The organism is Caballeronia eucalypticola, assembly GCF_047608185.1.
Taxonomy (GTDB): domain Bacteria; phylum Pseudomonadota; class Gammaproteobacteria; order Burkholderiales; family Burkholderiaceae; genus Caballeronia.
Window position 1 is genome coordinate 1 of record NZ_JBLKRU010000029.1, and the last position, 57671, is coordinate 57671.

Sequence of the window (57671 nt, forward strand, 5' to 3'; positions counted from 1 at the left end):
GGCGGTCTCAAGTCGAAGTGCAACAACTGGTCTAATGTTTAGATGACGTTGCGAGATCCGCTGCTTTTAGTGTCGCGGCAAATACCTCGAAGGGTGAATGAAACGCATGCGTAGCACGAGGGCGGTTGTTCAAGCTGTCTGCAATGACGTCGAGGTCGGCCTGACTATGGACGGAAAGGTCGGTGCCTTTGGGCAAGTACTCGCGCAACAGGCCGTTGGTATTTTCACAAGTTCCTCGCTGCCACGGGCTGTGTGGATCGCAAAAATAGACATTCACGCCTGTTTGAGCGGCAAGTTCTTGATGCCGTGAGAGTTCACGCCCCTGGTCGTAAGTGAAGCTGTGACGCAAGTGCTCGGGGATCGAGTTGAGCTTGGCGGAGAAGCCAGCCAGTGCAGATTCGGCTGTGGCATCGTCCATCTTAGCCAGCAGCACTAGACGGCTGGTTCTCTCCACCAACACGCCCACTGAAGAGCGATTGCCTTCGCCTTTAATGAAGTCGCCCTCCCAGTGCCCGGGCATCACGCGATCCTCTATTTCAGGTGGGCGCACGTGAATGCTGACCATATTTGGAATTTGCCAGCGGCGATCACTACCCCGTGTCCGCGACATACGGGCGCGATGAGCACGACGCAAACAAGCAATGAGTTGACGCCGTAGTTCGCCGCCTGGGTGGGCGTAGATAGTGGTGTAAATCGTTTCGTGCGAGACCTGCAAAGTCGGATCGTTTGGGAACATACGCTTGAGGACTCCAGAGATTTGCTGAGGCGACCAACGCCACTCCAGCAGCGTGAGGACGACCCTCCAGCAAGCGCTGTGAGGCCCGAGTTTGGGCGCGACCGCACTGTTGGATCGTCGGGCCGAACTGAGTGCGTGCGCCGCTGCTGGGACATAACCAAGCACAGAACTATTGCGCCTGAGTTCGCGGCTAAGGGTAGAGGCCGAGCGCCCGAGTATTCGGGCCATGGCCCGAATACTAGAACCCCGTTGACGTAGGCTCGCAATCTCCAAACGTTCCTCAGCTTGCAACTGCTCGTACTGATTTGCTTTATGCATTACAACACCTTATACGCTTTGGTGTTGCGCTTCAATTTTGAGCCCGCCCTTCGTATACGTATAGATACCTTATTGATTGAACGGGACAGCATTCCAGACAGAGGGCGCTGCGGTGTCCTTGAGCCCGAGAGCGCAAAGGCGAATTGCCTTTTGCGCAAGCGGTGCATCAACTCGACGCCTGAAATCGTCGTCGGGGCATTCCTGAACCGTTTGAAGCCGAGCATCACGTTTGTTCTGGACTTGATGTTTCAATGGCCCTGTTCAATCAAGTTGTTCAGGTACTTCAAGGTCTGGACATTTGTTTCCTCAGGCAGCAGGCCATCGGCCTTCATCTCACGCACCGCTCGGAGCGTGGCAGCATACCCATCAAGTGTGATCGTCTTCGGTGGCGGGTCTTAATGCTTGATGGGCTCGCTGAAAAAGGCTTTAGCCGCAGCCACGTCTCGCTTTGGTCTGACGATGAAGTCCACCGTCTGGCCGGTCCGATCTACCGCCGGTACAGATAAACCCACTTGCCACGAATCTTCAGATAGGTCTCGTCAACACGCCATGACTGGTCTGTGGGTATACCAAACCGATTCCAGTACATGACGAACTCCGGCATAAAGCACTTTACCCAACGCATGCTCGCGGTATGTGCCGTCGACAGTCCCCGCTCGGCCAACATCTCAACCAGAGCGCGCAGACTTGGCTTTTAGTGAAGGTGCCGACGCCCGCACAGAACAATGATCTCTCGATCAAAATGAGTAATTAGCTGAAATACCAAGGAGGCTCAAGATTCCGTTGAGATTGGAAGCCGGAAGCCGAAGATTGATCATAGTGGCGATGGAGCAAGTCAGATGAGTTTCGTCACATCTGCGTCGTGCGGTCTCACTGACGATAATTCGACAATGCAGTTGTCTCCCATCAACCACTCGACAACTCATCTGCACCGCGGCTTCGATACACGCCCGAAAGCCGCGACCCGGAAGTCTCTGGCAAGCGCAACACAGAAACCAGCGAGATAGCTGCAGCAGCCATGAGCAGATAGGCGGGCGAAAGCGCATTGGCGTCAAGATGCATGAACCACAGGGCCGTCAGCGGCGTCAGCCCACCCAGCACGCCAAAACCGACGTTATAGGCGAGCGACACAGTCGTGCATCGCAAGTTTCCTGGCAGCATTTCCGCCATGTACGTCGGCGCGACGCCGATGAAGCAACCGATCAATGCCGCCAGCACACATTGACCCGCGACCGCGAGCATCGGATCAGGATGATGCATCAGCCAAAAGAGCGGCAGCCCGAGGATGAGCAGACTTCCCGCTGCGGTCAGTAGAACCGGTCGCCTGCCGATCCTGTCAGAGAGCGCCGCGGCGAGCGGAAACGTTCCCATCTGGATGAAGACGGCCAATGTGTTGATGTCGAGCGCGGTGGATGCCGCCATATGCTCAGTCTGTCGAAGGTACGTCGTCACGAAGACAAAACACAGATAGAAACCTACCGAACCGACTGCGTTCATGGCGACGAGAAGCAGCATCGGGCGCCATTGTGTCCTCAATGATTCGCGCCACGGGGAACCCGCTCGCTTCGCGGGTACTTCGCTGCCAGGAAGCGTCCGTCTCAGATACAAGGCAACCCCGCTGATCACGATCCCGATCAGGAATGGAACGCGCCAGCCCCAGGTGTTGATCGCTTCAGCGCTCAACAGCGTTGTCAGCACCGCACCGAGTGCAGAACCGGCCAGCGTTCCGAGTGCCGCGCTCACCATCGCGGCGCTCCCGACCAGGCCGCGCCGCTTTTGACCTGCTTGCTCGACGAGAAACGTCACGGACGTGCCCATCTCTCCAGCGACGGCAAGCCCTTGGAGTAACCGCAACAGGACGAGCAAAATGGGCGCAAGCACACCGACTTGCGCATAGGTCGGCAGCAGACCCATCATGAATGTGGGGACGGCCATACAGACGACTGAGGTCCACAGCGCGACGCGACGCCCGAATTTGTCGCCGATATGGCCGAATACGAGCGCCCCAAACGGTCGCACGACGAAGCCGACCGCGAAAGCAGCGAACGACGCCAGCAATGACCCTAGATGACTTTGAGAGGGAAAGAACAAGCTGCCGATGGTGGCCGCAAAGAAACCATAAACGGTAAAGTCGTACCACTCCATTGCGTTGCCGATGGCGCCCGCGATGGCTGCCCGGAATGAGCGTCGCCCGGGCTTTGAGTCGAGCGTTGTGGTGGCAAGATCTGACATACAAAATCTCTTTGCGTGGCGTCAAGTCCGACGGGTTCGAACGTATGCGTCAATGAGACCGCTGACGAATCAGGCAAGGATAAGGACCCAAACTTAGCTGGAAGTTACGCATGATTTAAAACGCCGGCATTTTAGTGAACACCGACATGCTGAGTCCGGTCCTGATATCGGTATCCGGACTTTCCGTGGTTAATCCTGATATTGCTACGTATCTGTCCTCCATAAAGCAGGCGCTCATCGCATTCGTGAACAATAAGGCAAGTGCTCGACATGCAACAACATATCATTAGGTTTCGAGTTGGAGGTGCCGGCTCATGCAGCGCGCACGAAGCCGGGCGTAGCCGAGCAGCTGAACCGGCCGGGTCGGGCATCAACCGCTTCCACGCTTTCCGATCTCCCCGCCAGCGTTAAATTGCGCGGATTGTGCGCCAAGCGGCAACGCAGTAGACTCATTGAGCGCCTACCGTCTCGCTTTTGTGCGGATCTGCGGCCCATAGCCGATGAGCACATTATCTGGCGCGAACCGGCGCGGTTTCCACGCCAGGCGGAACACCACGCGTCATGCGCGTATGCCTCTGTGTTGGACATTCCAGCGAGGTGTTGCTACATGAAACTCCGACAGTTGCGTTATTTCGTGACAATCGTCGATGCCGGTAGTTTCACGCGCGCGGCACAGGTCGCCCACGTAGCCCAACCTGCGTTGAGCCAGCAGATGGCCGATCTCGAAGATCGGCTCGGCGTCACGCTGTTGCAACGGAGCGCGCGAGGCGTGAACGCCACGGCTGCAGGCGAGCGGCTTTACGTGGAGGCGAGTGCGATCCTGCGGCGGGTCGAGCGCTTGCCCGACGTCGTTCGTGGACACGGCGAAGAAGTTGAGGGTAGCGTTTCCATCGGCATGGCGTTTCCCCTGGCGTCGCAGCTCGCAGGGCCAATCATGGCGGCATGCCGAACCGCGTTGCCAAAGGTGCGGCTTAAGCTTTCTTCAGCGGGCAGCATTCAACTGGCCGCACGCATTCGTGAACAGGCGCTCGACCTGGCTGTGCTCTTCGAAAGCGAGCCGTATGGCGGTTGTGTCAGTGTGCCGCTATTCGAGCGACGACTCTTTCTTCTGCGGCGTGCAAACGGCTCGCTTAGTCCTGGATCGATCAAATTCGAGGAACTCGCGGGCCTTCCACTCGTGCTGCCGCATCAGCCGAATATCGTGCGGCTTGTACTCGACCGTCTGTTCGTGGCAGCCGGAATTGAGCCGCATATCGCGGCCGAGGCCGACGTCAGTACCGACATGCTCGCCGCCGCTCAGGCCGGTGTCGGAGATACCATCTTGCCCCTTGGCGGCACGGACGAGTTGCCCGGCACTATTACCGCGCAAGCGATCGACCCCCCCATTTCGCTGACGGCCAGCATCATTTCTTCAGCCGAGACGCCGCTTTCTGCCGCCGGGGAAGCCGTGCGCGACTTCATTGCCGGCTTTGTAAAACAGCACCTGTCCGAGCACCCGGCACCCGGGATCGAACCGCCAGGGGGATGACCCGTCGCAAGCTATAAGTGTCGGCTTATACGGGCATCGCAAGACAGTATTGGTCCTGTTCTCAAAACGCGCGCAGACTCTCCCCCCGGCATCTCGAAGACGATATGGTGTCGTCCGATGCGAGTGGGGAAGTTGATATGGCGAAACTAATCTATCGGGTGGTCTCCGCGGGCGGCGCATTGGGCTGCGAATCTCCACTTGAATCGCTGAAAAAGGCGCTGGTTGGGCGTGTTGATGCGGTGATTTCCCCCGGGGGATCGACCGATGCCGGACCGTATTATCCCGGTAGTGGCGGCCAATACGTCGAGCGTCATGCTGTCAAGAACACGCTTCGCAACATGGTCGCTGCCGCGGAACGTATTGAAGGTCCGATGATTCTCGGTAACTGTGGGATCGCAGGCGGCGATCGCAATCTCGACTGGATGCTCGAGGTCGCCCGCGAAGTATTCGAAGAACTCGACGTGCACGATACAAAAGTAGCCGTGATCCAATCCAAACTCGATCCGGCGATTGTGATCGACGAACTGCGCGCCGGGTTATTGCGCCCGGTCGGCGTGGAACCCGCACTCGACGAAGCGTCGCTGCGCGACAGTACGATTGTCGGCCAGATGGGAATCCATCCGGTACTTTCTGCACTGAATAGCAATGCGAAGTATATTTTCACGTGCCGTTCCGGTGACGTGGCGCTCTTTGCCGCCGGCATGCTCCGCCGCGGTATCGCGCCGGGGCTTGCGTATCACGTTGGGTACGTGCTCGCGGGCGGCGCGCTCGCATGCGATCCCGGCTCCTCATCCGACTTTCTCGTGGCGGAGCTCTACGACGACGGCAGCGCGGTTTTTATCTCCCCTGACGAGAGTCGCCGCTGTACGCCGGACTCCATCGCCGCGCATACGCTTCATGGGCAAGCTCATCCGCAGTTGCAGTTTTATCCTGAAGGCGTGCTCGCGATGGCCAGAACGGAGTACTTCGCTGTCGATACCCGCGCGGCCGGCATTCGCAAGAGTCGCTTTTATCGCGTCGGCAAGCCGTGGCCGTTGAGCATCAAGCTCGAGGGCGCGCGTCGCGTCGAGTCGGCAGCCGCGTGGTCGTTACCCGGCCCCGATACAATCGATACAACCGATGCGACCAATGCGTATAAATGGACGCTCTATCATCTTCTTCAGAACGAGGATGTCATTCGCAACCGGATGTTTCCTATCCATTATTACCGTGCGAACGGCCGCGAATGGAACAAGACGGGCGAGGCGCGAGCGGACTATTTCGATGTAGGCGAACCGGCCGGCGCTCAGAATCTCGACGACAGGACGCTCTCGCTGATCGAGGACGTCCCGCCTGACCCACCGCTGGGAACACCACCGAGAAGCCGGCGTCTGGTCGACATTGCCCGTGTGATCCGAAGCAAGGACGCCGGCATCAACCGGCTGACATTCGACGTGCTGTTCGTCTCCAAGGACGCGTATGAAGCGGCGCTGCGCTCGAACTGCTTTTGCACACGCAATGTGGCGGATGCACTCGGCTTCGAGTTGACCTCGGTTGTTGGCACTTATTTCGTCGACAACTGCAACGCGATCAAGATCACCGTGGAGAAACCGGTCATATCGGCGTCGCCCAGTGAGCGTGATGGTTTCCGCACGCAAAAGCAATCCATGCTGGAGCGGATGATCATTCCGACGGATTAACGACGATCAACGATGGCCTGCAGCGCGCGGGTAACACGAGTGACACGACACACCTAAGCACTTTGCGAATTCGGCTGCGTCACCCGTCGCGCGGTCATCGCTCGCCAGTAGGTAATAAAGCGTCCGCCGAGCATGCCTGCGACGACTCCGGACACCGCAGCGCCGATCAACACGACCATCCCGAGCGACGATGCATTGGTTAGCGTAGCCATTTCGAACCCGAGCCAGAATTTAGTGGCGAAGATGGCAAGCATCAGCAGTAACGGCACAGAGGAACCCGGCAGCATCACGGTATTGCGAATCGGATCGACTATGAAGCGAGTCCGGCTCGCGATGGCAATGCCGCCCGCAATGCCAACGATCGCGCCTATCATCCATGCAACGACTGCGAACCATCCCGCTAGTGGATTCGAAGCCAGATGAGCCATGCCCAGGCCCGCTACGATGAGCGGCGTGATGGCGAGCCTCGAGAGCGGCGCCGTGCCGCTATTGAGCGCCTTTAACCCACGAAATAACAGGACGACAAGTAGCACCCAGACCCAGATGGGCGCGCCGTGGATGATTGCTGCTGGTGACATGCTTACCTCCCTCCGATCGGATTACATTTCGCGCCGCGATTAACGACCGCTCTATCGAACGACTTCATCGTACGGGCACGGAACTAGCAAAGAATGAGGGCGGGGAGTTGCCTGAATCGACTCTGGGTGACTACACGCTTGCCCGCACAGACTAAATAATCCACGTGAATAATTAGCGTCGAATTATCTTCTCTCCAACTGAACTGGCCTCATTCACACCTCATATTCGCAGCCTAGATTGCGTCCGTGATCAACAGCCGGGCTTGAGAAGAGAAGAGAATGGTCGAGTACTTAGACGAAGCGCATGCGTCGGAAATCGCATCGCTGCAAACAACGTTCACAGCGCGTACCGAATGGCCCACGTGGCTGTTGATCGCGCTGATTCATGGTGGCTGGCTCGCCGTCGCGTGGTGCGTGCAAACCCGGGTGCTATCGATAGTGGCCGCGACGCCGTTGCTCATCGTGGTGTGCGCATGGCACATGTCGCTTCAGCACGAACTGCTTCACGGTCATCCGACGCGTTCCTCGCGCATCAACAAACTGCTCGGCAGTGTCCCGCTTGCGATCTGGTATCCGTACGCGATCTATCGCGACACTCACATCGCGCATCATCGCGATGACAGCCTTACCGAGCCGAACATTGATCCGGAGAGCAACTACGTGCTGCGCGAACAATGGATGAACGCAAAGGCATGGCGCCGCGCCCTATGGCGTATGCGCAAGAGTTTCGTTGGCCGGTTGATTGTCGGTCCGCCGCTTGGTGTCGTGACATTGCTCGCGCAAGCGTTCAATGAATGGCGCCGCGGTGACAGTCGTTATGCGTTAACGTGGGTCATCCACGCGGCGTCACGGTGTTGCTTGCGTGGCTGCAGTTCTATGCGGGCATACCGTGGTGGTATTACCTGCTGGGGGTGACATGGCCTGCGCTTTCTCTGGCGATGATTCGATCGCTGTACGAGCATCGCGCGGCTCGCGATCCCAAGCACCGCACGGTCATCAACGAAGCAGGGCTGCTGATGCGGCTTCTGTATCTGAACAATAACTACCATCTCGTGCATCACGATCTGCCGCATCTGCCTTGGTATCACTTGCCTCATGCGTATCGGATTCGGCGTGACGGTTATGCGGCACGCAATGGTGGCTTCTTGATCCAGGGCGGATATTGGGAACTGCTCAAGCGCTATTTCGTGCGTGAAACAGACTTCCCGGTGCATCCGCGACGTGTCGGTTTGATAGCAGAAGGTCGTCGTGTCCAGCAGGCCAAGCTGCTCGCGGTAGTGAACGTCCGAGGGCGCGAGTAGACCAATCTCGCCCGATGTGTCGACCATGCCGCAATCATTTTTGGCTAAGTCTGCGGGTTCATCCTGAGATCGGATGAAGGCCGGGACTTCTAAGGTTTCGACGCCCCATCGTTCGCCTGACGGCAATAACTGCAAGCGTGTGTGTGTCCATGCTCACGCTGCCCACCATTCATGAGGTAAACACATGCATACCGAACTTCTTTACACGGAGACAGCGGAAAACGACATTGTCATTCCCGCTATCGGGGTGAATCTTTTAGTGCGCATTGCTCCGGCCGCGACGCAAGGACGAGCGACCCTCATTGAGACAACGGACGCTCCGGGTTATGGGCCGCCCATGCACAGACATGAGCGGGAGACCGAGGTCTTTCACATCGTGAAGGGGCGCTATCTTTTCGAAGTCGATGGAAAGCGAACCGTCGCGGAAGCAGGAATGACCGTCGTCGCAAAGGCAGGCAGCACGCACCGTTTCAGCAACATCGACGCCGAGCCTTCGCAGATGTTGATCCTGATCATGCCGGGGCTTGATGCGGCCGCGTTCTTTACCGAACTCGGAAACACTATGAAGAACGGCATTCCCGCTCCCGAGACATTGCAGAAATTTGGGGATAAATGGGGAGTCGAGTTTTTGGGACCCCCCTTGGCGCGGTCCGCAAGTGAAGCGTCAGACGTGCAGACAGGACGTCGAAACATCGCCTGCGGATAAAAATCCCGGAGTACGCGGGCGTCGAATGTCGAGTCCGGCCACGGTCGGACCGACCACCGCATTCCTCTTTCGCGGCCGACTGTAAAGCCTTCAGGGAGGGTTGAGCCAGACATTGCCTTGCCGCTCGGGCCGGCTGTAGGTGGGCAAATCCGTGAGCTATAGGCGCTGCTTATATTGGCATCGATAGTCGGTATTTTCGCCATTCCGAAAAATCCCGCACACTGCGCCCCGTAGTATCAAGACGACCACTTGTCGTGATTCGATCCAGGGCAAAACCATGCGCGAGGCTGCGCACGACGGTTCAAAAACGTGAATTCCGGTGATCTAAGCCCAGCACAGTAGTTTCGCGAATCAACAGGGGGATTTGTATGTTCAATAGCGTGCGGCTGAAGTTTCCCGAACGCTATCCAAAACGAATAGGACATCATGCGAGTTTTACTAGTTGAAGAGGATGTGCAGATCGGCCGAAGCCTGCTTCGCGCATTAAACGATGCGGATTGCAGTGTCGACTGGGTGCGCGACGGCCACGCCGGTAGCACGGCCATCAACACCGCCTATTACGCTGTCGTCTTGCTTGATCTCGGTACCTCGGGCGCAGGCGGTATCGATCTGCTGCGCGCGTTGCGTGCCTCGGGCAACGACGTCCCTGTCCTGATGCTCACCGCACTGGACGATCTCGATACCCGTGTGCACAGCCTTGACGTCGGCGCCGACGATTGCGTTCGCAAGCCATTCGAAGTCCGCGAACTGCTTGCCCGCATACGGGCGGTCTTGCGGCGAAAGGCGGGCTACGCGACCTCGCGGATCGGTGGGAAGTCGCTCAATCTCGATCTCAACAAGCGCATGTTGTGCTGCAACGGCGTAGCGTCGTCGCTCTCCGTACGCGAATTCGCGCTGATGCACGCGTTGCTGGAAAGGCCCGGCATGATCCTGTCTCGCGACCAGCTGGAGGACAGGCTATACGGGTGGGGCAAAGAGGTGGACAGCAACGCCGTTGACGTGCTGATCCATTCGATGCGCAAGAAGTTCGGGCCGTCCCTGATCCGCAATGTGCGCGGAGTCGGCTGGACAGTGGCGCATTAAGATTTTTTTATCGGTCGAAATTGCGGTCGAGAGCGTGAATAGTTTCCGCACGCCGAATGTGCGGAAACGTTCGGCACGCGTTACGGCCGGACGCGCGGCAACCGGACAAACGCCGGAAGCAATCAACGAGCAACCGAGGATCGGGACACAGACGCATCCACCGGGTAATGATCTCCGGTTAGATCGCCAGACCCCGCTTGCGCAACCAGTCGTGCACGATCATCGCGATGGAGTCGCTGTTGTCGTCGGCCATCAGCGCGTGGGAATTGCCCGTGATGCCGCGCGCGGGTAAATCGATCCACTCAACGTCTGCGCCCGCGGCCACCAGCGCGTCGTACCAGCGACGCACTTTCGGCATCGAGTCAACCCAGAATGAGTGCTGATCGAGAAAGTCGCCCCAAACAAAAAGATGAGGGACGTGCCTGAGCGCGGCTGTATCGTTCTGGTCGACAGAAGGCGCGCCCGATGGCTCAAGCGAGATGACCGCCTTGACGCGTTTCGGCGCATGCAGCGCCGCGGTCAGTCCGAAGTTGCCGCCCTGGCTGTGCGTGAGAATGATGCTGGCGTCGAGCTTGCCGACAAGGGCGTCGTAGGCGCGTTGCGTGCGCTCGTTGTTGGTCGACCAGCGGGGAACGAACTGGTTCATGAAGGTTTCCATGAACTCAACCGGGAAGCGCACGCCCGGGTAAGGGCGTCTCGCTCCCGGGTCGCGATGCCATGATCCAACAGGCCCGAACCGGAAGGTCTCTTCCCATGCCTCGCGTGCAGTTCGGAAGTACGGCGCCTCCGCATAGACCTCCGGATAGGGCGCCCACGAGGCGCGGCCTCGCTCGACCGCATCCGAGACATAAACGTCGAATCCCGCCCGCAGGAAGAACATCTGCCAGCCTGGGCGGCCATCGGGCGTAGTTTCCCAGTTGACGCCGCTCATGCCGCCCCCGTGCCATAGCAGCAGGGGCCATTCGCTGGTCGGGCGTTCGAGTTTGACGTACTGGACATACATCTGGCCGGCGATAATCTCGCCGTTCTGATCGACCGGATGGACCGCCCCCTGACGGGTACTGACCCGCTCACGGAACGGCATTCCCTGAAGGCTCAACATCTCTCCGCCCACATGGAAACTGCCCATGTCGCGGATGACAACGGGGCTTGTCGGCAGCCGTGATGAATCCACTTGCGTTTCTTCGCTCATGACCTGAGACCTCCAGAGAGTAGCTGGCGAAATAGTGCCATTTTTTCGGATGGCTGTCCTTTGACATCAATCAGATCCGGCGGAGGGGTGAGCGTCACCAGCGCCAGAGCCAAAAGTCTCGCGAGAATGAGTGACGCACTCTCGACTTCTCAATGAATAGCCAGGACCGGTGCGCGGAAAATGGAGGGGAGCGTGTCGAGACGCGAACGCAGATCATCTTTCACGATCGCTTCGATCGCGGTGCGGTCTGCTTTCCCCTGTTCAGTGAGGGGCACGCGGTCTGTTACGACAATACGAATCCGGTTTGCAACGCGGGCGCCGAACGCGATCTTGAGCTTGCGCATGCAGAGCGCAACGTCCGGACCGGCGACCCACGGCTCGACCAGCGCGTTCCAGCCATATTTGGCGGCGTCGTTGTCGGCGGCCAACACCACGGCATAACGAAGGTCCGGCACGCGGCACAGGACATCCTCGATCTGGGTTGGGCCAATCGCCACGCCATCGATTTGCGCGACGTCGGCCGCGCGGCCGAGTATGTACAGATAGCCTGCCTCGTCGATAAAGCCGGTGTCGCCCGTCAGGCACCAGCCGTCCCGAAACTTTTGCGCCTCCTCGAGCGTCTGGTGGTAATAACCGTCTGCCACGGCGGCGGACCTGACCTCGATGTTTCCGCACTCTCCTGCACGGGCAATAGTCCTATCGGCGCGACGCACGCGGACCTCGACGCCAGCTCGGATGCGGCCCGCGCAAGTGAGCCGGCCGCGATCCTCGTAAGAGGATCGCGGCAGAACACTGACGAGACCCATTTCGCTGGCGCCGTACGCGTGGGTCAGCACCGAACCCAGGCGCAGGGCAGCCCGTTGACGCAGCACCGCAGGCGCCGAGCCACCAACGTGGACGATAGAACGCAGCGACGACAAGTTGCATCGGCCGACGTCCGGGTGATTCATGGTTTCGAACAATTGAGGCTCGACCAGAAGCATGTCGGTGATACGTTCCGATTGAATCGTTGCGAGCGTTTCCGCGGGATCGTAGTGCGGCTTCAGCACGACCGTCCCTCCGCCAATCAACGTGGCGTCGACAAGCACTTGCGACAGATAGGCAAGCGGACCATTGATGAGCTGACGTCGCTTCTCGTCGTCCGCAGTGCCGACCATCGTCGAGTAGGTGGAGAAGGACCGTCGGCTGCATTTTGGCACGCCTGTCGTGCCGCCCGATGAGACGACTACGGCGAGATCATCGGGTCTGATTTGTCCGCGCAACGGCAATTCCGACTGCGCTTGCGCGAGCTTGTCGAGACGTGACGATGCGGGGCCAATGCCGACGAAGGCCAGGCGTCCGTCGAACGCATCGGGAATGAAGCGAACCGTTTCCCGAAAAACGACAAGGAGCGTGGGTTGAAGGCGGGTCAACAAGGTGGACATCCTGTTGGCATTCGCAAGCTTAGGCAGGAAGATCGTTGCCGCGCCAAGGAGGTTTGCCGCGTAGCGAATCGCGAGACCATCTGGGCAATTCGGTGAGAGCAGTGCGACCAGGCTACCCCGGCCAATCCCCAGGGCCGTCAGCGCCCGTGCATGGCGAAAGATGGAGCGTCTGAGGGCGTTGCCCGTTACGTCATCATCCAGATAGCGCAACACCGCGCTATTGGATCGTTGTTTGAGTCGTTCGAGCAGGACGTCAATGTAGGGCCGGCATGCTGTTGCGCTGATGTTTTCCATGATCTTTTCCTTTGCGTGATACACGACTCGAGGCGGTAGTCGAGCTTCGATGTGACGCATTGTGAGACCGGAAAATGAGGGAATAATTAGCTCCCTCACCAAACGGTTCGCTAATCCTAAGTGGTGGCTTTTACCCGAGTTAATTCGCAGCTAACTCTACGTCTATACGATTCACATGAATGACGGATCGCCGGCGAATTTCACGCTGTCAATATCCGCTATCAATGTCGTATTCGACCGTGTTTTTAAACTCAATTTATTGATATTTGGAATTCTTATGAAATATTTGAAAGTTCTCGCAATCGCCGGGTGTTTTTTCGTCGCTCATGCGGCCAGCGCACAAGAGAAGCCGTTGAGTCCTGCGAAGATGAGTTGCGCCGATTTCGTGGCCGTTGACGAGGTTTATCGACCCGCATTGGTCTACTGGGTCGCTGGGGTCGATAAGCTCGGTGTGAAGGAAACGGACACCATGGTGGTGGACACGGCTCATCCGGTGGGAGAAACGGTGATGGAAGAGTGCAAGAAGGACCCGCACGCTCGATTCATGTCGAAAGTCAGATCCATGATCAAGGCCAACAAAATCGCGCTCTTTGATCATCACTGAAAGCTGGCTATTTGCCCGTACCGCCTATACTCAACAGAAAACCGCGCGGACAACAAGGCCGCTCCTCGGACCTAAAGGAGCTGCTTTCAACGTTCAGCTGTGCCTTAGGTGGCAATGCCGCCAGGATGTCCAGCCGCGCGGCTGTCACCCAGATATCCCGGCCCCCTTGTAGACCCGCTCGACGTTCTAGGCGAGATACAGGCGGCCGACGGGCGGCGGGCAAAATTGAAGTGATTATCTGCTTTGATCGCAGCGCACTATCCGATATCCGGGACACACGGTACATGACCCACAAATGGATGACTGTTTCGAACAGCGCGCGGTTTAATCTGCCTTCGTAAGCTCGCAATTTGCCGACGTCGGCGCTCATTGCCTGGAGAAGCGATGAACATCAGCACACACAAGCCAAACACCGCTACCTGCCAACTCGTGCAAGCTGGTCCACAGTTCGAGGGGAAGCAAGGGCTGACCTATGCTGTCGGTATCTCAGCTGAAAATGTGGGATCGGAGAATATGCATCTTCAGCTCGCAGCAATTCCACCAGGTGCCCGCGCCAAGGCGCATCTCCATGCGGAACATGAGACGGCCATCTATCAGCTGAGCGGCGTCTCGGGTTGCTGGTATGGCGAACGCATGGAGCACCATGCGGTGGTTCGGGCCGGAGATTTCTTCTATATCCCCGCAGGGGTGCCGCATGTCCCGTACAACGCGAGCGCGGATGAGCCTTGCATCGCGGTGATCGCCCGAACGGACCCCAACGAACAGGAAAGCGTCACGATGCGGCCCGATCTTGATCCATTACCTGACTGGTCACGGATTACGCGCTTACCGCTCTAATTGCGCTGAGTGCAACAAAGCAGTTGACCTATGATGCGTCGCCACATCACCGTTAATCGGAACAGGCGAGCATCTGGAACTGCACGCACTGTTTGAAGGCTTGCGATCCTAACTCGATGAGAATCTCGACATGGCACGGACCAAGGCGCATGACAATGTAGCCAACAATGATGTGGTCGATGACCGACCCGGTCACGGCGTCACTGCCTATCGCGGATACGAAGGATTTGTCGATCTTCAGAGAGACGGCTTTTAGCGTGTCCAAATCGGACAAGCTAAAGGACCCGGTACCGAATCATCACGACAAAAATTTCCAGGTTGCCAAGCCGTTGGATAGTTGTGGCGAGTTGCGTGGAACGTCAGTGTCCGGTCCCACAACACCGGCGTGCTTCTCCAAATATTCGCCCTGAAGTGTCGCGACTTGGCGGCGTAAATCTTCTTTTTCGAGCGCAAGCAATGCGTAGGCTAACGTGTAAAAAAACGGCCTCAATCGAAACCAGAATTAGCCGCTCGGTCAGCTTCTCCTCGGCGCCGAGATTCAAAAGGTCGTGAAGGCACCATAGCCTTCTAGAGCCTTCTAGAGCTCTTATTTCCCGGACCTTGGAGTGCGTATCGGGAAAACGACCATTGCGGCGACTATGCCAAGTGCGCCACCGAGCAGCGTCTCCCAGGCGCGTGCAGCAAGGAGCGCGTATGATTGCACCCCGCTAGCGGCGAGCGTCACGATCAACGTGAAAGCGAACGCCGCACAGGCAACGTCGTAGCGCTCCGGCAACGCCATCAAATAAATGACCATGGCGATTGCGGCTGCAGCCCAGACCAGTAGCGGCGTGTGCTCGGCGACCGGCAGACAAGCAATGCCTAGCGGAACACCAATCAGCGTGCCGATTATCCGGCGACGAACACGTTCTACCGTCCCGGTCGCCGAACCGGCGAAGACGTAGGTGCACGCGGTGATCGCCCAGGCGGACTCCTCAAGCCCGACCAGAAATGACCAACGCGCCGATGGCCGCCTGCAATCCCATGAATAACTCTGGCGAGTATCTGCCCGGAACAACTTGCGGCCCGGCAGCGAGCACTGCTGGCGTGACAGGCCGCTCCGCGGGTCCGCTCAGCATGCGCGGCACGACCGACGCCAGCGTAGCGAGCAGTGCGGCGATTGCGATCGCCAGCACGTCGTCCGTAGTCAAATGAGCGCCGTAAGCGAGCAACTCGCCGATATAAATCTGCGATCCGATGCCCGCACCCAAGACGCCGAATCGCTTGAGATAACCGACCAGAAACGCGCCCGTCACCAGAACCATTTCCGGACCCGCTCGACCGGCCAAGCGCAGCGGCTCGGACAGGAACACGAACAGAAGCGCACCTAAGCTCGCAGAAAAGCTCAGTAACGTGAGATCGCGGCCTGACTCGGCTCGCGTCGATTTGCCCTCCGACACGCTTGCCCACAGCGCGAAGCTCCCAGCGAGGTAGCTGAGCGGGATGCTGCCCGGCACGTGATGAGCGAGATCTTGCAATGCTCCCAGTGCGGCCGCGATGCCGTACGCCGTGACGAGCCGAAGCCCCTTGATGCGACGGTGCGTACCAGGGTCGATTCGCTCCAGCCAGCGGCCGAGTGCAGAGAGCGAAGGCGAGACCGGTCGTGATGCATCGCCTTGATCCGGGGAGCGCTGCGGACTGTCGTTCATTGGTGGCTGTCCATGACCTTGTCGGGAAAATACCGAGCGGCGATGAAAATACGCGGTCCACCATGAACAGCTTACGACGCCGCAGGCAGAATGGCCGAGCTGATCGCAATGATGCGCTCAAGATCGCGCAGGCTCACCGCATTCGTCTTGCGCAGAATGGTCTTTACCTGCGTGCGGACTGTATCCAGGGAGACTCGTCTGTGTCGCGCCACGTCTTCGGCGGTCGCACCGCCGCTAAAGCGCAAAGCAACTTCCGCTTCTGCTTTGGTCAGGCCGTAAAGTTCGCTCATCAGACTGGGCGGAGGTAGCCACGCGCGATTCAACTGGCGAATGACCAGCATCGCCGCGCCGGGAGCGACGCCGTAGCGGTCCGTCGCGTGGGAACGCAGGTGACCCAAGGCAGGAGACACGAGCACCGCCAGTTGTGCGTTTTGGGCCGGTTCGTCGCGCGTGGTCCGCAATCTGAATGCCCCGCCCGAGCCGCCGGCGGTGGCGTCGGCGACGAGTTTGACCAGCGTCGATTGATCCTCCGGGTGGCGCGCAAGCAGACGGATGTCGCCCACACCAGGGTATGGACCCGATCCGAGCATCGCGAGGCCGCATCGACTGCCGTCCATCAATCTGCTCGCTGCGGCGTTCGCATGCAGGATTCGCATAGAACGGTCCACGAGCACGACAGCGATCGCGAGTGCATCCAGCGCGCCGGAACCGAGGTGCGTCCGGTCAGCGATCGCGAGCCGCTTTTCCAGTTGAAGCGCGCGCTGCAGATGGGGCAATAGTGTCAGCAAGCGGCGCTTGTCGGCGTCGCTGAAAGGTCCGCTCCGAGCATCGCGCGAAAAGCCTATGGGAGCGAACGACTCCGCGCCCGACAAGCCTCCCAGCAGATAACGAAATCCGGCTGGTTGCGCGTAATCGGCGAAGTACTCGGACTTGTTCAGCGTGCTGTACGGGACGATTTCTTCGTCCACCACCACATTGATACGAGGCAATCTGGCGTCGCGAAAGTGTTGTTCGGCCGACTGGCGATACGGATCGATCCGGTGGTAGTACGCGGCGTACGAGACGGCGAGCTCGTCGCCGCCGCCCAGAACCGGGTGAATCCTGCCTGGTACCTCCGGCAGCACCAGACTGACCCGCTGTGCGCCAAAGAGCATGCACAAGCGTGGGGCGACATCGTCCCATGCCGCCCCGTCGCCGGTCGCTGCGGCATAGATCAAATTAATGACATCAGACAGAGCGGACTCGGGCACTAAAGTCTCCGACTGCCGAAGTGACGCAGTTACATACCCAGTTAAGGGGATGGAATAGCAGTCTAAATTTTACACAATTCTCCCAGGCCGAATTGGCGGGAATGTTCGGCACACACATTGACGGATCGCATCGCGGCTCTGCACGCCGCCACATCGACCGTGAAATGGACGACTCACTCGGTTTGCCGGTTCACCCGCGCCAGCAGCCACGTCGAGACGAATGTCGATGTCGAGCCAAGTTCGACGCAACTCTTTCAACTCATAGGTCCAAGGATCATTCCATGTCGGTTCGTCATTCGTGTCGTGTCAGCAATAGAAGCACTTTCTTATCGGCTCGCGCCGCAACCGCGCGACGCCCGGCGCATGACGCGCGCGCCGCGTTCGATGGGACGCCGCGCTTCGCGCGCTGCCGTCTCGTCCAACTGATCCACTTGGCCCTCGGCGCATCGGCGGGCGGTTTGATGCTCGGCGCGCACGCACAGACGAGCGGCAACCCGTGCGCCGGGCTTTCGGCGAATGTCTGCACCATCGGCGCCGCGGGATCTCCGGGCGCGCCCGGACCGAAGAGCGGTCCCGACAATAGCGGCAATCCCGGCACGGCGGCGGGTTCCGCACCTGCGCTGTCGGCCACCTTCAGCCAGTCGTCGCCGACCGTGTTTTGGAGCGTTGGAAACGCAGGCAAGGAGCCTTCCGCGATTGGCATGCTGAGTATCGGCGGTACGGGCGGAAACGGCAGCGACGCGAGCGGCGGAAATAGCACGCTGGTGCCCTTAACCAATCTGAACGGCGGCGACGGCGGCACGGCCGGCGCTGGCGGCAGCGTGGCGCTCACCATCACATCGGGCGCGCAGGTGCAGGCGATCATGGCCGGCCCGGCCAATCTCGGCGCGGCGGGACAGGCGCCCGCAATATCCGTCGTTTCGCAGGGTGGCGCGGGCGGCGGCGGCGGTGTGCCCAGCACGGGCGGCACGCAAGGCACATCGCAGATCGGCGGCAGCGCGGGCGACGTGACGGTCCAAGACATGGCGAACCCGAACCAGGTCAACCCGTTGACGGGTAGCACGGCCGCGGTCATCGGCTTTGGCTCAGGCATTTATGCGGCGTCCGTCGGCGGCGACGGGGGCACTGGTAATCCGCACGTAACTAGCTTCAGCAAATTCGGTGTCGATGGTGCGGATTCGGACGCGCCGGGCGGGAACGTCACGGTCATAACAGGCACGTCGATCGTCGGATTTGCAAATGGGCGCGTCGGCGGTACCTATCCGAGCGATCAGGGCGCGGGCATTTGGGCAGTCAGCGCGGGCGGCAACGGCGGCGCGGGCGGCTCGACTGGCACGGTTCAGGCGGGCGGTCAGGGCGGCACGGGCGGCGCGGGCGCGCCGGGCGGAAACGTCGTCGTAACAGTCCAATCGGGCAGCGTAGCGACGCAGGCTGGCACCGGAACGAACCCGATGACGCCCGCGGTCTGGGCGCAGTCGCTCGGCGGGATCGGCGGTGCGGGCGGTGCGGGCGGCGGCGTGGACAACGGCGGGCTCGCCGGGCATAGCGGCGACGCAGGTTCGGTCACTGTGACTAACAACGGCACATTATCGACGGCGGGCGCGGCGCACTCGCCGGGCATTCTCGCGCAGTCGCTCGGCGGGGCGGGCGCGAACGGCGGCAAGGGCGGCGGCTTCGGCGCGTCGGGTGGCGAGGGTGCGTTCGGCGGCAACGGGGGCAACGTGCTCGTCGTAGGCAGCGGCAGCATCACGACCAGCACTACTGATTCACCTGGCGTGCTCGCGCAGAGCATCGGCGGAGGCGGCGGCAACGGCGGCGATTCCAGCGGCTGGATGGCGGTTGGCGGCGCGGGCGCTTACGCCGGTTCCGGCGCCGGCGTGACGATCAATTCGAACCAGACCATCACGACGAGTGGGCGGTCGTCGTCGGGCATTCAGGCGCAGAGCATCGGCGGAGGCGGTGGCAACGGCGGTGACGCGACGAGCGGGCAAGGCGCGGAAATCAATCTGGTGATCGGCGGCAGCGGGAACGCGGGAGGCAACGGATGGACCGTGCAGGCTTCTAATAGCGGGAATATCGTCACGAGCGGACAGCATGCGTCGGGCATGGAACTTCAGTCGATCGGCGGCGGCGGCGGCAAGGGCGGCGCGGCATTCAGCAACGACACCAACGGTGTATTTGGCGCGCAGGAATCGGTTGGCGGTGACGGCGCCGCGGGCGGCTCGGCGGCGTGGGTCGGGTTTGTTGACGGATCGACGGATACCAACACGGGCACGATTCGCACCAGCGGATCGGATAGCTTCGGGATCGTGGCGCAGAGTATCGGCGGCGGGGGCGGGCTGGGCGCGGCATCGGTTGCGACATCCAAGACCTATGCGCCCGACGACACGCCGTCGCTCTCGTTGACCGCCGCGATCGGCGGCTCGGGCGGCTCGGGCGGCGACGGCAGCACCGCGCAGATCACGAACGCGGGCCTGATCGCGACGAGCGGCGCGGGCGGCATCGGCATGATCGCGCAGAGCATCGGCGGGGGTGGCGGTGCGGGCGGGGATTCGTCGGCGACGTCAAGCACGACCGGCAGCGAACTCAACATTGATTCGTCGGTGGCGATCGGCGGCAAGGGTAAATCGGGCGGCGACGCCAACGCGGTGAATGCCGCCAACACCGGCCTGATCGTCACGACGGGTGAATCGGCGGATGGCATCCTGGCTCAGTCGATCGGTGGCGGCGGCGGCAACGGCGGCAGCGGCGATGCGCAGGCGAAGGCCACCGGCGACGGTACGAACATCTCGGCGAGCATTCCAATCGGTGGCAATAGCGGAAAAGGCGGCAACGCGTTGGGCCTGGTGCAAGCGAGCAACAGCGGCGCGCTTCTCACGCTCGGGGACGGCGCGTCAGGCATCATCGCGCAGGCCGTGGGCGGCGGTGGCGGGCGCGCGGGCGGCGCGGCGGGCACGAGCAAAGGCGATTTCAGCGCGACCGTGAGCATCGGCGGCTCGGGTGGGGCCGGCGGTTCGGCGACCGTCGTGGATGCGGCGAACAATCCGACGGCCTCGGTGCAGGTGAGCAACAGTGGCTCGATCGTCACGTTCGGCGCGGACGCCTCGGCGGTCGTCGCGCAGAGCATCGGCGGCGGTGGCGGTATGGGCGGCAAGGCGGCCACGAGCCTCGGCAGCAAGAAGTCCACAGGCGACGGCGGCAACGGCAGCAGCGCCACTAATCCAACGCTCGACGCGCTCGCCAACGCTTTTAAAGACGGCGGCATCGGCAGCCAATACACGAGCGTTGCCGCGTTGAGCGCGCTCGCCGGCCAACTGCTCGATACTTCTCCCGCCACCGTGACCTCGGGCCGTCTCGGTTCAAGCCCGGCGGACGACGCCAGCGATCTCGGCAATCTCGGCGAAGACCAGGGCGACGCGGGCGACGACACCAACGCCACGTCGATCAAGACCAACATCGCGATCGGCGGCTCGGGCGGAGCGGCCGGCAACGGCGGCATCGTGCAGGTCAGCAATACCGGCAGCATCGGCACGATCGGCATTATGTCCGACGGCATTCTCGCGCAATCGATCGGCGGCGGCGGCGGCAAGGGCGGCGCGGCGACGAGCTCAGGCTCGCTTAGCGTCGATCAGGACAGCGTCAGCGCACCGGTTGCGGTGGGCGGCTCGGGCGGCGCGGCGGGCAGTGGATCGAACGTGACGGTCACCAACGACACCAACGCCAGCATCATCACGATCGGCTCTATGGCGAACGGCATCGTGGCGCAGAGCATCGGCGGCGGCGGCGGGATGGGCGGCGTCGCGGGCGGGCGCAACGGCGCGCTGCAAGGGCTCAATGTCAGCAACAAGGGCATCAACATCGGCGGCGATGAGATCGGCAAGAGCAAGGATGCCGCGACGGTCCTAGCCGGCACGGTCACCGTCGACAATAACGCGGGCGCGAGCATTCTCACCGAAAGCCACGACGCGAGCGGGATCATCGCCCAAAGCATCGCCGGAGGCGGCGGCATCGTGAAGGCGGCGTCGACGGACGCCAAGGACAACGCGGGCGGTGGCGCCAACGCGGACCCGATCAAGAACAACGGCACGTTCGAGTTGAACGTCGTCTTCGGCGGCACCGGCGATGACGGCAGCAACGGCTCGGCCGGCGCGGCCAACGTCAGCAACAGCGGCACGATCACGACCCAAGGGCGCAACTCGTACGGCGTGCTCGCGCAAAGCGTGGGCGGCGGTGGCGGAATCGTGCTCGGTGGCGAAATTTCGGGCGGTCCGGGCGGCTTCATGAATACCGCTGCGATGCGCGGCAATGGCGGCGACGTGACCGTGACCACGAACAGCGGGAGCAGCATCGACACCGGCGGGCAGGGTGCGGTCGGTATCTTCGCGCAAAGTGTGGGCGGCGGTGGCGGAATTGCGGGCGACACGGGTTTGTCGCAAGAGCACCTGGGTTATTACGCCGCCAACAACCATCCGGGCAGCGGCAATGGCGGCACGGTCGCGGTGACGGTCGGCGCCGGATCGAGTGTGCAGACGAGCGGCGCCAACGCACCGGCGATCATCGCGCAGAGCGTGGGCGGCGGAGGTGGCTATTTCACGGCGGGCGCGAGCGAATACGCGCAAGGCTTGTATGCGGGGTCGTTCGGTGGCTCGGGCAACGGCGGACCCGTCAACGTGAACGTGAGCGGCACGGTCAGCGCGACGGGCGCGGCGTCGCCCGGGATTTACGCGCAAAGCTCGCAGTCGGGCGGCGCGGACCTGAACGGATCGCAGATCGTCGTCAACGTCGATCAAGGCGCGAAGGTTTCCGGCGGGCAGGACTTCTACCACGGCGGCGACGGCACGGGGGCGGCCATTCAGGTCTTCGAAGGCTTGCTGAGCATCGATGGCACGACGCCGCTCAACGCGGTCAACAACAACGGCCTCATCACCTCGACGGCCGGTGTGAATGGCTCGGCGGTCTTCAGTTACGGCGGCGATACGCTCGTGCATAACGGCGCAACTGGCGTGATCGATGGCACGATTAATCTCGAGAACAACGGCGGCGAAGGATCGGTGGTGAACGATCCGGGCGGCACGCTGAATACGGGTTCGACGGTCGCGGCGGCGCTCACGCGCAACAACGGGACACTCGATGTCGGCGGCAGGAGCGCGCCCGGCGCGGTCACGCTCGTGACGGGCGATCTGCAGCAGGGCGCGACTGGCAACATTGTGATCGACGGCGATCACGTCGCGGCGACGAGCGATCGTCTGATCGTAGCGGGTAATGCGACGCTTGCGGGCCAGCTCGTGATGCGCCCGGCGCGTCTCACGAACAGCACGCTCGACGTGATCGACGTGAAAGGCGCGCTCGATGCCTCGCAATTGCAGATGAGCAATCCCTACCTCGTCAAATACACGCTGGCGAGCGGCAAGACACCGGATGCGCCGACCGGCGGCCAGTCGCTTTACGTCACGCCGCATGCGAGTTTCGCTGCGAACGCGGAGGGTTTGGGCGCGAACGCGCAGGCGGTCGCGACCCACCTGCAGGCCAATTTCGATGCTGGCGCGAACGCCGATGCGCTCGGTACAGCGTTCGCGCAGCTGGCAAACGGCGTAGCGAATCACGCGTCGTATAACGCGGCACTCAACAGGCTCGGCAACGAAACGCAGCAGGCCGTCGGAACCGCAAGCCTTGCCGCGAGCCACGCGTTCGTCGAGCGGATGTATAGCTGCCCGTCGTTCGACGGCCCGGCCGACGCGATGATGCACGAGCGCGACTGCGTGTGGGGACGCATTATCGATAACCACACGAGCGCGGATGGCGCGGGCACGATCGGCTATTCGGCAAATACGTATGCGATGCAGTTCGGCGGCCAGCACGCGATCGGCGACGGTTGGTTCGTCGGCGGCAGCGTCGGCTACGACACGTCGAACCTCGACGGCTCGGATGGTGTCGGCGACGTGAACGGACACGGCCCGCAAGTTGGCGTCGTGCTCAAGAAGGCAATCGGCAACTGGACTATTTCCGGCGGCGCGGATGCAGGCTACGGGTGGTACGACTCCACGAGAAACGTCTCGCTGCCGGGTTATGCCGCACAGGCGAAGGGCGGCTTCAACAGTTACGAAGCCGGCTTGCACTCGCGCGTCGCGTACACGATCCCGATGAACGACTGGTACATGAAGCCTTATCTGGACTTGCACGTCGTCCACTTCCATTCGGGCGGATTCACGGAGCAGGGCGCGGGCGCGCTGGACTTAGCCGTCGACGGGTCGACTGCCACGACGCTGTCCGCATCGCCGATGTTCGAGGTCGGCGGCCGCTGGACTTTCGCGAACGGCATGGTCCTGCGGCCGGACGTTGCGGCTGGCGCGATCTTCCACAACCGGAATCACTGGGATTCGAGCGCGCAGTTCGTCGGCAGCGCGCCGGGCGTTGCGCCTTTCACGGCGGTGTCGTCGGCACCGTCGGCACTTGCGAAGGTCAAGCTGGACATGAACCTCAGCGTCTCCAAAAGCACGGAGATCAAGCTGGAGTATGGCGGCCAGTTCGGCAGCGGCTACAGCTCGAATGAAGGCATCTTGCGCGTGAATCACCTGTTCTGATTCCGCTTCGTGAAGCGCGCATCGGCGGCGTTCGGCTTGTCCGGTGCATTTTCGGAAACACCACCATGAACACGAGTTCCAAGTTGACCGAGGGCGCTTGCGTGGCTCTCACCGACGATCGCTGCGTCGCCGTTCCTGAGATCGGCCTCGAATTAAGGGTCCGCACGCCGCAAGATTTCGCGGGCAGCGGCATCGAACTGATCGAGACGACAAACGCGCCGGGCTTCGGTCCTCCGCTGCATAGGCATCGCGAAGCCGAGATCTTCTACATCTTGCAGGGGCACTACCTCTTCGAGGTCGATGGCAAGCGCTTCGAAGCGACGGTGGGTGACACCGTTGTGGCGAATGGCAACGTGCCGCACCGCTTCGTGAATATCGACAGCAATCCATCGAAGCAACTGGTGATGATCGTTCCTGGCTTCGACGCCCTTGCGTTCTTTACCGAACTGGGCTCGGCCCTGAAGGCCTCAAAGCTTGACGATGAGGCGAAGCAGGCGTTCAGCGCGCGCTGGGGTGTCGAGTTTTTAGGGCCACCTCTGAACACTCCGTCAAGGGGAAAGGCATGAGCGCCGCGCCGCTACAGGTGCGCGAAATTGGGAGCTTTCATATCGGCGGCCACATGGTTTCGCTAACCGGGTTAGCGCCGAGATTGCGCGTCAGCACGACCCACGGCGCAGTTCATCCCATCGATCCCAATGGAGAGATGATCGCCGGGCAGATGTACGTGCAGTATGTCAAGCTCGCGGCGCCGCTTAGTCCGCATCCTCTTTTGCTCTGGCACGGCGGAGGAATGAGCGGCGTGAACTGGGAAACGACACCCGATGGACGCGCCGGATGGCAGATGCTTTTTCTTCGTGCGGGCTTCGACGTGTTCGTGTCCGACGCGGTCGAACGAGGCCGGGCGTCATGGGCTCCGTATCCCGACGTCTACACGGACGCGCCCTATTTCCGCACGGGACGCGAAGCATGGGAGGAAACGTTCCGGTTCGGTCCGGCCGGTTCCTGGCATGCCGATTCTGCGCAACGTCGTGCTCACGACGGACTTCGCTTTCCTGTCGAGCGGATGGAAGGTTTCATGAACCAGTTCGTTCCACGCTGGGGCGGCAACGATGCGCTCACGCAGTATGCCTACGACGCACTCGTTGGCAGCCTCGAAAGCAGCATCGTCCTGACTCACAGTCAAGGCGGTAATTTCGGGCTCAACGCCGCGCTGCACGCGCCGGATCGCATCAAGGCCGTGATCTCGCTCGAGCCGTCCGGCGCGCCGGATCCGGAAAGTTTCGATCCAGCGATCTTAAGCGGCATTCCGCATCTTTTCGTTTGGGGCGACTTCCTTGATCAGCATCCTTTTTGGGTCGCGTCGGTGCCCAAGGTACGGCGCTGGTACGAGGCGCTGCTTGCCGCTGGCGTGGATGCGCAATGGATCGATTTGCCTTCACACGGAATCACAGGAAACAGTCACGCTTTGATGGCCGACGCTAATAGCGACGCCATCGGCGAAATAGTGCGCGACTGGATGTGCGCAAAGAATTTAGTTACTTCGAGTTGATCCTGCGGTTCGACTCAATCAACACCGTTCATCGGACAAACACTATCAAGACATAACGTCGTGTAATTGAATTTAAACACCATCGACATGCCCGCGATCGGCGTCAACGTTCAGGTGCGGAAATTCTAGAAGCCAATGCACTATCGGGAAACGTCGTAGCGCGCCTGTTAGGCCCGGATGTCGACCCTTATGGCGGGCTCGTGCCGCGTCTGGGGTCATCGATATTGATCGGCTGCGTGCGAACCTGAAGTGGATTGTGGGAGCCGGAGCGCGGCGCCAAAGTTGCGCTGATTCCGCGCGACGCGCAGCACGCGGAGCAGGTCCGCTGGATCGATGCACCGCCGTTCTTCCACTGGCATACGATCAATGCATTCGCGGACGGCGACCGGATCGAAGCTGTCCTGCCGTGGTATGACTCTTTCCCTTTGACGGGCCATTCGAAACGGCTGGAGCTTCACCGGCCGGTAATCGACATCGCCAGGAGCGTAGTGCACGACGAGGCGATCGACGATCAGCCGTCGAGTTCGGACGGGTCAACGACGCGTATCTTGGACGACGCTCGCGGTACGGATACGTAGGGTTGCGCATGCCGCGGCCCGGCGAGAAGCCGCAGATCGGCGCGTTCGAGACAATCGCACGCTACGATCTCGTCACCGGCAGCAAGACCGTGCACCAGTTAGCGCCGGGCTTGACGGTTTCTGAACCGGTGTTTGTTGCTGACCCGCACGGCCGGCGCGAAGAGGACGGGTTCATCGTGACGTTCGTACATGAACTGGGTAGCAGCGCCGGCCGTTTCGTGATTCTCGACGCGCGGCAGCTCGATCGCGAACCGCTCGCCGTGATCGAACTGCCACGGCGCATCCCGGCCGGGCTGCATGGAGCGTGGATTCCTGCGTCATTGGCCTGAACCGGGCTTGCTCTTTTGAACACTATGCACCGCGAAGGGCGCGACTTACTTGCGAGGGAATTGGCGATGACCACAACAATGCGCCGTGAGGGTGTGACCTATACGTTGCACCATATCGGCATCCCCACTACGGAGTGGCGGCCCGGGGAACGATATGCCGCGAAAGTAAAGATGTACACGACGGATGACCTGAGTGGCCCCGTGCCGGTACAGTGGCATCGGTATGAACCCGGCTCGCCGCTACGTCCGCTACTTCGAGAACAGCCACATGTGGCATACAAGGTCAATGACCTGAGCGCGGCGATCGAAGGTCACATCGTGCTGCTCGGCCCGTACGAACCGATCGACGGATATCGCGTCGCGGTGATCGACAATGCGGGCATGCCGATCGAGTTTGTCGAGACGACCCTCACGGATGACGAGATCTGGGGCCGGGCGAGAAGTGGGCAACGCGCCAGCCTGTACACGTAAATCTGTAGAAGGTCGCAAAAAGTCGGACCTTTCTGGACGTGTTCGGCAGTCTTTATGCCTCGAAAGCAACTCTGGGAACCGCAGAATACGTCCGGCTCAAGACTGGCTGTCACAACGGTCTCAAGCCATATCGACACCTCAATACGCGAAATCCGGACCGGAGTTTCCGACGGCCTACTGACACCGCGGCAGGAACGAACGACCGCTCCTGCCCGATGCGGGCCGATCAACGGCAGCCTACTTCGCTAGTTCAACATCGGACCGGGTTCGGCCACACGCCGCCACACCTGCTCATACACGGGTCCGTCGGTGTGGAGATCTGAAGCGATGCTCGTTATCGATATAAAAAGCAAAGAACGGAGCGTTTCAAACTGACGATCACGATACTGTCCCAGCATGCGCTCTGGCCGTTCGGATGGATATGCTCCGAAATGGCTTCAAATGACTCTACGAAAGGGATTCACCATGTCAGTGCTGGGAGGATATAAGCCTTTCTTTGAACGCTGGTCGAAAGTCTTCTGGTGCAAGGCCCGGAATGCGTGTTACGCACTCGCCCAGAATTCTGGTCCTTCGTTTCCGCTCCCGCGACCCAACGCTCAGACGGCCCAGGCTGCCGGGATAAGAAGCGTGTTTGGCCTCCCGGAGCCGCGCCGTGTGGAAAGCTTCAGTGGAATGAATCATAGGAGTCTTGACTGAGCCTAAAATGAGCGAGCGGAAAACAGCACCTGGAAAGTCGAGCTGTTTCGGATGTAGGTGGATGAACCGCCTGGGTCGGCCATCGACCGCTTCCAAGCTTTCCGATCTCCTCGCCAGCGTTAGATTGCATGGATTGTGCGTCAAGCGGCGACGCAGTAGACTCACTAAGTGCCTTCCGTCTCGTTTTTCTGCGGATGTGCGGCCAGTGGCCGATGAGTCAACTATCTGGCGCGAACCGCCGCGTTTCCCCACCGATTTGAACCCCAGGTGTCATGCGGGCATGCCTCCGTGTTGGACACTCCAGCGAGGTGTTAACACATGAAACTCCGACAGTTGCGTTATTTCGTGACCATCGTCGATGCAGGCAGTTTTTCGCGCGCGGCACAGGTGGCCCATGTGGCGCAGCCTGCATTGAGCCAGCAGATCGCCGACCTCGAAGATCAGCTCGGCGTCTCGCTGCTGCAGCGAAGCGCTCGCGGCGTGAGCGCCACGGCCGCAGGCACGCGGCTTTACGTGGAGGCGAGTGCGATCCTGCGGCGCGTCGAGCGCTTGCCTGAAGTCGTACGTGGACACGGCGAAGAAGTCGAGGGCAGCGTTTCCATCGGTATGGCTTTCCCTTTGGCATCGCAGTTCGCGGGGCCGATCATGGCCGCGTGCCGCACTGCGTTACCAAAAGTGCGGCTGAAGCTTTCGTCATCGGGGAGCATGCAACTGGCCGCGTGCATTCGCGAACACGCCATCGACCTCGCTTTCCTCTTCGAAGGTGAACCCTATGCGGGTTGTGTCCGCGTGCTGCTATTCGAGCGGCGGCTCTTTCTTCTGCGGCGTGCAAACGGATCGGTCAGGCCTGGATCGATCAAGTTGCAGGAACTCGCCGAGCTTCCCCTTGTGCTGCCGCATCACCCGAATATTGTGCGGCTTGTACTCGACCGGCAATTTGCAGAGGCGGGAATCGTGCCGCATGTCGCGGCCGAAGCCGACGTGAGCACCGACATGCTCGCGGCCGTACAAGCCGGTGTCGGCGACACCATCCTGCCACTTGGCGGCACGGACGAGCTGCCCGGCAATATTGTTGCGCAAGCCATCGAGCCCGCCATTCCGCTGACGGCCAGCATCGTTTCTTCTGCGGAGACGCCCCTCGCGGCCGCTGGGGAAGCGGTGCGCGATTTCATCGCCGCCTTTGTTAAACAACATCTGTCCGAGCGTCCGGTAGCCAGCGCCGAACCGGTAGACGAATGACGCGTTTCAAGCCCTAACCGGCGACTTACCTGCAACGAACGACGGTGTTGTTGCTGTTCTTAAAACGCGCGCAGACTTGCCTCTGACATCCCGAAGACAACATGGTGTCGCCCGATGCGGGTGCGAAAGTTGATATGGCGAATCTAGTTCTATCGGGCCGGCAAGTGCGGCGCGAACATGATAGGCCGACGATCGTCCGATTGGCGGCTACAAATGCCACTCTCGCTGATGGGCTGGTCCTCGGCTCAACCAGGCCCCATGACAGAAAGCGAATTCCTGAAGCAATCGTCGAACGTCGCGAAACCTTGCTTAGCGCATCCGCGCATCAATTCTTCCTGACTTGCTTCGATCCGATTGCTCTGCCACTTGCCCCACGTCGAATTAACAACTGCGGCCGCTAGTCCGCCCTCCCGTGACACAGGGATGTACATTGCGGTCACCGCTAATACCAAAGCGCACGCCAGATACGCGATGTGGCGCTTGCGGCGTCTCACCAACTTTACTTCCAGTGGCCATTTAGAGCCCTTCGTCACTTCAAACTGAGCGTTTGCCATTTTCAAAATCTTAGGTTGTCGTAGAGCTTGATTGTTCCACCCAACAATTAGTAGAGAATTAAGTCCTATTAGTTGGCAGGGCCTCCCGACACCGACGTCGGCTCAAGCCGCCATCGTCGATTCCGCGCAGGCGGCAGTGCTGGCAGAATTAAACGAATCGACGACGCGTTGAAACGGCGAAGCGTCATGCACACCTTTCGCGAGCAGAAAATAGCAGAGGTAAGGAAAAATCTGCTCGCTGAGAATCTGGCTGCACTCCACGGGCAACATCGCCGTGATGTTGTCGATAGCCATGACGTCGATGCCGGTTCGCGTGCGGCAGACGGGCACAGCAAAACTGGTTGGGCTTGAATACAACGGAATTGGGTTGTCCGGATGAGTTGCCTCGCAACTGATGTCGCCAATCAGCTGGATCTTCGTACGCGGACCGATCATCGTGTCGCATAGAAATAGCGGCGTCCCGGCAGACAACTTGATGCAGTTGAACACCAGCTCATAGTCGTGCAATCGCTCCCTCAGCTCATGCCGCTCCTTCGTGATTTTCGGCGAGCAGTCGTACGTCAGTCCCACTTCGTCGAGCAGGCGCGTGACGCCAGCACCGGACTTACCGCGGTGCCCGATTACCAGGATGCTGGGCGCCCGGAATCCAGTGAGAACCAGCCCGCGTGCGTATGCAACGAGTTCGCTCACGCTGATGAATTGCCTGGGTATCCGATACGCCACGTCAGGTCCCTGCAGTTTCTGCGTCCAGATGTCGAGACACGCCGTCGCTGCGGCCAGTCCGGCGAGATAGCCCGCGCCGCCGGTAACAAGCTGTGCGCCAAAACTGTCCTTGATCTGCTCGAGGTCGTAGAGGAAGCCGCCGCCGCGTCTGAACCGTTCGAGCAGTTTGAGCGAGCCTCGCTGGCACTCGTACGCATGGGCGAAATACATATGCCGATGTCCGAGCGGGAACGACTCGTCGGGAAGTTCTTTGAGGCCCAGGATCAGCGTGTCGCGGTGCGCGGACGGCCAACTGCCGGTTGGCACAAGCGTGCATCCAGCGTCGAGATAGCTCGAATCGCGGAAGATGCGATCCGCCGACGACTCTACACATACGCGATAACCATTCTTGACGAGAATGCCCGCATGGACTGGAATCAACAGAGTGCGGCGCTCATTGAGCCTGGATTCGGCACGTAGCCACAGAGTTTGCGTCATGTCAAACGCTCCGTTGCGAGTGTCCAGCAAGCCGGGCGACGAACGTTTGCCGCATTTAGTTGGGTCACTTCCAAGCGCGATGGGTCATGCGCGTCGTTGCCAATCGCCGCCGCAAAAAACGACTTTTCTATCAAGCGAAAGAGGGCGTAGTCCTGCCCGAGTTCCTCGCAGCTGTCCGCGAGCAACATCGCATAGCCGGGATGTCCTAGCGCGTACTTGGTTTCCCTGAGTTGTCCTTGCGGGGTAATCGTAAGTTTGACGCTCATGAGGCTCGGAATCTTGAGGAACCCAGCGAGGTCGAGGTGGTTTGCCAAGCGGCCGGAAAGGTGCGATGACATGTAGATGAAACGCGCGAACCGTGTTGGTGCGGCTGCACATGACTTTATCCTGTCCAGGAACAGATGAGGAGCAATGAGGCTATCCGCAAGGACGGAAATCTGGCTATAGCCTTGGCACTCCTCGACAACCGAGAAGTCAATCCCTCCCGCCAGCCTCGCGCCCGTTTCGATCAGACGAGGGCCGTTCAGCGTCAACATCACTTCGCTATGGGCAGCGCCATTCCGTATCTGCAACGCGTCGAGCACATCGCCTGCGTATTCAGTCAAAACGGAGAATTCAGGCGCGTCGCGACGTATGAAGTCCGAGTATTCGTCGATCAGCCAGGTGTCTTCATAGTGGTTGACGTCATGCCAGATATCCGTGACGAAGTGCTGGCCTTCGACTGACACCGTGTTGACAACGAAGTGCCTGCCCTCCAGGTATTCCTGGATGACGTATTCGTCCTTGATTTCACCGACCACGTTGACGTTGCCAATATTGCGCCTGAAAACTTCCGCGATGTCGGCTTCGCTCTCGCAGATGCCAACCCCGTCTGAATAGCCGCCCAGCGATGGTTTCATCACGGCGCGCGTGAAGCCGGATTGCCGATACCAAGCGAGGATATCGTCGAGATCGCGGGAGCAGAATTGCGCCGGGCACGGCACGCCGTTGAGCCGCAACGCGTCGACCATGTGAAATTTGTGCCTGTGTAACCGTGAGCTGCCCGCGGGGTTCGTTGGTACATTGAAATACTGCGTCAGCTTGTTCGCGGCAATCACGCCGCTATCGCCTGCCGCGACGATGGCCTTGATACGGTAGCGTTTCAGTTGCTCGACGAGATCGCATATTGCCGCGTCGTCATTCGACAGAAGGCGTAATTCGTCGGTGCACCATTCAGGGCTGCGCGTCTCTACACTCGCGGCCTTGCCGAACGCCACGTGGATGCACTGATAGCCGCGACCCTGAAGCGCCGGTCCGATGTAGTAACCCTTGCGATCTGCGCCGACGATAACAATTGCTTGTTTTTGGAGTTTCATGGTGAAGCCTCCGCTATGGGAAGATTATTGATGCTTACGCTGCTGCTTTTCTCACCACGACGACCACCTGGCCGGGACGAGTGGCTGTTGCTGTGGGCAACGTTCTCAGGAGCTCGTTGAGACGCCAGCGCAGATAATGATCGCGGGACAGTTTCTCAAGCCATGGAGCGAAGTCGGCAAGCCACTGTTGAACGTCCCAGCGCTCGATCTCAAGTTCGTAATGGATTTCGGCAGACGCGGCGTTAAAGTCGACCAGTTCCAGGATTTCGCCTGCAGACAGGCCCGTGCGGTGGAAGTAGCCGAAGCTTTGCACCAGCGAATTCGACCACCCGCACAAGGCGTGCGTGGTGCGCTGCGAACTGATGCTCAGATCCCACCACGGCTCGCAAATCACAACCCCGTGACGTGCCACGCGTGCGCCTTCTCTTAACGCGTCGCCGGGCCTGAGAACGTGGTGCATCGAGTTTGCAATCAGCACCCAGTCGAAAGCGCCGTCGTCGAACGGCAAGCGCCGCATGTCGCAGGTCCTTGTCTCGACACCGGCACGGGTCAAGGACGACAACGACGGCTCATGCGTATCAACGCCGCAGACCGCCACGTTATGGGCTTGCTTGAGCGCGAGGAGCTTGCGGCCCTCGCCACATCCCATTTCGAGCAGTGAACCGGGGAAGGGCTTCAGTTGAAGCAGGCGGTCGACCAGACGCCGGTCGAGTGCACCTAGGGGAAAATTACACATGACAGACGGCCTCCCTCATGGAATCGAGAAAATGTTGGCCGGGTGGCGTGAACACGGCGTGGTCCCTCAGAATCGCGTCACCTCGCATGAACTTATCCAGGTAGACCGCTTCTCTGGTAGCAAACGACAACGGTAGTGCGGACAGGCTCAAACGGTCAAGTTGCTCGGGTGATGGCGCGGGGGCTTCTGTTTGCCGGATATACCCGGGTGCATATCGGTATGCATGCAGCAATCGAAAGAACACGAAATGGGCGTGCAGCACGCCTTTTATAGGTCGCAACGTCTGGCGCGCGGGCGAAGGTGCTGGATCGGCGCCATTTTTCACCAGCGGATCGAAGGTCATGAGCATATTCAGGTAGATATGCGCGGACTCGTGAAGCACTCGGTCAAAGTAAAAAAACCGTTCGTGTGGTTCGCAAATTTGTGATGGTGGCCGCACAAGCACCGTGCCAAATGCCGCTAGACTTGACGCCGCCTCCGCTGAAAAGGAGCGCGGCATTAATTGAACGACGCACACCAGGCTGGAAATTTCATCGGCGAGGTTCGGGTTGCATGCAGCGATGGCCAGCTTCATTTCTGCAAGCTGCCGGCGAGCTGACGCGGCCGCGGAGCAATCCACCGTATCGCGTGCGTCACCATCCGTCGTGCTCAGGGCGACCTCCAGAACGGACGCATTGGAGCTCGTAGCCGCGCGATGAGCGCGCAGAAAAGACCATGCGATGTCATCGACGGTATCGCGAACTTCGAAGGTATCAGCATAGGGCGCGCGTAGACATTCGAGCAGTTCGTCGCAGCGCTGGGCGACGGAGCTTGTATCGGAGCGCGCCATCTCCTGAAGCAGTCCAAAATAGGTGAAGTAGAGGCGCGGCGAGAATCGGCGAGAAATGTCAAGTGCCGCAATGGGTTGGCCGGGATTCGTGAGCTTTTCCGGCATCACGCGCGCGGTTTCCAGCAGTACCTTTCGCAGTGAGTCCTTCATCTTTTTCTGCAATCCGGTGCGCAGCAATTCGCTGGCCCCGGATGCCGGATAAACCAGCTTCCGCCATTCGGACGGTTCGTTCAGCAGTTCAAGAGCGGTCTTCATGACAATTAGCGAAGCTCGTGCAAGTCAAAGTAGGATGGGGCGAACGGGGGGCGCGCCTTTTGAGGCCCATTCGCCGGCAAGACGACGCGCTCCCCACGCGCGATTACATCAGGTATTGAACGGTCGGGACGAGATCCGCGCCGTCCGCGACGATGCCTTCGGGCAGGACGAACTCGTCCTTACGCGGGGCAATGAGGGCATTGACGATTTGTTGGGATTCCATATTGATGGTCGTGTTCATGAGCTTCTCCAAAGTAAAGTGAGATTGGATCAACTTTTTCTCTTGATCGAGAATCAGTCTCCAGATGTCAATTTACGTTGCTTCTGTTAGCACAGAATTAGCTGTATCCGATGGAGATTTTCTCGTGACTTCAGATCTACGGTGCGCTTGGAAGCGCTGGGGCGCCCTGCAACCGGCTTCGCAGGAGGAGTTGGGTTGTCCCTGCGATCGTTAGAGACGAGTTGGCGTTTTGCTAAGCGGTTCGTGCTGAAGCTGCATCTGCCACACGCACAACACGACGAGTAGCAATGTCGCGGGCAGCATCGACAGGTGTTCGCCACGCACGAGCAACATGACTGCGAGCCGCCAGCCGGCACGCCCAATAGAAATGTAAGCCACGCTGTAAAAGTCTCGCCTACGGATGCCCGTTTCCCGCGCACGTGCTTCGTTAAAGTATTAGTCGATTTTCTCATCACGCCGTCTTGTCCATGGTATTTTTATCAACGATTCTTCGTGATAGCGGAGCGCATTCAAGTTTGCGGAGCTATCTGAAATTGTTAAGATCTTTCACCTTGTGATGCTTCAGCGATCCAAGGATAAGAGTCGAGCGTTCGCCCTGCGATCATGGCCGTCGGCGCGCTGATCTAAGCGCCTCACCTGTTCGCAATCGGGTTGCGATAGGCCGCAACAGTCCCTCGTCATCTGACGCTTGCCAAGTACGGTTTTTTCCGGCTTATTGCCGGAGGTCTGTCAGTAAATCAGGAGGACTACGAGCCAGCCTGATAAAGTGCCATCCGTCCGTTAGCTTGGGCTTTCGGGCGATCAATTCCGTGGAGCGAACATGTTTGCGTTACCGTGGGTTGCGATTATGCTTGCCGCGCCGGCGACATTGTCGTCTGCTTCCCGGTGGCTGGCTCTGGGACTGCTCATTGCCGGCTACAGCGCTGCGATCGCGAACGGACTGCTCGGCCCGACGGCGGCGGCGCCGGTTGCATCGTTGCTGGCTGCTGCTTATGCCGTATCGCCACGCCGGAAACCGTCTGTTCAGTGCATCGGGCACGCCGCGTTCATTGCGCTGGCCATTGCACTAAGCATGCATTGGCTGCCAGGTTTTCATAACCCCCGCGTCATTAGCTCACATCGTTTCACTGCGGATGCCGTAGCATTCACGATGTACCTCAACCTGGACAAGCCTTTGATTGGCTTCTGGATCCTGCTGGTGCTGCCGTGGACTCGGCCGCAGCGCTCGCTATATACATCGATGAGGGCAGGGGTTGTCTGTATGTTGGTGACGACGGCGGCCTGTCTGCTGGTTGCAATGCTGCTGGGACTCGTCACATGGGAACCGAAATGGCCTTCGGTCGGTTGGCTGTGGCTGCTAAACAATCTGTTGCTCGTCACGTTCACCGAAGAAGCGCTGTTTCGCGGCTATCTGCAGGGCGGCCTAAGCCGTCTTATCGGGCAGCGGCCGTACGCAAGCGCAATTGCCATCGTTGTCGCGGCAGGGTTGTTCGGCCTGGCTCACGCCGCGGGCGGGTGGCAATGGCTCGTGCTTGGAAGCATCGCGGGAGTCGGATATGGATTGGCTTACCGCTTCGGTGGACTTCAGGCGGCAGTGCTCGCGCATTTTGGCTTGAATATGATGCACTTTTTTCTGTTTACCTACCCGATGTTGCAGCCAACCGGGGCGTTGTGATTTGCCTACGGCATCCTTGCGAGCGATCGTGGACAACCTGAGACGTTTCCTGTCGCGATGGACTTGGTCCGTGCGAATTCTTCAGTTACGGCATATCACGATGCCTTTGTCCTGCAACGGATGAAGTACCGGCATCGTCGCGCGGCGATTCGGGACGAACAAGAATATGCCCTCGGTATGCATGTGCCACCATGCTACGAGCCATGCCGGAGCGAATTAACTCACTGGCGATGCTGCCGTGAATAGACGCAGAAAGCGTCGGCTCGCACCAGGCGGTTCATCTCGAAGGATAGATGATTCGTGGCAACTCGCAGATTTTTGAAGTGTGCCCCGCATGCTCATCGCACCTTCATGGCAGTGGGCATCCCCTTGACTCCTGCATAGAAGACGATGACCTCGACTGGAGAATTATTGGTCTATCCACGGTGAGAGCTTCCGACCATTTCAGGCAAAACGTCGCCCGCGTGCAGCGTCGTCTTATGGCGTCCGTCACGGCTATCCACATGCAAATCTCCGGACGGTACATATGCAGCGTTTGGCATTGAGTGTGTGTGCCACGGCAGCGTCGTGTGGGGAGGAATAATAATCTTGAGAACGGTCAGTTGCGGCTGCCCCGCAGGATAGCCTTTATATAAGGTGCCGTCCCATGAGCGTTCGGTTCTCATGAGCACGGTAGAAACAGCGCTTTCTGGATTATCGGCCGACGCGGCGAACGCAGGGATAGTGAGAAAGATCAGGGACAGCACAATTGCAAATCGACGGATCAACAGCACGCAAGGTACTCCTATTAGTTAAAACTAAATTCGTCTTAAACCCAAGCAAGCCACACCGTCAATTCGTCGTGTCATGCAGCTTTACGAGTGCCGACTGTTTCGCTGTGGACCAAAGCACAATGATCTGACCGCTGAAGAACTCGCAGTGCAGCGGTGAGACCCATAAGCCTGGATTGATAGATGCGCGGGTCCATCATCGCCACGTCGCGAATAATTGGTCGAAACGCCATATGAGCGAGCACGTCTCGTTCGATGTCGATGCCGGGCGCCACTTCAATCAACTGCAACCCCTCGGGCTGCAACTTGAATACGCAGCGCTCGGTCACGTACAGCACGGACTGACCCTTCGCCGCGGCAAGCGGTCCGTTGAATGTGATCTGCTCAACCGCTTCGACGAATTTGCTCGTTCGCCCTTCGGCTACGATTTGCAACTGACCATCTTCAGCTCGTGTGGTGTCTCCGTCGGCGGTAAACGTCCCGGCGAAAACAAGCTGGTGTGCATTCTGGCTGATGTTGATGAACCCGCCGGCCCCGGCAAGATGAGAACCGAACCGGCTGACATTGACGTTTCCAGCGCGATCGACCTGAGCCATGCCGAGGCACGCGAGGTCCAGGCCACCGCCATCATAGAAATCGATCTGCTGATTCTGATGCAGGAGCGCCTGCGTATTGATGCCCACACCGAAATCGAGGCCGCCCATCAGCATGCCGCCGACCACGCCGGACTCCGCAGTCAAAGTCAGCTGATCGAGTATGCGTTCTTCTGCAGCGACTGCCGCCACTGTTTCGGGCATGCCAATTCCGAGATTGATCACGCCACCCAGGGGCAACTCGAACGCACAGCGCCGCGCTACGAGCTTTCGCTCGTTAAGTTCGAGCGCCGGCAGCTTGTCGACAGCAACGCGGATCTCGCCTGAATAGGCCGGGTTGTAATCGGTGGCATAGGTCTGCCGATGGGTCGCAGCAGGCGCTACCACTACGCAATCGACCAGCGTACCCGGAACGACCACGCGCCGTGCATCGAGCGACCCGCTCGACGCCATTCTTTCCACCTGAGCAATGACAAGGCCGTTGGAATTTCTTGCTGCCATGGCGGCAGCCTGAGCGTCGAGCAGCAGAGCCTCGCGCTCCATCGTAATGTTGCCTTCGGGATCAGCGGTGGTGCCGCGAATCAAGGCAACGTTGATTTTGAAGGCGTTGTAGAAGAGCCATTCTTCGCCCTCGATCTCCATCACGTGTATGAGGTCTTCGGTCGTCCGTGCGTTGATTTTTCCGCCGTCTTGCCTTGGATCTACGAAGGTGCCGAGGCCCACCTTGGTGAGCGTGCCTGCCTTGTGAGCGGCCGAGTCGCGATACAGATGCGAAATTGTGCCCAGTGGGAGGTTATAGGCTTCGATTCGGTTGTCCGTCGCCAGTTTCGCGAGCTTGGGAACGAGCGACCAATGGCCTCCAATTACGCGACGCACCAGTCCCTCGTGCGCAAGCCGATTCAGTCCGCGCTCCTTGCCATCGCCGCACGCTGCCGCAAACACGAGCGTCAGACCGCGCGGCCCTTCGGTTGTGACGAAACGCCGCTCCAGCGCTGCGATCAATTCCTCAGGCGTACCCGTGCCGACAAAGCCGGAGCAACTTACCACGTCCCCGTTGCGAATCAACGCAACAGCTTCGTCGGCGGTTTTGATTTTGTCTTTCATGGTGGTCATTCCGTTCTGGGTTCGGCAATCATCGCAAGGTCAGTGGTTGGGCGTGCTCGACGACCACAAGCCAGCACTGTAGATCCCCTGAATTAGCCGAAAATTACTTTGTTGAATTTAAACATGCGAGTCACCAGTTCGATGTGTGGTTAGCCGTGTCTTCGGGCTTCTTGTGACACCGCGTTCTCTAGCGACGTCGAGAACGTAAAACCCGTTGCGGATTCGCAGTGAACCGAATCGCGCCCGGTTACATCGATGCGCCGATAACCATAGGCGAGTTCCACAATCGTGGTCCCTTCATAACCGGCGCCTGCTCGAAAAGCGATCTGTGAAGTGATACGAAATCGAACTACCCGCCACGATCGCGGCGCAGCTTCCTGGGGCACATGGAGATTTGGTGCGAGTAGGGTGGGTGAGCCGCCCAACTGGGGCTCGCGCATCGAAACCGAGGGGACTTATCAAAAAGACGTAATTTTCAGCTAACTCACAGATAGGAAGATGTATCCGATCAGAAATCACAGTGCGCCATAGGCGGATTTACTTGGAGATCAACAAAATGCAAGCATTGAAAGACAACGCGATGGGCCTTGGGGTTTTGCTTTTAATGCTCATAGCCGGAGCTATGACGGTCGGGTTTATTGCCTCAGCAAGCGAGTTCCTATCGTTTATTCTGCCTCACCTTTAACCTGACCATAACCACGAAAGTGAGGACGCCCGTATAAGTGTTCAGGCGAAATTGATTTGAAATTTGATGCCGTATGCACCGAGCAGGCTGCGGACTTCGTCGTCGATAGTTTCCTTCGTCCAGGTGACGAAGTTACGCCAATGGTATTTGGCCTGCTTCCAGACGATCTCGATGAGATTGAGTTCGGGACTGTATGGCGGCAGATAGAACAGTTGCATGCGATGCTCGCGTAGCCAGCGCTCATGCACTTCAGGATCAATTGCATGATGGATCGAAGCGTTGTCCAGTACCACCACAGTCGGACGCTCATCGCCCTGCAGGGCGATCTGCTCGAGGAACTCGATGACAGCGCCGCCTTTGATCGACGAACTCGTGACATGGTGAGTCAACGCGTTGGCTCCGAAGTCAAGGGCGCCGAGCACTGAGCGCCGGCAATGCAAGTGTGGTTCGACACGATGAGGCAGGCCGCGCGGTGACCACGCTCTTTGCACCGGAGGCGAGGCGGCAAAGCCCGCTTCATCGAAATAGATCAGGCGCACTGCGTTGGCGCGAGCGGCGCATTGCAGTTTTCCCAGGGTGGCGGATTTCATCTCAAAGTCTTCCTGGTTGCGCTTTTTTTGAGCGAGAAACGGTTGCGCTTGAAGGAAAAGCCTTCTCGCCGAAGGGCGACCGACAAGGTTTCCAGCGCGCACGGCATTGGCTCGCCATGCACGACTTCAATGTGTCTTGCGATTTGCCCCAGCGTCATGGACTCCGTGCGTGCGACTTCCGTCGCAGTGGCCAGCATGCCTTCGGATAGCGCGCGGGGACGACCGCCTTTATGCCCCGTGAGCAAGCCGCAAACCCCTTGCTCTCGCCACGCGTGCGCCCAGTTGTAGAGCGATTGACCGCTGACGCCAAGTTTCGAGGCGATCTCGGTCAGCTTGACCCCGCGTCCGAGCAACAGCACGCCTGCGGCCCGGGTGCGAGCGTCGCGATGTTTGTGATTCACGCACAGCTGTTGCAACGTCTGATCCTCGGCTTCGGTCAGCTCTACGACACACTTCATCGGTACCCCGGCGTAATGACGACGCCGAAAGTTAACAAAATTCAAACGCGTTTACCAGCAACACTTACAGCGATATTTCTGCCAACTTAAAGGCTTACAAAACCACGCTCGGTGGCGTTGATGGAATTTTCTTCGATGAGGCTGCTTACGATAATGATAGTACGAGTGAGAAGCCTCAGTTGACTGATCAGCAAAAATGCTCAGGCACTCCACCTAAATGGAGTGCGATCCGTTCGACAATGAAAGACGTGGGGATATCCGGCACAGTAGTTTGGAATGCGGGTACATGGGGAAATAATAATTGTTTTATCTCCGGCGCACAAAAGGGTGAGCACATAGTGATACTTGAAGACTCCTATACCGCATACCAAAAAAATCTCACCAACCTCAATTCGGCTCAAAGTACGGCAAATTCGCTTGGGGTTAAGACTTGGTTGCTGACCTACGCCGCGACTCAAGCTCAAATGCAAACCACAGTCAATGGAACGACAGCAAACTATGTGTATGTAACCGACCAACCCGGCAACGGGGCTACTTGGAACTACACGCCTGGTTATTGGAAAGCTGAGAAATCGCTACTGGGAAAGTGAGTGATCGCGCCTTGACTCGCCGAAAAAAATCTCGTAGCTAATCAGAATTACCAAGGTGTGGGAAAGGAGCCTGCCCACATCTTGTGTTTCGCATGTGATGGCCCGTTCGACGAATTGTTAGGTCGGCTCGACTTCTGACATGGGCTAGCGGGCCCAAGAACGCATCCTTAAGCGTTTAAGCAACGCGCCAAGCCAATGTCACTTGCTGTCGCGTATATGCTCGACCAGATAATCGATCAACGCCCGTACCTTGGGCGGAAGAAAACGATTCGGTGGATACAGCAACCACACCGAGCCTACATAAGCGAGTGCTTCGAGATCCCAGTCGGCGAGCACTTGCACGAGCTCGCCACTTTCTAACGCTTCGGCTGCGCTGAACTGCGGCAGGCTTGCAATGCCGAAATCCTGCTGCGCCGCTTCGAGTCGCGCGCCTGCATGGTTCGCTATATATCGCCCGCTCACCTCCACGGTCTGCGTTTCCGTGCCGCGCCGAAAACGCCAGCGGTTGTCGTCGACGGTTTCGCCGAGATAAAGGCAGTCGTGCTGCGTGAGATCACGTGGGTGCTTGGGTGTACCGCGCGCATGCAGATACGCGGGCGAAGCACACAACATCCAGCGGACCGAACCCAGCCGCCGTCCCGCCAGACCGGGCGGTGGATGATCTGTTAGGCGGATCACGAGATCGAGATCGTTCTCAAGCGGATCGACTTCATGATCTGCATAAAGCAACTGCAAGTCGACTTCTTCATACGCGCGCAAAAAGCCCGGCACGAGCGGATGAATGACTGTTTTCGCAAAGGCCGTTGGCGCGCTCACGCTGACTTTCCCTTGCGGCCGGCCGACCAGTGAACCGGCGGCATCCACGGCGCCCGACGCCGCGCTCACGATGTCGCGGCAGAATCGAACCACCTGTTCGCCTGATTCTGTCACCTTCACCTTGCGCGTGGATCGTTCAAGCAGCCGCGTGGCAAGCGCTTCCTCAAGACGTTTGATCTGGCGGCTGACCGTTGACGGTGTGCTGCCGAGTTGGCGCGCGGCTACGGAAAAGTTGCCGGCATCGACGACACGGGCGAATACCGCCATGTCGGGCAGCAATGCAAAGAGTTCGGTTTGATTCATCGGGCCGTCGCGAGTTGGGGCGCAGGATTAATGCATCTGCGACATAAAGGCTTTGCGCATCGACCCGATTATCGTCGCATGTGCAACGCTCGACAATACGGACTCATCTACTGAGGTCCGATCATGCCCAAGCAAGACCGCCTGCTCTTATTGTCCGATCTCATGTTGCTGGTGGTCGCGGTGGTGTGGGGAACCAGTTATGGAGTCGTCAAGAGCGCACTCGTGTTTTATCCGGTGCTGGGCCTGCTGACGCTGCGATTCGGCATTACATTCGTGATGTTATCGCCGGCGTTGCGAAGTTTGCGTCAGGCCGACGCGCGAACGCTGCGCGGCGTGTTTATAGCAGGCTTGCTGCTGCTGGGCATTTTCCTAAGCGAAACATTTGGCGTGCTGATGACGCGCGCATCTAATGCGGCGTTCCTGATTAGCCTCTGCGTGGTGCTGACGCCGCTGGTCGAGTGGATGCTGCTCAAGCGCCGGCCCGGACGGATTGAATGGGCAGCAGTCGCGCTCTCGTTGTTAGGCGCATGGCTGCTTGCCGGTGACGGTTCGGTCGCGTTAAATCCCGGCGATGCACTGATCCTGTTTGCCGCTTTGCTGCGTGCGCTGAATGTCTGTGTGACGAAACGTGTGATGCGTGATTCTTCGCTGCCGCCTTTGTCAGTGACGGCCGTGCAGTCGGGTGTGGTCGCGTTTGGCAGTGCAGCGGTGGCGCTTGTGTTTGCGCCGAAGCAGTGGCAGCACGTGCCGTCGTTCGCCGGACATGAGTCGTTTTGGGGCAGCGTGTTTTATCTGGTTTTTGCGTGCACGTTGTTCGCGTTCTTCGCGCAAAACTACGCGATCAAACGCAGCAGTCCAACCCGCGTTGCGTTGCTGATGGGTAGCGAACCCGCATTCGGCGCTTTGTTCGCCTGGATGTGGCTGGGCGAGAAGATATCGCTTGTTGCATGGGTCGGCGGTGGTTTGATCGTCGTCGCGTCCATGCTGGCGACGGTGCGCTGGCGCAAGGCGGTGGAGGTGAATGTCCCTCGTGCTTCAGAGGTTTTGCCGTGACGCTGACTTGGTCTCGGAGGCCTTGTGGTTGGTTTTCTCGATCGCCGATCTTGCTCCGGTTTTCAACTGCGTGACGGCCTCAATCAGAGCGCGCCGGAACACTTCGTTCGAAGCAAGTTCGAGACTAAATACATCGCGGCAACCAAGCATCGCATCGACAAGACTTTTCGGATCGCCGCCCGAATGGGTAGCCAGCGCAGTCAACTGCGAGGCCAGCGGATCGCTGATAACGAAAGTCGTCCCGTCGTCGGCGCGTCCGCACAGGAAAACGAACCACGCTGCAATGCCAAGTGCCAGCCTCGCTATTGACTCGCCGTGTTCCAGGCGCGTTGCAATCGTTGCGAGAAGACGCGGCGGAATTTTCTGACTACCGTCCATGGCAATCTGCGCACAGCGATGTTTCAACGCCGGGTTCGTATAACGGTCCAGCAGTGCATCGCGATACGCCATGAGGTCGAACGAAGCCGGAACACTCAAAGTCGGTGCAATCTCTTGCGTCATCATCGAATGGATAAGCGTGCGCAGGGGTCCGAATGAAATTGCTTCGTCGATTGTCTCGAACCCCGCCAGCATCGACAAATACGCGAGTGTCGAATGGGTGCCGTTAAGCATGCGCAGCTTGGCAAGCTCGAATGGAATTACATCATCCACGAGTTGCGCGCCTGCTTGGTCCCACGCGGGTCGTCCGGCAGGGAAGCAATCCTCGATTACCCATTGACGAAAAGGCTCGCACGGGACCGGCGCTTCGTCGCGTAGCCCAAGCGCAGCGGTAGCGGCATCGCGGTCTGCGTTCGTGGTCGAAGGAACAATGCGGTCGACCATGGTTGACGGGAAAGCGACTTCGCGTTCGATCCAGCTTGCCAGCGCTTCATCGAGCATGCGAGCGTGGGAGCAGACCACCTGGCGCAATGCTGCGCCGTTGTGCGAAAGGTTATCGCAAGAAAGCACTGTGAACGGCGCGATGCCGGCATCGCGCCGCATTCTCAATGCAGCGACGAGGATGCCCGGTACCGTGCCGGGCTCGCCAGGATGCGCCAGATCATATGCGATGCCGGGATGGCCGAGGTCGACATCGCCGGTCTTCGTATCGCGGCAGTAGCCTTTTTCCGTGACTGTCAGCGAGACGATCCGTACATTGGTGTCGGCGAGCAACTCGAACAGGCGCGCGCGGTCATGCGGTAGCGCAAGCACTTCACGCAGCGCCCGGAGAACCGTTGTCTTCACACCCTCCGCCCCACGCTCCACCAGGCTATACAAGCCATCCTGCGCCATCAACGCATCGCGCTTTGTCACATCGCCTTGAAGCGTGACGCCGCAGATTGCCCAGTCACCACCTGCGGCAAGCATGGCCTCTTCCGTATAAACCGCTTCGTGCGCCCGATGAAAATTTCCGATGCCCAAATGAACAATGCCAATGCGTGGATCGCGCCACTCGGGCGTCAGCAGATGATCCTGGATCAATGGGAGCGATTTGCGGCAAAGCACGGATTTATCGGACATTTTAAATAGCCTGAAGCGGGAAAACCCTTGGTTGACGATTAAGTCTACTTGTATGGTAGCATCAATTCCACTGATCGCACCTCAAGGAAATCCCCATGAAAATCGTCCGCGCCGATGTCATCGTCAGTTGTCCGGGACGCAATTTCGTCACGTTGAAAGTGGTGACCGACGAAGGGGTCTATGGAATTGGCGACGCCACCCTCAATGGCCGCGAACTTGCGGTGGCGTCTTATTTGAAAGACCACGTGTGTCCGCTGCTGATCGGTCGTGATCCAGGACGAATAGAAGACATCTGGCAGTTTTTATACAAAGGCGCTTACTGGCGTCGCGGGCCGGTGACCATGACCGCCATCGCCGCGGTGGACGTGGCGCTGTGGGACATCCTCGGCAAGGTTGCGAATCTGCCCTTGTACAAGCTGCTTGGCGGCGCGTCGCGTGAAAGCGTGATGGTCTACGGGCACGCGACCGGACGAGATATTCCTGAAGCCCTCGACCGTTATGCGGAGCATGTGGAGGAGGGGTACCAGGCTATCCGCATTCAATGCGGCGTGCCCAACATGCGTTCGGTGTATGGCGTATCGAAGGGCGCGGGCATGTATGAGCCGGCGACCAAAGGCGCGGTAGAAGAGCAAACGTGGTCGTCGGAAAAGTATCTCGACTTCGTGCCGAAACTCTTCGAAGCAGTACGCGATAAATTCGGTTTCGACACTCATCTCCTCCACGATGTTCATCACCGTCTCACGCCAATCGAAGCCGCCCGCCTGGGTAAATCAATCGAGCCGCATCGTTTGTTCTGGATGGAAGATCCAACGCCGGCCGAGAATCAGGCCGGCTTCCGGTTGATTCGCCAGCACACGGTGACGCCGATCGCGGTGGGCGAAGTATTCAACAGCATCTGGGACTGCAAGCAACTGATTGAAGAGCAGTTGATCGACTACATTCGCGCCACGCTCACGCATGCGGGCGGCATCACGCACCTGAAGCGTATTGCGGATTTCGCTTCGCTTTATCAGGTGCGCACCGGTTGCCACGGGCCGTCGGATTTGTCGCCGGTCTGCATGGGCGCGGCGCTTCATTTCGACTTGTGGGTACCGAATTTCGGTGTGCAGGAATACATGGGTTTCCCGAAGGAAGCGCTTGATGTTTTCCCCCATGCGTGGACCTTCGATCGCGGCACGATGTATCCCGGGGATGCACCCGGCCATGGCGTGGATATCGACGAAGAACTCGCGGCGCGCTATCCCTACGACCCGGCTTACCTGCCGGTCGCGCGACTCGGAGACGGCACGCTCTGGAACTGGTGAGCGGCGGTGTTTAATTGCGGCGCTTAACTGCGGCTTAACTGCGCGGCATCATAACAAGGAGACAGGCAATGGCAGCTCAGAACAGTAGCGCGATGTTACGCTGCGTCGCCTTCGCATCGACTATAGGAACCGCTGCCGAGTACTACGATTTCTTCGTCTATGGCACGGCTGCAGTGCTCGTGTTCGGCACGAAATTTTTCCCGAGCAGTGACCCGCTGATCGGGACACTTGCTGCATTCGCGACTTACGCCGTGGGTTTTATCGCGCGGCCGTTAGGCGGCATTGTGTTCGGACATTTTGGTGATCGCATTGGCCGCAAGAAGGCGCTGATCGTCACCATACTGATTGTCGGCCTTGGGACATTCCTGATTGGGCTGCTGCCTGACTATTCGCAGATCGGCATCTGGGCGCCGGCGTCGCTCATCCTGATCCGCGTACTGCAAGGTTTTGGCGTTGGCGGAGAACAAGCGGGCGCCGTGTTGCTGACGGCCGAATATGCGCCGCCGCCTAAGCGGGGTTTCTTCGCCAGCCTCGTCCAGCTCGGCGCACCTGCGGGCTTCCTGATTCCGGCGGGCATCTTCGCCATCCTCACTGCCACGCTCACGCATGAGCAACTGCTCGCCTGGGGCTGGCGGCTGCCGTTCCTCGGCAGCATCGTGCTGGTTGTCGTGGGCCTGTATATCCGGTTGCGTACGGAGGAGTCGCCGGTCTTCGCGGAGATTCGCAAGACGCAGGCGGTCGAGTCGCGCCCGGTCGTGGAAGTCGTCCGGCAATTCGGCTCCACGATCCTGAAGGGTGTTGGAGCGAAGCTGATCGAAGCCTGCACGTTTGCGATGTACACAATGATCGTGCTGGCCTACGGCCGTGTGCACGGTATTAGTGAGAGCCTGCTGCTTCAGACGATCATCGTTGCAGTCACGCTTGAACTGATCGCGATTCCGCTTGCAGGCGCACTATCGGACCGGATCGGCCGACGCGCCACGTTTATTGCCGGCAGCGTGCTGCAGGTCCTGCTGGTCGTGCCGCTATTTCATGCCGTCGACAGCGGCAGTCGTCTGGCGATCCAGACAGTCATGATTCTCGCGATTACAGTCGGCCACAGTCTTTGCTATGCACCGCAGGCATCGCTCTTTCCCGAACTCTTTCCGGCGCGCGTGCGTTGTAGCGGCATTGCGCTGATCTGGCAGATCGGATCGTTGGTCGGGAGCGGCGTACTCGGACTGGTGGCCGTGAAGATGCTTCAAATCACGGGCGGAAGCTCCGTCGGATTGATTGTCTACGTCATGGCACTGGGCATTGTGTCCACGCTGTGTATTTATCTTTTGCCTGAAACGGCGCCTTTGCGTCGTGGTGGTGATCTTCACGACTGGGGTACGCAACCACTCGCTATTGCTTCCAGCGAAGCGCATGCATCCCCTGTTTTTGCGGCGCGCCGCTAGCCCTGAGTGCAGTGCTTCGGCATGCATATTATTTAACGGAGCTTCTCATGCTTGCAGCCGTCCTTCACGAACCGAAACGCCTGAGTATCGATGAAGTCGATGCACCTCAGCCACTACGGGGTCAGGTCCAGATCCGCGTACGCGCAGGCGGTATCTGCGGGTCCGATCTGTCGTATTACTTCAAGGGCAAGAGCGGCGATTTCGCAGTCCGGGAACCGTTCGTCCTGGGTCACGAAGTCGCGGGTGAAATCGCAGCGCTCGGGGAGGGCGTGAGCGGCTTGCGCGTGGGTCAGCGTGTTGCCGTGAACCCGGGGCTGAATTGTGGCGAGTGCCGGTTTTGCGTGAAGGGCATGACTAATCACTGCCTGAATATGCGCTTCATGGGCAGCGCTTCGACGTTCCCTCACATGCAAGGAATGTTCCGCCAATACATTGCCGTGGCCGCGCGCCAATGCGTGCCTGTGCCCGACGCACTCGACTTTGCGCAGGCATCGATGGCCGAGCCTCTAGCGGTTGCATTGCACGCGTTGCGGCACGCTGGATCGCTGGTCGGCGCCCAGGTACTGGTGATCGGCTGCGGACCCATAGGCTGCATTTTGCTATCGGTCGCCCGGCGTGCTGGAGCGCATCGTCTGGTCGCATTGGACCTCGCCGGCAAAGCGCTGCAAATGGCCGCGGCCCTGGGTGCCGATCAGACCGTACTCGCCACTGACCAGGGACAGGTCGAAGCGTGGTCCCAGTCGCGCGGCACCTTCGACATCGTGATCGAAGCATCCGGCAGCCCTGCCGGGCTCGACACCGCGCTTCGGGCCGCACGCGCGGGTGGCGCCGTGATCCAGGTGGGCAACCTGCCGGCAGGGCAGTCGCCGGTTGCAGCCAATCTCGTGATGGCGAAGGAGTTACGTTATCAGGGGTCGTTCCGTTTCACCGATGAATACGCGGTCGCCGCCGAAGAAATCGCCACAGGGAAGATCGACCTGAGCCCGTTGATGACGCATGTCTTTCCGCTCGCGGATGCAAACCATGCGTTCGAAGTGGCGCATGACCGCAACCAGTCGATGAAGGTGCATTTGCAGTTCGACTGAATCCCTATTACTGCATTGCCCGAACGCCCGATCACAAAGAGGCGTATTTCAGGAGACATTCATGTTCAGAAGCCAGCGATGGTTCGTGGTCAGCTTGCTGTTTCTTGCTGGCGTGATCAACTATCTCGATCGCGCCGCGCTCTCGATCGCAGCGCCCTTGATCCAGAAGGACCTCAATTTTTCGCATGCGCAGATGGGCATCGTGTTCAGCAGTTTTTTCATCGGCTATGCGTTGTTTAATTTTGTCGGCGGCGTGCTGTCCGACAAGATCGGGGCAAAGAAAGTGTTTGGCGCGTCGATGGGTATCTGGTCGCTCTTCTGCGGAGCGACTGCGCTGGCTAGCAGCCTGTTTTCATTGATTGTGTTGCGGGTTCTGTTCGGCATGGGCGAGGGTCCGTTCAGTTCATCGAACAGCAAGATGGTCAACAACTGGTTTCCACGCCGCGAGGTGGCCAGCGCCATTGGTGTGATCAGTTCAGGTACGCCACTGGGCGGCGCGCTGGCGGGACCGGTGGTCGGCTACATGGCGATCCGCTTTGGCTGGCGCTGGGCGTTCGTTGCAATCATGGTGCTTGGTCTCGCGTGGCTCGTGGTGTGGACCTTGACCACGACTGAGCAACCGCAGCAGGACAAGCGCGTGAAACCCGAGGAGCTTGCGTTGATTGTCGCCGGCCAGCAGCAGGCTTCGTCGATGGAGCATGCGCCCGAAGGCGAAAAAATGGGGCTGAAGTTCTACCTGAAGCAACCGATCATCCTTGCAACAGCGTTCGCCTTTTTTGCCTACAACTACGTGCTATTTTTCTTCCTGTCGTGGTTTCCCACGTACCTGACAGAAGCCCATCACATGTCGCTCCATGACATGAGCATTGCGACCGTGATTCCCTGGGTGCTCGGCAGTATCGGCCTTGCCGCTGGCGGTTTTATCACGGACCTGATCTTGCGTATCACGGGTAAGCCGTTGCTTGCGCGGCGGATCGTTTTATCGGTTTGCCTCGGGGTCGCGGCCGTGTGTGTCGGATTTGCCGGACGAGTGGTCAGCATGGAGGGGGCAGTTGCGCTGATGTCCGTATCCATCTTCTTCCTGTACGTCACGGGCGCGGTCTATTGGGCCGTGATCGCGGACACCGTCCGACGGGAGAATGTAGGTGGCGTGGGCGGCTTCGTGCACCTGCTGGCGAACCTCGCCGGCGTAATAGGACCTGCGGTGACGGGCTTCATCGTGCAAGCGACTCACGGTGCGTATGGCAGCGCGTTCGTATTGGCGGGCGCTGTTGCGGTGCTGGGATCGCTTTGCTCGCTGATATGGATTCGCGAACCGCGTGGCGACAGATTGAAGGCGCGGCGCGCATTCGTTTCCTAGCGGGTTTAGAACTCCCAAGAGGCTTCGAACAGCTGCAATGGCGTGGTAGTATGGTAGGTTACAAGATGAAGTCCAGGCTTCATCTTGTCCTCTCTTTACTCCTCGGTCAGGTGTGCGTCATGGTCACGAAAAACGTCTTGCCGGCACCGTTGCAACGTGACGCGTCTTCGTCTGACGGCGCTGGTCGCAACAAAAGAACAGCTTCTTCCATGCCACCGGCCGCCACTGCCCGTGGCCGCGCTCGCACGATTGAACCGCGTGTTGCACTGCCCAACCTGCGCGGTCAGCTGCGCGTTGAATCGCACGAACCCATCGGCAAGCAAATCTTTCGTGCCCTGCGTGAAGCCATTTTTTCGGGCGCGCTGGTGCCGGGCACGCCGCTGTCCGAGACGGAAGTTTCAGACATGTTCCAGGTCTCCCGGCAACCGGTTCGGGAAGCGTTTATCAAGCTGGTCGAATCGGGTGTGCTGCAGGTGCTGCCGCAGAGAGGGACCTTCGTTAAGAAGATCTCACCGCGACGCGTCCGGGAAGGCAGGTTCATCCGCGAAGCGATCGAGGCTGCAGTGGCTCGCAAGGCCGCGGTTGAAATCACGGAGGCGCAACTCGCCGATCTTGCCGACAATCTACGCGATCAGAAGACTGCCGCGAAAGCGCACGACACCACGTCCTTCCTTGCACTCGACGAGCGTTTTCATTTCCTGATTGCACAATCGATTGACTGCGTGGCGGCATGGGACACTATTCAGGACATCAAGGCTCAGATGGACCGCGTGCGTTATCTGAGCTTGCCGGAAGTGTCGCCGCTTGAATTGCTGATCAAGCAACATGCACGCATTGTGAGTGCATTGAAAGCGCATGATGCCGATGCCGCGGAAGAAGCCATGCGCGCGCATTTGCGCGAGATACTGGTCTCGCTAAAGCAGGTCGCCGAACGCAATCCGGACTGGTTTGAACCGGATGACGGCGAACGTGCCCACCTTGCTAGCTAGGTAAGCTCATCGCGACCGCGCTGAAACCGTAGCGAGGCAATATGGCTTGCGCTTGCGGATTCATCAGGTACATGGCCGATCGATAAGCCGCATCACATGTCGACTTATTCTGCGAATCGTCGAGCACGGTCATGCCGTAGTCGGCCGAGATGGCCAGATTTGTCGTCAACTCAACTTGTGTGACGCTCGTATCAGGCGTCGTTTCATGTGAGCTGCAATAGCCGATAAACACATCCACCCGCCGCGTTTCCATAAAGTACTTTACCGGATTTTTCCCGGCAGGCACGTCCGGCGTCACGCAGCCGCCCACCAGTTGTTGCGCCTTTTTCTCCAGGATTTTGCGGGCCTTGGGGATGTACCGTGTCGGCTTTGGCAAACAACATCCTTGCATAGTCTCCACCGGGATCAGCCGCGGGTGTCGACGTGTGGCGAGGCATCGTTCTTGTAGTGGAGTCATTGCCGGTAACAATTTTCGATATGTTCGGCAACATATAACGAAGCGATCAGGCGTGTACTGGCTAGTTGTGGACTCGGCTCGAATACCCGGTATGCGAACCGCGTATTCGAGTTGCTAATGCAGCGGTTAGCGCTTAGCGTTTCGTTGTCGGCGTGGCGCGAAATACCAGTACCAGGCCCGCAAGGATCGACGCCATTCCTGCTACGCCAAGAGGCGCAAGACGGTTGCCTAGCACGAGGTAATCCATCACGGCGGTGACCACGGGCACAAGATAAAAGAGGCTCGTCACGTTGACGAGATTACCGGCCCGCATCAGCCGATAAAACAGCAACTGTGCGAAAACAGATATCACAATGCCTAGCCATAGCAACGGTATAAGAAAATCCACGCTAGGTACGAACCTGACGGGCTCGAACGGTACGAACAACATGGCGAGCACGAGGCCAACAACGTTCTGAAGCGGCAGGACATCGATCGGTTGCTGCTTCAGGCGCTTCTGCAGGATGGCGCCAGTTGTCATGCACGCTAACGCGCCCGCGCCAAGAAGCACGCCCGCTAGAGAAAAGCGCTTAGCACTACCGGCTGCGAATACAACGAGAGACAAACCACCCAACGCAAGGAGCAGGCCGCCCAAGCGTGCTGGGGTCAAGCGACGCTCCACCAGCACAAGTGTGAGGATGGGCTGTGCGCCCAGGAGCGTTGCGAGAATGCCGGGCGTCAATCCACGATCGAGCGCGAGCAGATAGCAAATCGGATAACCACCGGTCAGCAATGCGCCGGTGATCGCGACTTGCAAACGCGTTCCAGAAGCTGGCAACCAGCGCCCGCGCCATACAGCCAGCATCGCAAGGACGCTCGACGCCAAGGCAAAACGCAGCACAAGGAAAGCGAAGGCCGGGGCGTGATCGAGTCCCAGTTCCGAAACGATTGCACCGCTGCTCCACAGCAGGACAAAGAGTGCCGTCGAACCATAAGCGGCGACGGCGGATTTTACAAAAGCCATGAGTATTCACCTGTCGGGGGAATAAGGACTTAGGCGAGCGCGGTCAAGCCGCCAGGCACCAGCAGGTGCTGCGGTCAGGCCGGAAGCCTAAGACTTGAGGAGAAAAAGTTCAGCCAGGAACGCCCGTGTGCGGCGGCGCTACTGCGCCAGCCGCGACGGTGTTCGGAGGAGAAACGACAGGTGGGGAAACAGAGAAACCGAAATCCTTGGGACCGCTAAGACGCGCATGACCAGCCGTCGAGTCGGGCTCGATAGCGGCAAGGTGAATGTGCGTAGGGTTTGTCATGGAAAGCGGATTGAATAGAGTCGCGTGCTAAGGATGCAAGATTAACGCTAAGTCGCAGGTTGCGCAACGCTTAGGCGGGGGACTTAGCTGATAAGAGTGATTCATTAGTTGCTTGGCCAATCCATAGAGAACCCCGCTTGATCTTAAATTGCCACGCACGACAAACCGGCCGTATCGCTTTGCATGTCAACGCTCCACGGCGAGCTTTAGTTTCATCAGTGCGTGATCCCACTGCTGTGCGATCGTTTCAAGAGACCGCCGGGCGGCTTCCAGATGCGTCGGTTCAAATTCCCACAAGCGCTCGCGCCCGATCTTGATGTCGCGCACCAGCCCGGCGTTCGCCAGCACCTGCAAGTGCTGCGTGACCGACTGCCTCGTGATGTCCGTCCCGGCAGTGAGTTGCGCAATTGACATCGCGCTGCCGGCGCACAGCACAGCGACGAGACGCAAGCGCGTCTCGTCGCCTAGCGCCGCAAAAACCGCCGCCGCGTTTCGTTGCGCCGGGCCCTTGAGCAGCGCTTTATTCGACGGAGACCTAGCCCTTGCCAGCATGTTTTTCGATGTTCGTCATTTGCGCTTCCCATCCCTGGTTGTTCAGGCGGAATGCATCCGCGCGGCGTTCGGGCGGAATATTGTCAAAGCCGGTTTCGACTATGCGCACCAACGTACCTGAGCCAACTTCTTCAAGCTCGAATACGACCAGGGTGGTGGGCTCGCCGGAGTAGTCGATGGCCGGATCGATGGCGCCCGGATGCCAGCGCCAGGAAAATAGCCACTCAGGTTCAATGCGTTCAATCAACATCTCGCAGACAAGATGTTCGTATCCGGGGTGGGTAATGCGTCCATGGACGGCCGTGCCTGCGACAAAGCTTTCGCCTTTGAAATCCATGCCGAACCATTTTCCGAATTCTTTGGCATTCGACAACGCGCGCCAGACGCGCGAACGCGGGGCCTCGACAAGGCTCTGTTTTTCTATTCGATCAGTTGACGATGTCATATGCAGCCTCCTGACTGCATATTAGTCAGCGAGACGTGGAAATGCAAGTAATTGACTGCATGTCTTCATGGGCTTAGCGGGCGCTTGGTCTTTATGAGAGGATTTGCTGACACCGGGACTAGGGCCTAAGACTAAGACCTCTCGCTCGAACGCCGATTAAATTTCTGCTCGATCACATGAGTGCCCCATTGCGAGCCTTCTGCTTCCTCGGTCAAATAAAATCCGGACGACTCGTACAGATGACGCGCGGCGTCAAGGCTCTTGAAAGTCCAAAGATAGGTTTCATCGAATTCACGATCGACGAAATCCAGCGCCTTGGAGAGGAGGCGGCGTCCCACACCTGAGCCGCGCAATGACTCGTCGACAATAAACCATCGCAGATGAGCAAGCCGGTCATCGGCGTCGTCCGCGTCTACGGCGATTGAAGCGAGTGACCTGCCGTTCTCGACATGGAGCCACAGCGCCTTACCGGGAGACGGCAAGGCCATGGCAAACTCCGCCAGTTCGGTGGCGACTTTCTTTTCAAAGAAAACACCGAAGCCGGCTGCTTGCGAATAGAAACGTGCATGCAGGCTCGCTATGTCTCCAATGCATCCCGGTTGATAGCCCTCAAGGATTTTCTCGTCTATCGATGCCGCCGCTCGAGGTGTCTTGTTGACGTTGTCCTGCGCCAGGGCATCCGCGTAAAGCGCAAGCGAGCGGACCAGCGTTTGCTGGTCCGCAGGCACCAGTCGCCTAAGGGCATTGGAGACCTGATCGGTCGCAAAGCGGTCGATCTTTTGCCGCAACTTCTTGCCGGCTGCCGTCAGGAACAGCCGTGACGACCGGCCGTCGTCGCTCGCGGTTTCCCGTGTTACTAGTCCCAAGGATTCGAGTTTTGCCAACTGCCTGCTGGTGTTCGATTTATCGAGCCGTAGCGTGTCGGCCAGGTCGCGCGCCTGAAGGCCCGGCGCCAACCCGATCTCAATGACCGCGTGAACGGCCGATGGCGCGAGGTCGCTGTCGGCCAGCGTATTGCGCATGAAACCCAGCTCGCGTACCAGCTTTCGCGAAAAGTCGCGAAGCTCGAGGATGGTGTGATCCCGCGATTGTTCGAGTAAATCGACATAGTCCATGGTTGCTCCAAACAGTTGCGCCTCGCAACCAATATACTTGCGAGGCGCAACTTTTTCAAGCTCACTTGAACCTTGCTAAAACGACTAGACTTCCCCAACCGGCTCTGCAGCAATAGGCGGCGAAACAGCCCTTTCCGACGCCGCTTTCACGCGGCCGACCCAGATCGCCGCGAACGATACGAGCGCGACCGCCAACAAGCCGTTGGTGCCATATCCCCGGATCGCCCCGTGCGCATCGAACGATAGAAACAGTCCACCAAGCCATGCACCGCAACCGGCGCCGAGTGCTTGCAGTGCGCTGTTCGTGCTTAAGAAAGCGCCGCGATTGGACGGTTCGGGAACGGTCGTCAGCAACGCTTGCATCGGCACCATGCGGCCGGACACAATCACCATGAACACGGGAAACAGCAGGACCATTGCGATGAACGGCAGGTTCGGCAGGTGAGTGACGAACAGCACGGGCACGAGCGATAGCACTACCAGCAGGCGGAACATCCGGCGGCTGCCATAGCGATCGGAAAGCCTGCCGACGAGCCGCGCTGTGAAGAACGTCGCGGCGCCGCCCGCCATGTATAACCACGACAACTGCGCCGGGGCCACGCCGTGATTAGCCACAAGCATGGGCGAGATGAACGGGATTACCAGCATCTGCGACCCCATGACAATGAACGTCAGTGCGAATGCATTGGCGTAGCGCGGGTTCGATATCAGCCTCCACAGCGTAGGCATGACACTTCGTAACGGAGGCGGCGTGCGGCTTAAATGCTCCGTGAGTGAAGGCACAAGCTTCATTCCGGCGAGCCAGATCAAGACCGATAAACCCACCAGCAAGATGAACGGCGTGAACCAGCCGAAATGCGCGCCTAACAGAACGCCTGCCGGCACGCCCGCCACCGCGGCAAGTGAGAAGGCCGTCATGATCGTGCCGGTCGCGGCGCCGCGGCGCGAGACGGGAATAACGTCGCTGACGATCGCCATGATGACCGACCCCAGCACGCCGCCGGTGATGCCCGCAAAAGCGCGTGCGATCAGCAGCATGGGAAAACTGGTGGCGCAGGCGCACGCGAGGTTCGACAGCGCGAACAGCGCATAGACCGTCAACATGATACGGCGACGATCGAAGCGATCAATGTAAGTGGCGGCAAGCAACCTGAGAGACCCGAACACCACGAATAGGCTGAAACGGCGGTGGCGAACGCGGCCGGTGATATCTGAAAGCTCCCCATGATTTGCGGGCCGAGCGGCATCATCACCATGAAGTCCATGATGATGGTGAACTGTGTAAGCGCAAGCAGCCAGAGAAGGCGCCGCTCGCGACTCGCGTCTAGACTATACATATAGTCATCCTGATTAGATTTCTTTTAACGGCTAAAGCAGACAAGGCGCAGGTCAGTCGTCAATGGATTCGTGAACCGCTTCCGCGCCGAGTTTCCAGTAACTTGCCGCGCGAATCCGGCTCTTGTCGACACCACGTTCCGTGCACAGGTGCTGGCGAACCGCACGCATGACCGTCGCTTCGCCGGCGGCCCACACATAGCCTTCGCCAGTCGGCAAATACATTTCTCGCAACGCCAGTAACAAGGCTGCACCGGGGAAGTCCGATTCGCTGCGGTAGCGCCATTCGGCGTACAGGTCGGTTTGCGTCGTGAAGTCGATACGTGCAGATGGATCTTCCACTTCAATCAGCGTGGCCACGCGCGTTCCCGGCGGCAGCTCTTCCAGGCGGCGTGCGATGGCAGGGAGCGCCGTCTCGTCGCCAATCAGCAGGTGCCAGTCGAATCCCTCGGGGATCATGAAGGAACCGCGCGGACCGCCAATTCCCAAATACTGTCCGACCTTCGCTTGCGCTGCCCACGTCGCGGCAGGTCCTGCCTCATGCAGCGCAAACTCGATATCGAGCTCGCATGCTTCGCGATCGTATCGACGCGGGGTGAAGTCGCGTGCAATTGGCCGCGGCTGGTCGTCGGCGAAGACCGGACCGTTCGGGCCGGCCGTCGGCATGACCGGCTTGTCGGCTCCGGGTTGTGGAAAGAAGACCTTGATGTGGTCGTCAAAGGATGCCGATTCAAAGTCGCGAAGATCGTCGCCGCCTAGCGTGATGCGCACGAGGTGCGGCGTAAGCGGTTGAAGGCGCTTGACTTGAGCCAGGCGGAATTTGAGTTGATGACGGACGCGGCCGACCGTCAGATCGGGCCTGCTGTTTTGCATTGTGTGTTCTCTTGAGTGTTGATTCACGCCGGATCTCCTGCGGTTTTTCCTTCGATCTCGGCAGTGGCTCGGACAAGGATCGCGGCAATACGGCGTTGCTCGCTGACGGGTGCGTCGGTACGCATTAGCAACGCGTGCTTGAGCGCGCGGCGTGCCTGGATGAACTCGGGCAACCATGCATTGCTGTCGCCGTTGGCGTCCGCGTTTTCATCGCCGGTTTCGCCTGCAAACGCGCGGCGCACCGAATCCATCTTGCGTGCAAAATGGCTTAGCTTGGCTAGCATTACATCGACGCGCTCGCGATTAGTCGCGAGGTAATTGCGTCCGGATTCGGCTAGCGCATAACGCTTGCGATTGCCTTCCACTTCAACCGTTGCATAGCCCAGTTCTTCCAGGTAGGTCAGCGCCGGATAGACCATGCCGGGACTCGGGCTGTAAAAACCATTCGATCGAACTTCAAGCGCCTTGATTAGTTCGTAGCCATGGCGCGGTGCTTCGGCTAGAAGAGCAAGCAGGAGCAATTGCAGGTCGTCAGAGGTGAATTTGCGGCCGCGCGGCATGCCGTCGTCGCCGCGGCCGCCGAAGCCTCCGGGGCCGCCTGGGAAGCGGCCATCGTCGTCATGGCGGTGATGGCGGCCGATCGCATGCCACATGGCATGCATGGAAAAATGGTCTGAAGATTCAAATCCAGCGTGGGTGCGAGCGAACTCGCGGTTGCGGTGATGTTGCATCGTAGAACTCCGTAGATATCGTAAAACACATCTTAAGATATATATCTTAAGATACGTTGTCAATGTTTTTTTCGGAGCGAGATTGGCCCGGCGGGCAGGTTCCGGCGTTGTGTTTTGGCGGATCGTGACACCTTTGCAAGCTTTGTTACGAGCCCCAAGCGAAGCCCTCAAACCTGCAATGCTTAAGTCTCGGGCGCTCATAACCATATCGGAATTGAATAATTCTCAAGGCGTCGCAGCGTCGCTACTCTGGGCGCTGATTTCGCCCGCGAGGATTGATACAGATGGATGGTTCCAAGGTTTTCGATGGACGGCGGCGCGCATTGCGCTTGCTAGGCGCCGCGCCGGCCGTCGCCGGGCTAGGAGGTTTTGCATCGCGGCAGGCGAGGGCGGAGGACGCGGCCTTGCGTTCCGTCACGCTTATTCTGGGCGATCAGGCGGGCGGAACGCGCGCGCTAGCCGAGGCTGCCAAAGTGCTCGGCGGCACCCCGTATGCC

48 protein-coding genes and 5 pseudogenes (1 of these 53 running past the window's edge) are annotated in these 57671 nt (G+C 59.4%); 23 read left to right on the forward strand and 30 right to left on the reverse strand.

The window, feature by feature from the left end:
• Positions 1–31 precede the first annotated feature (31 nt).
• The 3 genes and pseudogenes from ACMX25_RS27125 to ACMX25_RS27135 all read right to left on the reverse strand — a co-directional run bounded on the left by ACMX25_RS27125 (position 32) and on the right by ACMX25_RS27135 (position 3286).
• Positions 32–1054 (reverse strand): IS30 family transposase, encoded by a 1023-nt coding sequence (locus ACMX25_RS27125; protein WP_414948293.1) that lies wholly within the window; start codon positions 1052–1054, stop codon positions 32–34.
• Between the two features lie 69 nt (positions 1055–1123).
• Positions 1124–1820, reverse strand: a pseudogene (locus tag ACMX25_RS27130) (IS6 family transposase).
• A 140-nt stretch (positions 1821–1960) separates the two neighbouring features.
• Positions 1961–3286 (reverse strand): MFS transporter, encoded by a 1326-nt coding sequence (locus tag ACMX25_RS27135; protein ID WP_414953092.1) that lies wholly within the window; start codon positions 3284–3286, stop codon positions 1961–1963.
• 607 nt (positions 3287–3893) lie between these two features.
• Here ACMX25_RS27135 and ACMX25_RS27140 point away from each other — a divergent pair.
• Entirely contained in the window at positions 3894–4814 is a 921-nt protein-coding gene (locus ACMX25_RS27140) for a LysR substrate-binding domain-containing protein (protein WP_414953093.1), read from the forward strand.
• Positions 4815–4951: 137 nt separating this feature from the next.
• The gene (locus tag ACMX25_RS27145) at positions 4952–6493 is read left to right on the forward strand and encodes a DUF4387 family protein (protein ID WP_414953094.1); all 1542 of its coding nucleotides are present in this window, start codon (positions 4952–4954) and stop codon (positions 6491–6493) included.
• Positions 6494–6546: 53 nt separating this feature from the next.
• Here the strand turns inward: ACMX25_RS27145 and ACMX25_RS27150 are convergent, their stop codons facing one another.
• The gene (locus ACMX25_RS27150) at positions 6547–7071 is read right to left on the reverse strand and encodes a DUF6622 family protein (protein WP_414953095.1); all 525 of its coding nucleotides are present in this window, start codon (positions 7069–7071) and stop codon (positions 6547–6549) included.
• Positions 7072–7350: 279 nt separating this feature from the next.
• Here ACMX25_RS27150 and ACMX25_RS27155 point away from each other — a divergent pair.
• The 3 genes and pseudogenes from ACMX25_RS27155 (at position 7351) to ACMX25_RS27165 (ending at position 10161) form a co-directional block, all read left to right on the forward strand.
• Positions 7351–8372: pseudogene (locus ACMX25_RS27155) on the forward strand (fatty acid desaturase).
• Between the two features lie 184 nt (positions 8373–8556).
• Positions 8557–9078 (forward strand): cupin domain-containing protein, encoded by a 522-nt coding sequence (locus ACMX25_RS27160; RefSeq protein ID WP_414953096.1) that lies wholly within the window; start codon positions 8557–8559, stop codon positions 9076–9078.
• 426 nt (positions 9079–9504) lie between these two features.
• The gene (locus tag ACMX25_RS27165) at positions 9505–10161 is read left to right on the forward strand and encodes a response regulator transcription factor (RefSeq protein ID WP_414953097.1); all 657 of its coding nucleotides are present in this window, start codon (positions 9505–9507) and stop codon (positions 10159–10161) included.
• Positions 10162–10339: 178 nt separating this feature from the next.
• Here ACMX25_RS27165 and ACMX25_RS27170 read toward each other — a convergent pair whose 3' ends face one another.
• Both ACMX25_RS27170 and ACMX25_RS27175 read right to left on the reverse strand, forming a co-directional pair.
• A complete protein-coding gene (locus tag ACMX25_RS27170; protein WP_414953098.1) occupies positions 10340–11353 on the reverse strand; it encodes an alpha/beta hydrolase in 1014 nt (337 codons plus the stop codon).
• Between the two features lie 149 nt (positions 11354–11502).
• Entirely contained in the window at positions 11503–13071 is a 1569-nt protein-coding gene (locus ACMX25_RS27175; RefSeq protein WP_414953099.1) for a class I adenylate-forming enzyme family protein, read from the reverse strand.
• A gap of 175 nt (positions 13072–13246) precedes the next feature.
• On the opposite strand from ACMX25_RS27175, the gene ACMX25_RS27180 reads away from it, so the two are divergent.
• Together ACMX25_RS27180 and ACMX25_RS27185 are read left to right on the forward strand one after the other, a co-directional pair.
• Positions 13247–13675 (forward strand): HdeA/HdeB family chaperone, encoded by a 429-nt coding sequence (locus tag ACMX25_RS27180; RefSeq protein ID WP_414953100.1) that lies wholly within the window; start codon positions 13247–13249, stop codon positions 13673–13675.
• 384 nt (positions 13676–14059) lie between these two features.
• Entirely contained in the window at positions 14060–14512 is a 453-nt protein-coding gene (locus ACMX25_RS27185) for a cupin domain-containing protein (RefSeq protein WP_414953101.1), read from the forward strand.
• A 52-nt stretch (positions 14513–14564) separates the two neighbouring features.
• Here ACMX25_RS27185 and ACMX25_RS27190 read toward each other — a convergent pair whose 3' ends face one another.
• From ACMX25_RS27190 to ACMX25_RS27205, 4 genes are all read right to left on the reverse strand, one after another.
• Complete coding sequence (locus ACMX25_RS27190) at positions 14565–14786, reverse strand: hypothetical protein (protein ID WP_414953102.1); 222 nt, start codon at positions 14784–14786, stop codon at positions 14565–14567.
• A 312-nt stretch (positions 14787–15098) separates the two neighbouring features.
• Positions 15099–15569, reverse strand: a complete 471-nt coding sequence (locus tag ACMX25_RS27195) for an FUSC family protein (RefSeq protein ID WP_414953103.1) — start codon at positions 15567–15569, stop codon at positions 15099–15101.
• Entirely contained in the window at positions 15487–16200 is a 714-nt protein-coding gene (locus ACMX25_RS27200) for a hypothetical protein (RefSeq protein WP_414953104.1), read from the reverse strand. Before ACMX25_RS27200 ends, ACMX25_RS27195 begins: the two co-directional genes overlap by 83 nt.
• 71 nt (positions 16201–16271) lie before the next feature.
• Positions 16272–17450, reverse strand: a complete 1179-nt coding sequence (locus ACMX25_RS27205) for a helix-turn-helix transcriptional regulator (RefSeq protein WP_414953105.1) — start codon at positions 17448–17450, stop codon at positions 16272–16274.
• 281 nt (positions 17451–17731) lie between these two features.
• On the opposite strand from ACMX25_RS27205, the gene ACMX25_RS27210 reads away from it, so the two are divergent.
• From ACMX25_RS27210 to ACMX25_RS27240, 7 genes and pseudogenes are all read left to right on the forward strand, one after another.
• Complete coding sequence (locus ACMX25_RS27210; RefSeq protein ID WP_414953106.1) at positions 17732–24031, forward strand: hypothetical protein; 6300 nt, start codon at positions 17732–17734, stop codon at positions 24029–24031.
• Positions 24032–24096: 65 nt separating this feature from the next.
• Positions 24097–24597, forward strand: coding sequence for a cupin domain-containing protein (locus tag ACMX25_RS27215; RefSeq protein ID WP_414953107.1), 501 nt, complete (start codon positions 24097–24099; stop codon positions 24595–24597).
• A complete protein-coding gene (locus tag ACMX25_RS27220; RefSeq protein ID WP_414953108.1) occupies positions 24594–25580 on the forward strand; it encodes an alpha/beta hydrolase in 987 nt (328 codons plus the stop codon). Before ACMX25_RS27215 ends, ACMX25_RS27220 begins: the two co-directional genes overlap by 4 nt.
• A gap of 254 nt (positions 25581–25834) precedes the next feature.
• Positions 25835–26158 (forward strand): carotenoid oxygenase family protein, encoded by a 324-nt coding sequence (locus tag ACMX25_RS27225; protein ID WP_414953109.1) that lies wholly within the window; start codon positions 25835–25837, stop codon positions 26156–26158.
• Positions 26140–26487 (forward strand): annotated as a pseudogene (locus ACMX25_RS27230) (carotenoid oxygenase family protein); the annotation flags it as partial. The gene ACMX25_RS27225 and the pseudogene ACMX25_RS27230, both read left to right, overlap by 19 nt.
• Before the next feature lie 66 nt (positions 26488–26553).
• On the forward strand, positions 26554–26958 hold the full coding sequence (locus ACMX25_RS27235) for a VOC family protein (RefSeq protein WP_414953110.1): 405 nt from the start codon (positions 26554–26556) through the stop codon (positions 26956–26958).
• A gap of 1014 nt (positions 26959–27972) precedes the next feature.
• Entirely contained in the window at positions 27973–28893 is a 921-nt protein-coding gene (locus tag ACMX25_RS27240; protein ID WP_414953111.1) for a LysR substrate-binding domain-containing protein, read from the forward strand.
• Positions 28894–29549: 656 nt separating this feature from the next.
• Here ACMX25_RS27240 and ACMX25_RS27245 read toward each other — a convergent pair.
• The 6 genes from ACMX25_RS27245 to ACMX25_RS27270 form a co-directional block, all read right to left on the reverse strand.
• Positions 29550–30647 carry a Rossmann-fold NAD(P)-binding domain-containing protein gene (locus tag ACMX25_RS27245; protein WP_414953112.1) on the reverse strand — a complete coding sequence of 366 codons (1098 nt, stop codon included), beginning with the start codon at positions 30645–30647 and terminating at the stop codon, positions 29550–29552.
• Entirely contained in the window at positions 30644–32002 is a 1359-nt protein-coding gene (locus ACMX25_RS27250) for an ATP-grasp domain-containing protein (protein WP_414953113.1), read from the reverse strand. The genes ACMX25_RS27245 and ACMX25_RS27250 overlap by 4 nt, the downstream gene beginning before the upstream one ends.
• A 34-nt stretch (positions 32003–32036) precedes the next feature.
• A complete protein-coding gene (locus ACMX25_RS27255) occupies positions 32037–32738 on the reverse strand; it encodes a class I SAM-dependent methyltransferase (protein ID WP_414953114.1) in 702 nt (233 codons plus the stop codon).
• On the reverse strand, positions 32731–33744 hold the full coding sequence (locus tag ACMX25_RS27260) for an aKG-HExxH-type peptide beta-hydroxylase (protein WP_414953115.1): 1014 nt from the start codon (positions 33742–33744) through the stop codon (positions 32731–32733). Before ACMX25_RS27260 ends, ACMX25_RS27255 begins: the two co-directional genes overlap by 8 nt.
• Positions 33745–33925: 181 nt before the next feature.
• The gene (locus ACMX25_RS27265) at positions 33926–34063 is read right to left on the reverse strand and encodes a hypothetical protein (protein ID WP_414953116.1); all 138 of its coding nucleotides are present in this window, start codon (positions 34061–34063) and stop codon (positions 33926–33928) included.
• 210 nt (positions 34064–34273) lie between these two features.
• A complete protein-coding gene (locus tag ACMX25_RS27270) occupies positions 34274–34441 on the reverse strand; it encodes a hypothetical protein (RefSeq protein WP_414953117.1) in 168 nt (55 codons plus the stop codon).
• Positions 34442–34883: 442 nt separating this feature from the next.
• Between ACMX25_RS27270 and ACMX25_RS27275 the strand changes: the two genes are divergently transcribed.
• Positions 34884–35738 carry a CPBP family intramembrane glutamic endopeptidase gene (locus ACMX25_RS27275; protein WP_414953118.1) on the forward strand — a complete coding sequence of 285 codons (855 nt, stop codon included), beginning with the start codon at positions 34884–34886 and terminating at the stop codon, positions 35736–35738.
• Between the two features lie 416 nt (positions 35739–36154).
• Here ACMX25_RS27275 and ACMX25_RS27280 read toward each other — a convergent pair whose 3' ends face one another.
• The 4 genes from ACMX25_RS27280 to ACMX25_RS27295 all read right to left on the reverse strand — a co-directional run bounded on the left by ACMX25_RS27280 (position 36155) and on the right by ACMX25_RS27295 (position 39938).
• Positions 36155–36511: a cupin domain-containing protein gene (locus ACMX25_RS27280; protein ID WP_414953119.1), complete on the reverse strand. Its 357-nt coding sequence runs from the start codon at positions 36509–36511 to the stop codon at positions 36155–36157.
• 71 nt (positions 36512–36582) lie between these two features.
• Positions 36583–38205: an acyl CoA:acetate/3-ketoacid CoA transferase gene (locus ACMX25_RS27285; protein WP_414953120.1), complete on the reverse strand. Its 1623-nt coding sequence runs from the start codon at positions 38203–38205 to the stop codon at positions 36583–36585.
• 726 nt (positions 38206–38931) lie between these two features.
• Positions 38932–39480: an IS630 family transposase gene (locus ACMX25_RS27290; RefSeq protein WP_414953121.1), complete on the reverse strand. Its 549-nt coding sequence runs from the start codon at positions 39478–39480 to the stop codon at positions 38932–38934.
• Positions 39477–39938 carry a helix-turn-helix domain-containing protein gene (locus ACMX25_RS27295; RefSeq protein WP_414953122.1) on the reverse strand — a complete coding sequence of 154 codons (462 nt, stop codon included), beginning with the start codon at positions 39936–39938 and terminating at the stop codon, positions 39477–39479. The genes ACMX25_RS27290 and ACMX25_RS27295 overlap by 4 nt, the downstream gene beginning before the upstream one ends.
• Positions 39939–40003: 65 nt before the next feature.
• Between ACMX25_RS27295 and ACMX25_RS27300 the strand changes: the two are divergent.
• Positions 40004–40528, forward strand: a pseudogene (locus ACMX25_RS27300) (spherulation-specific family 4 protein); the annotation flags it as partial.
• A 198-nt stretch (positions 40529–40726) separates the two neighbouring features.
• Here ACMX25_RS27300 and ACMX25_RS27305 read toward each other — a convergent pair.
• Positions 40727–41647: a LysR family transcriptional regulator gene (locus tag ACMX25_RS27305; RefSeq protein WP_414953123.1), complete on the reverse strand. Its 921-nt coding sequence runs from the start codon at positions 41645–41647 to the stop codon at positions 40727–40729.
• 123 nt (positions 41648–41770) lie between these two features.
• Here ACMX25_RS27305 and ACMX25_RS27310 point away from each other — a divergent pair, with 123 nt between their 5' ends.
• Positions 41771–42700: a DMT family transporter gene (locus ACMX25_RS27310; RefSeq protein ID WP_414953124.1), complete on the forward strand. Its 930-nt coding sequence runs from the start codon at positions 41771–41773 to the stop codon at positions 42698–42700.
• Here the strand turns inward: ACMX25_RS27310 and ACMX25_RS27315 are convergent.
• On the reverse strand, positions 42683–44200 hold the full coding sequence (locus tag ACMX25_RS27315) for a mannitol dehydrogenase family protein (protein ID WP_414953125.1): 1518 nt from the start codon (positions 44198–44200) through the stop codon (positions 42683–42685). The two genes, ACMX25_RS27310 and ACMX25_RS27315, sit on opposite strands and share 18 nt — an antisense overlap.
• Positions 44201–44295: 95 nt before the next feature.
• Between ACMX25_RS27315 and manD the strand changes: the two genes are divergently transcribed.
• From manD to ACMX25_RS27340, 5 genes are all read left to right on the forward strand, one after another.
• Positions 44296–45504 (forward strand): D-mannonate dehydratase ManD, encoded by a 1209-nt coding sequence (gene manD, locus ACMX25_RS27320; protein WP_414953126.1) that lies wholly within the window; start codon positions 44296–44298, stop codon positions 45502–45504.
• A gap of 68 nt (positions 45505–45572) precedes the next feature.
• Positions 45573–46943, forward strand: coding sequence for an MFS transporter (locus ACMX25_RS27325; RefSeq protein WP_414953127.1), 1371 nt, complete (start codon positions 45573–45575; stop codon positions 46941–46943).
• 47 nt (positions 46944–46990) lie between these two features.
• On the forward strand, positions 46991–48028 hold the full coding sequence (locus ACMX25_RS27330) for an L-idonate 5-dehydrogenase (protein WP_414953128.1): 1038 nt from the start codon (positions 46991–46993) through the stop codon (positions 48026–48028).
• A 61-nt stretch (positions 48029–48089) separates the two neighbouring features.
• Complete coding sequence (locus ACMX25_RS27335) at positions 48090–49388, forward strand: MFS transporter (RefSeq protein WP_414953129.1); 1299 nt, start codon at positions 48090–48092, stop codon at positions 49386–49388.
• A 209-nt stretch (positions 49389–49597) separates the two neighbouring features.
• Positions 49598–50377, forward strand: a complete 780-nt coding sequence (locus ACMX25_RS27340) for a GntR family transcriptional regulator (protein ID WP_414953130.1) — start codon at positions 49598–49600, stop codon at positions 50375–50377.
• Here ACMX25_RS27340 and ACMX25_RS27345 read toward each other — a convergent pair.
• The 8 genes and pseudogenes from ACMX25_RS27345 to ACMX25_RS27380 all read right to left on the reverse strand — a co-directional run bounded on the left by ACMX25_RS27345 (position 50370) and on the right by ACMX25_RS27380 (position 57174).
• A complete protein-coding gene (locus ACMX25_RS27345) occupies positions 50370–50753 on the reverse strand; it encodes a substrate-binding domain-containing protein (protein WP_414953131.1) in 384 nt (127 codons plus the stop codon). The two genes, ACMX25_RS27340 and ACMX25_RS27345, sit on opposite strands and share 8 nt — an antisense overlap.
• Before the next feature lie 214 nt (positions 50754–50967).
• Positions 50968–51837 (reverse strand): DMT family transporter, encoded by an 870-nt coding sequence (locus tag ACMX25_RS27350; protein WP_414953132.1) that lies wholly within the window; start codon positions 51835–51837, stop codon positions 50968–50970.
• A gap of 472 nt (positions 51838–52309) precedes the next feature.
• Positions 52310–52675, reverse strand: a complete 366-nt coding sequence (locus ACMX25_RS27355; RefSeq protein WP_414953133.1) for an ArsR/SmtB family transcription factor — start codon at positions 52673–52675, stop codon at positions 52310–52312.
• Positions 52659–53120 (reverse strand): SRPBCC family protein, encoded by a 462-nt coding sequence (locus tag ACMX25_RS27360; RefSeq protein ID WP_414953134.1) that lies wholly within the window; start codon positions 53118–53120, stop codon positions 52659–52661. The genes ACMX25_RS27355 and ACMX25_RS27360 overlap by 17 nt, the downstream gene beginning before the upstream one ends.
• A gap of 131 nt (positions 53121–53251) precedes the next feature.
• Positions 53252–54235, reverse strand: a complete 984-nt coding sequence (locus tag ACMX25_RS27365; RefSeq protein WP_414953135.1) for a GNAT family N-acetyltransferase — start codon at positions 54233–54235, stop codon at positions 53252–53254.
• 84 nt (positions 54236–54319) lie between these two features.
• A pseudogene (locus ACMX25_RS27370) lies at positions 54320–55572 on the reverse strand (MFS transporter).
• A gap of 52 nt (positions 55573–55624) precedes the next feature.
• Positions 55625–56443, reverse strand: coding sequence for a siderophore-interacting protein (locus tag ACMX25_RS27375; RefSeq protein ID WP_414953136.1), 819 nt, complete (start codon positions 56441–56443; stop codon positions 55625–55627).
• A gap of 23 nt (positions 56444–56466) precedes the next feature.
• The gene (locus ACMX25_RS27380; RefSeq protein WP_414953137.1) at positions 56467–57174 is read right to left on the reverse strand and encodes a PadR family transcriptional regulator; all 708 of its coding nucleotides are present in this window, start codon (positions 57172–57174) and stop codon (positions 56467–56469) included.
• 284 nt (positions 57175–57458) lie between these two features.
• On the opposite strand from ACMX25_RS27380, the gene ACMX25_RS27385 reads away from it, so the two are divergent.
• Positions 57459–57671, forward strand: partial view of an ABC transporter substrate-binding protein gene (locus ACMX25_RS27385; RefSeq protein ID WP_414953138.1) — the 5' portion only. It continues 783 nt past the right edge of the window; the window shows 213 of its 996 coding nt (coding positions 1–213); its start codon is at positions 57459–57461; the stop codon falls past the right edge of the window.

Bases quoted from the DNA above. Each gene is read 5' to 3' on its own strand.
- ACMX25_RS27125 (WP_414948293.1), bottom strand. From the start codon at position 1,054: ATGCATAAAGCAAATCAGTACGAGCAGTTGCAAGCTGAGGAACGTTTG.
- ACMX25_RS27135 (WP_414953092.1), bottom strand. From the start codon at position 3,286: ATGTCAGATCTTGCCACCACAACGCTCGACTCAAAGCCCGGGCGACGC.
- ACMX25_RS27140 (WP_414953093.1), top strand. From the start codon at position 3,894: ATGAAACTCCGACAGTTGCGTTATTTCGTGACAATCGTCGATGCCGGT.
- ACMX25_RS27145 (WP_414953094.1), top strand. From the start codon at position 4,952: ATGGCGAAACTAATCTATCGGGTGGTCTCCGCGGGCGGCGCATTGGGC.
- ACMX25_RS27150 (WP_414953095.1), bottom strand. From the start codon at position 7,071: ATGTCACCAGCAGCAATCATCCACGGCGCGCCCATCTGGGTCTGGGTG.
- ACMX25_RS27160 (WP_414953096.1), top strand. From the start codon at position 8,557: ATGCATACCGAACTTCTTTACACGGAGACAGCGGAAAACGACATTGTC.
- ACMX25_RS27165 (WP_414953097.1), top strand. From the start codon at position 9,505: ATGCGAGTTTTACTAGTTGAAGAGGATGTGCAGATCGGCCGAAGCCTG.
- ACMX25_RS27170 (WP_414953098.1), bottom strand. From the start codon at position 11,353: ATGAGCGAAGAAACGCAAGTGGATTCATCACGGCTGCCGACAAGCCCC.
- ACMX25_RS27175 (WP_414953099.1), bottom strand. From the start codon at position 13,071: ATGGAAAACATCAGCGCAACAGCATGCCGGCCCTACATTGACGTCCTG.
- ACMX25_RS27180 (WP_414953100.1), top strand. From the start codon at position 13,247: ATGAATGACGGATCGCCGGCGAATTTCACGCTGTCAATATCCGCTATC.
- ACMX25_RS27185 (WP_414953101.1), top strand. From the start codon at position 14,060: ATGAACATCAGCACACACAAGCCAAACACCGCTACCTGCCAACTCGTG.
- ACMX25_RS27200 (WP_414953104.1), bottom strand. From the start codon at position 16,200: ATGAACGACAGTCCGCAGCGCTCCCCGGATCAAGGCGATGCATCACGA.
- ACMX25_RS27210 (WP_414953106.1), top strand. From the start codon at position 17,732: ATGTCGGTTCGTCATTCGTGTCGTGTCAGCAATAGAAGCACTTTCTTA.
- ACMX25_RS27215 (WP_414953107.1), top strand. From the start codon at position 24,097: ATGAACACGAGTTCCAAGTTGACCGAGGGCGCTTGCGTGGCTCTCACC.
- ACMX25_RS27220 (WP_414953108.1), top strand. From the start codon at position 24,594: ATGAGCGCCGCGCCGCTACAGGTGCGCGAAATTGGGAGCTTTCATATC.
- ACMX25_RS27235 (WP_414953110.1), top strand. From the start codon at position 26,554: ATGACCACAACAATGCGCCGTGAGGGTGTGACCTATACGTTGCACCAT.
- ACMX25_RS27240 (WP_414953111.1), top strand. From the start codon at position 27,973: ATGAAACTCCGACAGTTGCGTTATTTCGTGACCATCGTCGATGCAGGC.
- ACMX25_RS27245 (WP_414953112.1), bottom strand. From the start codon at position 30,647: ATGACGCAAACTCTGTGGCTACGTGCCGAATCCAGGCTCAATGAGCGC.
- ACMX25_RS27250 (WP_414953113.1), bottom strand. From the start codon at position 32,002: ATGAAACTCCAAAAACAAGCAATTGTTATCGTCGGCGCAGATCGCAAG.
- ACMX25_RS27255 (WP_414953114.1), bottom strand. From the start codon at position 32,738: ATGTGTAATTTTCCCCTAGGTGCACTCGACCGGCGTCTGGTCGACCGC.
- ACMX25_RS27265 (WP_414953116.1), bottom strand. From the start codon at position 34,063: ATGAACACGACCATCAATATGGAATCCCAACAAATCGTCAATGCCCTC.
- ACMX25_RS27275 (WP_414953118.1), top strand. From the start codon at position 34,884: ATGTTTGCGTTACCGTGGGTTGCGATTATGCTTGCCGCGCCGGCGACA.
- ACMX25_RS27285 (WP_414953120.1), bottom strand. From the start codon at position 38,205: ATGAAAGACAAAATCAAAACCGCCGACGAAGCTGTTGCGTTGATTCGC.
- ACMX25_RS27290 (WP_414953121.1), bottom strand. From the start codon at position 39,480: ATGAAATCCGCCACCCTGGGAAAACTGCAATGCGCCGCTCGCGCCAAC.
- ACMX25_RS27295 (WP_414953122.1), bottom strand. From the start codon at position 39,938: ATGAAGTGTGTCGTAGAGCTGACCGAAGCCGAGGATCAGACGTTGCAA.
- ACMX25_RS27305 (WP_414953123.1), bottom strand. From the start codon at position 41,647: ATGAATCAAACCGAACTCTTTGCATTGCTGCCCGACATGGCGGTATTC.
- ACMX25_RS27310 (WP_414953124.1), top strand. From the start codon at position 41,771: ATGCCCAAGCAAGACCGCCTGCTCTTATTGTCCGATCTCATGTTGCTG.
- ACMX25_RS27315 (WP_414953125.1), bottom strand. From the start codon at position 44,200: ATGTCCGATAAATCCGTGCTTTGCCGCAAATCGCTCCCATTGATCCAG.
- manD (WP_414953126.1), top strand. From the start codon at position 44,296: ATGAAAATCGTCCGCGCCGATGTCATCGTCAGTTGTCCGGGACGCAAT.
- ACMX25_RS27325 (WP_414953127.1), top strand. From the start codon at position 45,573: ATGGCAGCTCAGAACAGTAGCGCGATGTTACGCTGCGTCGCCTTCGCA.
- ACMX25_RS27330 (WP_414953128.1), top strand. From the start codon at position 46,991: ATGCTTGCAGCCGTCCTTCACGAACCGAAACGCCTGAGTATCGATGAA.
- ACMX25_RS27335 (WP_414953129.1), top strand. From the start codon at position 48,090: ATGTTCAGAAGCCAGCGATGGTTCGTGGTCAGCTTGCTGTTTCTTGCT.
- ACMX25_RS27340 (WP_414953130.1), top strand. From the start codon at position 49,598: ATGCCACCGGCCGCCACTGCCCGTGGCCGCGCTCGCACGATTGAACCG.
- ACMX25_RS27350 (WP_414953132.1), bottom strand. From the start codon at position 51,837: ATGGCTTTTGTAAAATCCGCCGTCGCCGCTTATGGTTCGACGGCACTC.
- ACMX25_RS27355 (WP_414953133.1), bottom strand. From the start codon at position 52,675: ATGCTGGCAAGGGCTAGGTCTCCGTCGAATAAAGCGCTGCTCAAGGGC.
- ACMX25_RS27360 (WP_414953134.1), bottom strand. From the start codon at position 53,120: ATGACATCGTCAACTGATCGAATAGAAAAACAGAGCCTTGTCGAGGCC.
- ACMX25_RS27365 (WP_414953135.1), bottom strand. From the start codon at position 54,235: ATGGACTATGTCGATTTACTCGAACAATCGCGGGATCACACCATCCTC.
- ACMX25_RS27375 (WP_414953136.1), bottom strand. From the start codon at position 56,443: ATGCAAAACAGCAGGCCCGATCTGACGGTCGGCCGCGTCCGTCATCAA.
- ACMX25_RS27380 (WP_414953137.1), bottom strand. From the start codon at position 57,174: ATGCAACATCACCGCAACCGCGAGTTCGCTCGCACCCACGCTGGATTT.